We start from the raw sequence: 57438 nt of genomic DNA on the forward strand, positions 1-57438 counted from the left end.
GTCTTAGATAGATGCAGAAAGACTCATTTTTTTTGCCCCCTTTTATCAAAAATATGATTTGAAAATCTCCATTATTTCAAATTTTATGCTTAATATTGCAGTGATAGTCTCTCTGAAGACCCAAGGATGATGTTTACACCAACCGTGACAAGGAATGTTTTGGGACGGTGGGTGTGTTCTATTCATGGAAGTATTTTACAAGAAAAATAATTTACTGACGCAACCAATGGCAATGAAAATTAAAGTTTGTGGCATGCGTGATACCGATAACATTCGCGCAGTAGCCAAGTTAGATATAGATATGATGGGGTTTGTTTTTATTCCTGATTCACCTCGTTACGTTCAGATGATTAGCAGTCATGCAGGGATTATTCCTGATTATAGTGAGCAAAAGCTCGCAGAAGGGATGCAGACGAAGCGTTCGGATGAAGTCTGTCACAGAATAAAGCGAGTGGGCGTCTTTGCAGATGACATGCCTCAAAATATTGTGACACGTGTTTACAACTATGATTTAGATTATGTTCAATTGAATGGAAGTGAAAGTCCTGTCATGATAGACAACCTACTTCGAACCATCTGCCCAGACATTCGTCCCACATTACAGATTATCAAAAAGATAGAAATCAATGGACCCGAAGATTTAACAGTGTGCGAAGCTTACAAAGGAGTTGTTGATTTGTTCTTGTTTGATATCAAGCGTGAGGCATCAGAACAGGCTACTTTGGAAAAAATCAATGCCATTTTGAGTACATACAACGGTTCTATTCCTTTCTTGTTGAGTGGTGGAATGGGATTCTTCAGTGCCTCATTGTTGCAAACCTTGCATCACCCCCAACTGCAGGGCATTAATGTCAATGAAGAATTTGAGACACAGCCGGGTGTGAAAGATGTTGAAAAACTAAGGCATTTTGTGGAACAAGTTAAAGAGAATAGCTAACGACAGCATCACCGTTAGAACCATCTAACAGGAAAAATGTTTGCCTCCTCTATCAAAAATTATTATCTTTGTGTTTAGAAGAACCTTACCAAGCATGGACAACCTCCAACAACATCACGACCCACATTTGTTACCCTCCTCAACGAATGATGAAGATATCATCCAAAAACCGCTCAATGATGACTTGCCTTGGTATGCCTTGCGACTCTTTACACTGAAAACACAGCAAGTGATTGACTATCTTGAAGAGCACCATTTAGTTTATTTCATTCCTATGGAGTACGTCGATGTAGAGGATAGGAAGCATCGTGTGCAACAGAAGTTGCGCCCCGTTGTGCGAAATTTAATATTCATCAAACGAACCATGTCCGAACTGTCAATTCGGAAAATATTGACAGATGCGCCATTCAAGGGTTCTGTTATCCGTAAAAGTAGAGAGGATAGGCAGTATTACGAGATTCCGTCACGACAAATGTTTGAATTTCAAGCAATGTGTAACCCAGAGATAGTGATGCGCCAATACCTTTCAGAAGCACAAGCCAAGCTAAAGGTGGGTACGCCCGTATACGTGAAGTATGGTCCCTTAAAAGGATTGAGTGGGCGACTGGTGCGGAGCAATAAAAAATATTTTTTGTTGAAAGAGATACCAGGGTTGGGTGTGATGCTCAAAGTGTCTCGTTGGTGTTGCCGCCCCATGGTAGAGGAATGAACAGCCACGTAAGGATAATGGGAATCGCTTCCTGTTGCAAAGAGTGGACGGATGAAAAACAAACGAATTAACCAATATAAAATCATGACCGACTTTTTATCGCTTTGTAAAGACCGTTATGCCGTGAGAAAATTCACGGATAAAATGGTAAGTGAGGAAGATATTGCTTATCTCAAGGAAGCCATTCGCTTGGCACCGTCGGCAGCAAACCGACAGCCATGGAAATTTATCTTTGTTGTTTCACAAGAAGCAAAAGAGAAACTCCGCCAATGTTATCATAGAGAGTGGTTTAAGACAGCACCCATGTATGTCATTGCCATGAAGAATGAACACGCTTGTTGGGTTCGCGAAGAGGATGGTAAGCAGCATGCGGATATTGATGTGGCGATAGCTACCGAACATCTTTGTTTGGCAGTAGCCGACCGAGGATTAGGAACTTGCTGGGTGTGTCATTACGACATCGAACTTGTCAAGAAGTATTTCCCTGTCAAAGATTTTGAGGCTGTTGCTCTTATCCCTGTCGGTTACATAGACACCTCGGTGAAACAGCCTGAAAAAGTAAGGAAGTCAGCCAAAGAAATATTTCAAGAAATATAATAAAGAAGCATTGTTTTGGTTTTATGGCTGTGTGTGAAAGGTAATGAAAAGATGCGAACAGTCCTTAGATAGTTCTTCTTCACACAAGAAAACACATCAAGATAAAAAACTTAATAGGAGCACATTTATATGAAATCTTTATTTGAAAACAAAAAAAGTAGCAAGAACAATCAGGTTAAAAATCAAATCATTGAATATTTTATCGTCAATGGTAATGCGACCAATGCCGACTTGGCGAAGGAGTTTAATTTGAGCGTTCCAACGATAGTGAAGATTGTCAATGAAATGTGTGATGAGGGTTTCGTGATTGAATATGGAAAGTTAGAGACAGAAGAAGGCAGGCATCCCAATCTTTATGGACTGAACCCAGAGTCTGGATATTTCATAGGAGTGGATATCAATGCTACCTGTGTGCATATTGGATTGATGAATTTCAGGGGAGACTTGATTGATTTGTTGACCGATAACAGTTATAAACACGAGAACACACCAGCAGCGTTGGAGCAGCTTTGTAGCATTATTTCTAATTATACTGACAAACTCAGTGTACCCAAAGAAAAGATATTTGATATCAATGTCAATATTTCTGGTCGTGTTAATCCTGAAACTGGTTACAGTTATTCTGTTTTTAATTTTTCAGAAGCTCCTTTAGCAGACTTTTTGAGTCATCGCTTAGGCTTTAAGGTAACCATAGAGAACGATACAAGAGCCATGACGTATGGCGAATATCTCAAAGGATGTGCCCATGGAGAAAAGAACGTTTTGTACATCAATGTGAGTTGGGGCTTAGCGTTGGGGATGATTATTGATGGAAATTTGTACAAGGGTAAATCAGGTTATGCTGGAGAATTTGGACACAATTTCTTTGTAAACAACGAAATTATTTGCCACTGTGGAAAGAAGGGTTGTTTGGAAACAGAGGTTTCAGGGCTTGCCTTTGTGCGAATAGTGAAAGAGCGTGTGAGTAATGGAGAATCGTCTAACATTCAACAAGACGACACAGGAAACTTTAGTATGGGAGCACTTATTGATGCAACATGCAATGACGACACCCTATGTATAGAGGTCGTAGAAAGTATGGGGCGCAAGTTGGGACAGTCCATAGCAGGTCTTATCAATATCTTTAATCCAGAGTTAGTGGTGATAGGTGGCACTTTATCTGTCACAGGGGATTATTTAATGCACGCTATCAAGTCGTCTGTGTTAAAATACTCGCTCAATTTGATGAATCGTGATACCAAGTTAGTGCTCTCTAAATTGAAGGATAGAGCAGGGGTGATAGGTGCTTGTCTAATAGCAAGGAAGAGAATTCTTGAACTATAACATTGCTGTTGACAATTCTGTCCATGCCTTTTATTGAAGAAGTTGGGAAGTTGAAGGAGTAGATGATTTGCCTAATGGCTGCATCAAATCTTGGGTTCAATGAGCGATTATACGCCAATATTTATCTTTATCCTTCAACTTCCCACCTCTTTCTATCGTGATTTGCTTTCGTTCTCTTTTTCCATAATGTCTTTGCACAATAAGTAACTCTTCATCATCATGCGTGGAATGTGGAACGGTCCTTTGAAGATATTGCCTTTGGCAGGTTGAGCCACGGTGCCGTCTCGATGCAGATAGCCGTACCATTCGCCATATTCTTTGTCGGGGAAGTGGCGATATGTCCACTCACTAATCATCTTGTGTTTCTCAATGTACTTCTCATCACCTGTGGCTAAGTAGGCATACAGCGTTGCAATGATGGTTTCGGTCTGTGGCCACCAGAACTTCATATCCTGCGAATAGTCTTGTGGTGGGAAGTTTTTACAGTCGCGGAAATTGATGATACCACCGTATTTCTCGTCCCATCCCCAATCCCACGACCAGTCAAGAATCTTTGTTCCCAATTCAACCAAGTGTGAGTCCCAGTTGCGATAGCGTGCTTCTTCCAAGATAAACCACGATGTCTCGATGCAGTGGCCCGGGTTAATGACACGCCCGTTGAGTGTGTCAATCAACTCGCCATTCAGTCCTACGGTTTCCAAGATGGCTTTGTATTCGGGATGTACGAAATACTTTTCCAGCTTTTCTATCGACAAGTCTATCTGCTTTGTCAATTCTGGCGCATCGATAGCCTCTCGCAATCGTGAGGCTGTATTGATGAGAATCATTGTCAGCGAATGTCCTTGGCATTTCATGGCGGGCAGGTATTTGGGTTCAAGTAGCCCGGGCGTGTTGGCATAATGTTGAATGGTGTGGAACACCTCTAATGCTTTTTCTGCATATTCTTGTTTGCCAGAAGCTATCGAATATTCGGACATTGCAATGGCGGCAAAGCACTCTGAGAACAAATAGCGACGCATACGTAGGGGTGTACCGTCAGCTGCCACCTCAAAATACATCCGCCCATCCTCGTTGGTGCAATGGTTAATGATGAAGTCAATGCAGCTCTTTGATGCTTCGAGCCATGCAGGATTTTTCTCAATATGGTTATAAGCATAGGCTGTTATAAAGCCAAACCGACCTTGAAACCACACTGATTTGGTGGTATCCATCAGCTTTCCGTCTCTGTCCAGACAGGTGTACACGCCTCCATGCTCTTTGTCAAGACCATTTGTTAGCCAAAAGGGAAGGATATTATTCGTCAGATCGCTGTGATAGCGTTCTTCCCATTGGGATATATAGTTTTTGATTTCCATTTCTGTGAATATTTTCTTTCAATATTAAAACTGGTTGCAACGAGCGAAGAAGTTGATAGCTTCCAGTTCTTTTTTCATTTGTTGCTCTTCCTCGTTGGTCATATTCTGGAATGGAACACGATTAGGACCCAAATCAAAACCTAAAAGTTTCATGATACGTTTGCCGCCTACAATGTTGCCACGGTATCGACAAATCACGTTGATGACTTCTTGTGAAAAGTTTTGTTTTTCGCGAGCTGTCTCAATATCCCCATTCTTCCATGCTTCGATAATGCCCACCAGTTCGCGCCCGTTGTAGTTGGTAGTTCCACCAATACCACCCTGTGCACCGCCTTGTGCTAAGCTGGGCAGTATCGTTTCGTCTTGTCCATGCAGCATGTCATATTTACCATTTTTGTACAATCGGCATTGATTGTATTCGTATAAACTCTCGAATGTGTACTTGATACCAGCAAAATTGGAGATTCTTCCGTCCACAGCTTTCAGCAATTCCAGCATAGGAAGGAAAGCACCATTAAAGGCTGGTATGTGATAATAATAAAAAGGAAGGTCGGGAGCACTCTTTGCAATGGCTTCGCAGTATTTCACCAATTCCTCTATTCTTCCTATTTTAGGAAATGGAGGTGCCATGGATCCAATCCCCCATGCCCCAATTTCTTGAGCATGTGCTGCTAATTTCTGACTCTCGCGCAGACAACAACTGCCAACATGCACAATGACTTTGAAGCCTTGTGGAGCTACTTTGAGCCAGCGTTCAGCTAATTGCATGCGTTCTTCAGTAGTCAGCATATAGCCTTCTCCAGACGATCCGTTGATAAATACGCCTTGCAATCCATTTTTTTGCAGCATGGCTGCATACTTTTCAATAGGTTCTAAGTTCAAGTCGCCATTCTCATGAAACGGTGTGAATGGTGCGTCAATTAATCCTATAATCTTTTCCATTTTTTATATGTTGATGATTTTTATTTTGAATTTTGAGGAGATAAGCCCTGAAGAGCGCTCTCCGTTATTGCTTTCAAATTTAGCCAACAGTTATGATGCGTTATCTGTTGTTGGTTTTAGACACGCCAGTTGTAATATCAGCGCTATTACCACGATACCTCCTAAAATGGCAAACCCTAATCCTAAGTTGCCACCATCGCTCCATTTGCCCAACACTTGCGTCACCAAGGCGCCAGCAAACACGCCTACCATGTTCATGATACCATAGGCAGTGCCACGATGTTTGGTCGAAATAAACTGACAAAGGATGGGCATGTTGTTGGCATCAAAGATACCGTAGCCCACACCAAAGCACAGACCTGCGCCAACAATGGCAACAATATGATGTCCGAACCCAAGCAATATCAAGGCAGGTATCGTCATGCCCAGTCCGATGGCACTGGTGTAGATACGCCCTCGGATGTTTCTCTGTACCCATCGGTCGGACATAATACCTCCCACGATGACACCCACAAATGATGAAACAGCAATGGTAATAGTACTCAAGGGACCTGCACTCGACATGTCAATGCCTAAATTGGTAGCAAAGAGCGTTGGTAGCCAGTTCTTTGTTGCCCAACCCGGTAAGCTTGGAACAGCAAAATAGAACAAGATAATCCAAAAAGCCCAATTGGATAGCACGATGCTTAACCCCTTGAAAGGATTGATACTGGCTTTACTATGTGTCGTGGAAGAGGTTGATTGTGCGTGTGAGGGGTTTTCGTGAAGGAACAAGAACAGCACGATAGAGTACACAACTCCAATGATACCAAACCAATGGAATGCCGAATGCCACGTAAACATGGCTGCAATAGTGGCACCAAATCCACCTATGGCTTGCCCCGTGTACAAGCCCGTCATGTGTATGCCAATTGCCAAAGAGCGTGATTTCCCCTCATGCCAGTCGGCTATCAGTGATAGTGCGGAAGGGATGTAGAGCGCTTCACTAATGCCCATAAAGGCGCGCAACCAATATAGTTGCGTGAAATTTTCGGCATACCCCATAAGATAGGTCACGCCCGACCAAACAAACAGACTGCCTACCACCAACCACTTACGGCTCACACGGTCGGCTATCATGCCTGCAAACGGACTTACCAATCCGTAAATCCACAGAAATACTGCCATCAGTGCACCGAATGCTTCTGCCTTGTTCAATTCTACAATATCTACTTTCATCGACTCTTGCATGGTGGAGAGCATCTGCCTGTCCATGTAGTTGAGCAATGCTACCACCCATAGCAGTGCAACTACGAGCCACGGATAATATTTTTTTTCTTTCAGGTTCATTTCTTTTCTCTTCTTTTAGGTTTTAGTTCAAATATAGCGGTTATAAAGGTAAGCGGAAGCGGTATATCTCCGCAGTTCTGATTCCTGGTTTCAATTCTCCACCTATTATATATACGTAGGTGCCATCGAACATCAAAGATGCTCCAGCCCTCGCTGCAACTTCATGGCTTCCCAAAAGTGTCCACTTGCCATTCTTGTATAAGTTGATATAGGGATTGAATCGATACCATGCTATGGGATGTTTCATATATCCAGGCATGGGACGGTTTACGGCAGCCTCGAACACGTCTTTGTTCACACCACCTAAGGTCACAATGCCTGCATCACCACAGTTCACGACAGCTGCTCCTCCAAGATACATCTCTTCTTGCTGGCATGTTCGTGGTCCTTCTACTGATTTTGCTCCACTTTTGGTAAACTGGTATCCCTGCATTTGTAACTGGGCATCTTGCTTGTCTGTCTTGGAGGTGCATCCTCCCCACGCATAAAACGCACCGTCAGTGTAGCCACAGACAGGTTGTCCTAACACCTCACTTGTCATAGGCGAAAGTATTTCCCATCCTTTTTGCAAATCTTCAAGCTGAAGTTGTGCAATGTGCAAGCCGTCGTACACCATCACAGTAGAACAACCGAGGCTTCCAGCAAAGTTATCCAGTTTCCACGGGAGGGCAGGGTAGGCTTCCACAACAGCCTTCCCCTGTTCAATGGTTATCTTGAATACCTGATCAGATGAGCCTTCGGCATTACACCCACCCATGCAAAGCAAACCATTGGGCAGGCTGACTGATACGCCATAAGCACAAGGTTCGGGTAGCTTACCTATCAACTGCCAATCAAGTGTGTCCGCAGTTGTGCTTATTTTGGCAGCGTAAATCCCTTGATAAAATTTCTTCTTGCCACCATCAGCGGCAGGAACATCAGGAAAATTACACCCACCTGCCATGATGAGATAGTCGTCAACAATTCCAGCAAAGCATGCCGAAACCCCTTTCTCTATTCCTTTCTCGCTTACTGGAAACCCTTTGATTCGTTCCATTTGAAGATGCCCAATGCCCTTTGCACTGGCATCATGATTACAGATACATGCCATGAAGATAAAAATTAGTAATTGATGAACAGGTCTTGTTATAGTCATTGCTTTTATTTTACGCACATTCTTTTTTCTTGCCAAACATGCTGTCCAGACTTAGGCAGGGCAACAAATGGCGTGAATCGTCTGTAAATATACAAAATATTTTTTTAATCCACCTGAACGATTGTTCACTTCGTCATGATGTCGAGGTTCTTTATGATTGTGTTCGTCCTCATGATGAAAATGGACGTTGCGTGTTGAAAAGGGCACGGGAAGTGTGCAAACACCCGTGCCCAGCTGAAATCAATATGACAATTTGGCATGAATGCCGCCAATCACTTATACCCTTCCGTCTGCAAGACAGCAGGGTCGTTTGTCATTGTCCTTACGGAAACAGGCCACAAAACCTTGTAGCTCTCCGTCTCGCGAAGCAATGCCCCTTCGTCTTTCCCAGGTATGAACGGATAGTTCACCGTGCCGTCGAACACCAATGCCCTGCCATTTGCGTCGTGCATGCGCAGCAGGTTGAACCATCGCTTTCCCTCGAACACAAATTCTTTGTCAGCCTCGGCAAGGATGGCCTTCGTGTTTTTGTACTTGTCTTGACGGGTGTAAGTAGGATAGCCGCTGCCATAGGCCCGTTCGCGTATCTGGTTGATGTAGGGGCTGGGGTCGTTGCCAAGGTCGTTCTCTATCTCTGCCATCAGCAGTAGTGCCTCGGCATACCGGAAGATAGGGCCGTCGCAATCAAAGTAATGAGTTCCTTCTGCCACGTCATAATGGCCGGCGAACTTCTTGAGAAGGCTTCCGAAGTTAGCACCCGTCATGGGGTCTTTTTTGGAGCCCATCACAGCAAAAAATGTAGCGTCGCGCCTGCTGTCGCCCTTGTCAAACGACCGCCAGAAGCTTTCCTTGTATTGATAGCGTACGATGCCGTTGATCAGCGTGCTTGTGCCAAAGGGGTCGTTGTTTGACAGTGTCAGCGCATTGCCCTCGCTGTCGAATGCAGCCGTGAAGAAGTTGGCTTGTGCACACAGGTAACTGGCATTTGGCATATACGCCTTGTCCGTTGTGTTGAACGACACGGCAAGGATGTTCTCCTTGTTCTTCTGCTTGCAGTCTGTTCTGAATGCCTGGTAGAACGCCGGCATCAACTTGAACTTTCCGCTGTCGATTACCTTGCCCAGCGCAGCCTTTGCCGTTTGCAGGTCGGCGTTGCCAGTAGCCTTGCAATTTCCTGTCGATACTTTTGCCGCCCACGCATAGATGTTGGCTTTCAGCATGCAGGTGGCATATGCGCTCCACTCGTACGGGCTGGTGAAGGCGTCATTTCCCAAGGCGTTGAACTTCTCTTCAGAGGCCTTGATGTCGTCTTTGATGAGTTTCATCACCTCTGCCGCGCTGGCACGAGGCCTGGACAAGGCGGCCGCAGATATTTTTCCTTTGGTGATGGCCACGTCTGTAACCAGCGGCACGCCTCCCCATGTACGGTAGAGGAAGAAATAGTAGTAAGCCCGCATGCCATAGGCCTGTGCCAGGTAAAGGTTTTTTTGGGCATCGGTCAGGAATGTGCATTCGGGAATCTGTTGTAGTGCCAGGTTGACGCGCACGATCTCACCGTAGAGTCCATTCCAGTTGTTGAAGAGCGCGTTGTCGGCTCTTAGGTCTTGCTTGATGATGGTTTGGTTGTACATCGACTCCCCAAACACCGACACGCCCGATCCATCGTCGCCATCGCCCAGCAGGCCACCGCGCAGCTCGCCCATGGTGAAATGAATGCCATAGCTGCTGCGCAAGTATCTGTGCAGCCCTGTCATGTATCCGGAAACCTGTGGCTGGTCCTTCCAGAAGTTGCCGCTGGCAAAGAAGTCTTCCGGGGCTTGGTCCAGTGACTCGCAGCTGGTAAACATGGTCAGGAGCCCCATGAGGAGAAGCCCTGATATTTTATGTAGGTTTTTCATCGCTTTGTATTTTTAGAGTTGTTTTTTCTTGTTTTGTCATCACGGGAGTTAAAAGGTGAGGTTCAGTCCGAGCACCAGCATCCTTGGCAGTGGATAGCCTCCCCAGTTAGAGGCCACTTCGGGGGAGAACACATAGGGTGCCGCGCATAGGTAGCCCAGGTTTTGTCCTGTCACCGATACGGTGAGGCTCTCTATGGACACCTTGCTCAGCCACTGCCTGGGCAGTGAGTACGAGAGGGTCAGCTCGCGGAACGACAGGTAGTCGCCGTTGTACACGAACATGGAGTTGTAGCGGTCGTAGTTGCGTGCGTTCAGCTGGTCGGCCCAGATGTAGATGGGGTATTTTGCATTGGGGTTGTCTTCGGACCATGTGTCCTTCACGTTGGTCAGGGTGTTGTATGTACCCTGCATGTTGCCCATGATCCATGGCGTGCGGTAGTCGTAAGTCTTGAATCCCAGTGCGAAGTCGAGGCGGGCAGTCAGGGCCAGTCCTTTCCACGAGGCCGTGAGGGTGGTGCCACCTGTCCACTTGGGTGTCATGTTCCCTACCTTCACCAGGTCGTAGTTGTCTATCACTCCGTCACCGTTGACGTCTTTCCACTTGATGTCGCCAGGCATGATGGCAAGACCTCCGGCCGCCTTGCCTGTCGACTGGTATGCGGCTGGGCCGTAGAGGTATTTGTTGTTGCCTCCGTTGTTCGATGTCGACTTGTCTATCAGGTTGCCAGGTATCTCGTCGTAGGTCTTGTAGATGCCTTCGGCCTGGAACACCCACAGGTCGCCCGGCGTCTCGTTCTCGGCATAGCCGCCAACCCACATCTTCTTGTCTCCGTTGCCGGTATACACCTCGTATCCGCCCTGCCGATTCTTGTCACGGCCGTTGTCGGGCAACTGCAGTATCTTGTTGGTGTTTCGCGCGATGTTGAACGCCCAGTCCACCTTCCAGTCTGCGGTGTTGAGGATGTGGCAGTTGGTCTCGAACTCGACACCCCGGTTGCGGAGTTTTCCGTTGTTGGACGTGATGCTCGTGAAGCCCGACGATGCGGGGATTACGATGTTGGCATATTTGTCGGAGGTCACGCGGTCGTACCAAGTGATGTTTGCCTGTATCTTGTTGTTGAGGAATCCTAGGTCTAGTCCCAGCTCCAGCGTCCTCGACGTTTCCCACGTCAAGTAGGCCGTGGGGATGTTGTTCAGGTAGTAGCTTGTCGTGCCGTGGTAGGTGTCCATGGCATAGGCTCCCTGCACGGTATAGTCGCCCACCCACGAGGAGTTTACGTTGCCGTTCTTTCCCCAGCTGGCGCGGACCTTTCCGAAGCTCAGCCATCCGGCGGTCTTTTCCATGAATTTCTCGTGCGAGAACACCCAGCCCAGGGAGAGTCCTGGGAATGTTCCCCACCTGTTGTCCTTGCTCAGCTTGGAGATGCCGTCACGCCTCACCGTGATTCCTGCCAGGTACTTGGCATCGTAGTCGTAGTTGATGCGTGCGAAGTACGACTGTGTGATGAACTTGGAGTGCCCTGTGTCAACCATGCGCTTGCCCTCGTCGGTCACGGTGTATTCCAGGTCGCGGAAATAGTTGTTGGCCGGGTTGCTGCCGCTTGCCTGCTGGTCGAAGAGTTTTTGGTGGAAGTACTCCCATCCCAGGAGCCCACTGACGGTGTGCTTGCCAAGTGTCTTGTTGTAGTTGAGCAGCACGTTGTAGGTCTGTGTGAGGTGTTTCTCCGATTCAGCGAACGATTTGTGCCCCGTGGAGTAGCGTCCCGGTGAGCTCAGGTAGGTGTGGTAGAAGCTTTGCCCTGTATAGTATTGATAGTACCAGTCGCCCTTCAGGTCGAGGGTGAGCCCGTCCACGATGCTGAACCTGAAGTCTTGTGAGAAGGTGAACTTCTGCCTTGAGTAGTCTTGGTCGATGGCGTTCTCCAGGAACTTTTGGTTGCCGTCGCCCGAGTTCTTGCCCAGCAGCAACTCGCCCTTGTTGTTGTATGCGCGGAATGTCGGAGGATAGGAGAAGTTCCGGGAGAAGTAGTTCGCCTCGCCAGCAAACGGGGATATGCCCTGATACTTGGCCGTGGAGAAGTTGAAGCTCGAATAGCTTGTCAGCCACTTCTTTATCTTGTAGTCGGTGTTCAGCAAGAGCGAGAGCCTGCGGTTGTAGTTGTTGATGGCGTTGCCCTCGCTGTTGTTGTATCCCAGGCTGGTGTAGTAGTGTCCACGGTCGTTGCCCCCGCTGAAGTTGATGTTGTAGTCCTGCGAGAAGCTGGGGGTGTTGATGTTGAAGTCCTCCATGTGGTTGTTCACGTAGATTAGGGTCTTCTTTGTCACGGGGTCCGTCATGGTTCTCCAGCCCTTGCCGATGAGCTCCTTCTGTACGTCGGGCGCAAGCGCGCCGTACTCGTAGACGCCCCAGATGCCTGCCGAGCTTTTGTTGCCGTCGGCCTCGTATTTGTTGCCTGTCCCGTAGGGCTGGTTGCCACTGAGCGAGCTCAGCGTGACCGTTCCCTTTTGCTTGGCGTAGAGGTAGGAGCGCCGCTGGTAGTACAGGTAGTCGCCAGCGTCGAGGAACTTGTATGGGTTGTTGAAGTAGTTCCATGACAGCTTTGAGCTGAAGCCTATCTTACCCTCACCGTCCTTGCCTTTCTTGGTGGTGATGAGGATGACGCCATTGTTGGCCCTGGAGCCGTAGATGGCTGTCGCGCCAGCGTCTTTCATCACCTCCATGGACTGTATGTCGTTGGGGTTGACGTCGGCCATCGAGCTGCGGATCATGCCGTCGACCACGACCAGCGGGGCCCCGCTGCCGTCGTAGTCGGTGCCGCCGCGCAGTACGATGGTGGGCGAGGCGTTGGGGTTGCCCGACCCTTGCACCACCTTCAGGCCGGCAACGGCACCCGAGAGTGCCTGCGAGGGGTTGGAGAACATGCCCGTGGTGAGACTCTCGTTCTTCACCTTGGCGATGGAGTTCGTCATCTTTGAGCGGATGATGGAGCCGCTGTAGCCGATGACGACGGTCTCGGAAAGCTCGTTGCTGATGTCCTGCATCCGGATGGTCAGCGGTTGGGCCGAGGTCACCGTGACGACCTTTTCGGAATAGCCGATATACGACACCTTGATGCTCACGGGCAGCTTTGCCACGGTGAGTCTAAATGCGCCATCCACATCGGTAACGGTACCGTTCGAGGTGTTTTGCTCAATCACCGTTGCTCCTATGAGCGGTTCGTTTGTCCCTTCATCGAGCACTCTGCCATGGATGGCTGTCTGGGCCATCGCAGTGGTGCAGCTCATGAAGCAAACCATGAGAAACAATAACTTTTTCATATTTTTCGTATTAGTTCATTGATATTATAAAAGGATTTTAAGAATTCCCATTGGCTTTCTGTTGCAAATATATGAAAAGTTACGATAAGTTGCAATAGTTTTCGTAAAAATTTTATTAAATCAAACAAAGTACTGCATACAAATTTAAGAACGGGTGACGGTCACTGCCTGCTGTCGCTGGTAAAACACGAAAGAGCTATGCCCTTTTGGGGAACTCGAGAACAGGACATTTTTTCTTCTGAACTCAGGTATTTTAACATCGAAATCCTTGCAAAAGTCATCTGCAATACAAGAATTCTCTGTAATTTTATCTTTGATAATCATCGCTATTAAAATTTACAACTATTTGATAATCAGATATAATGGTACAAAAATATAGCGAGATTACTAACTTTTTCATCACATTCTTATTCCGAACTCAGGTTTTTTGATTATTTTTGTACCAATTAACAAGTATTTGTGGGATTGTAGAATGCAACGAAACATCAGCATAGTTTATGATGCTTTATTCAGACAAATGTATGCCAAGCTGTTCTTTTACGCAAAAGGGTTGGTTGGTAGTGAAGATGATGCACAAGATGTTGTAGAGGATGTGTTCACTGACCTTTGGCAACGGCGTGACGACATTGAATTTGGCGACCAAATCTCTTCGTTCCTTTATCGTGCTGTCTATACCCGTTCAATCAATTTGCTTAAACGTAGAAAGATTTCTTCAGGCTACATTCAACAGTTGGATGATATCAGCAGTAAACTGTTAGAGACTCTTCAAAGTAATTTGAAGAATCCTGTTCATACGCTTGAAAACACTGAATTAGGCAGTATGCTAAATGATGCCATTGATGAGTTGCCTATTCGATGTCGCGAGGTCTTTCGGATGAGTTATTTACAGGGACTTCACAACAATGATATTGCTGAATTAACGGGCACTTCAGTTCGTACAGTGGAAGCTCATATGTATCGTGCATTAAAATACTTGCGTCAAAAGTTATCAAATATCAGTAATTTTTATTCTGATTAAGTATATTTTATTGTGAGATTGTTATAAAGTAAAAGACAATTTTGCTAATGAGTGAACTGAATGAAAATATTATCATCCATTTTATTACCAGACAATGTTCTGAGGATGAACTAAAGCAGATTAATGAGTGGATGGCTGAAGACAAGCGTCATGCGCGATATCTGTTGCAGATGGAGCAAATCTATCAACATTTGCAAAGTCGTTCTATGCCTCAGTGGAAAGTAGAGGAAGCCTTGAAACGAGTGCATAACAATGCAGATGCTACCATGTCACATCAAGAATATCATCCTTTTTGGGAGAAATGGCGTCGATATGCAGCAGCGATAGTACTTGCCATATTGGCAGGAACGGCATTGCTGTGGTATAGCCATGCACAATGGTCAGGGGATGAAGAAGCATACATAATGGCTCAAACCAATGGCTCTACCACCAAGCAGGTGTTGCTGCCAGACGGGAGTAAAGTATGGTTGAATCTTCATTCCTCACTCAGATACCCAGAGCATTTTGAAGGAGATGTGCGTAAAGTGTTGCTGACGGGTGAAGGTTATTTTGAGGTTTCGAAAGATAGTACCAGACCTTTTATTGTTGAAAACGATGCTATGGCTGTGAAAGTCTTGGGTACAGTGTTTGATTTTAAGAACGATGCCACGAATATGCGTTCTGAAGTAAGTCTTCTGGAAGGTTCGGTAGAGGTGAAGAGCAATCTTTCTGCAGGACAGATGGTGCTGATTCCTGGTCAGAAAGCTCAACTTGACTATCAGACTGGGCACATGACCGTTTCAAATATAGATGATGGTGTTGACGCTGTATGGCACACCAATCTTATACCTTTTTCTAATGCTACAATCATAGAGATTGTCAACAAGCTTGAGAAAATCTATGGAGTACGTATGGAGATTGGTGCAAATGTAGATTTGCGAAGCACATATTCTGGCAAAATCAAGCATAAACAAGATATTGACTCGGTGCTACATTTGTTGCAAAATACTTTGCCTATTACTTTCAAAAAGACAAGTGACGGTTCTTATTCTGTAAATACAGCGAATTAGTCTTTTTACTATTTTTGTCAATAAACGGCAAGAATTTAACACTACACTTTTATGTAATTTAGCTCGAATTACAGACCCATTCAAGCCACAATAAGCGTGTGTACAACACTTGTACATGCGTTTTTTATTCTAAATGCCTGGGTTAGTGGCAGAATCTCATTGAGCTTGGCGAGCAAAACAGTCTGTTTTGGACAACAAAATAGACTATTTTCTGCTACAAAAAAGTCTATCTTGCAGCATTATAGTATTCTTTTTGTATCCTTAAATAACCTCTACAATAACGGAAAATTATAGAATTTCCTGTTGTTATAGAAATATGGCTTTTGTAAGTAACAAAGAGTTGGCAGTTTCGAGAGTTCCTATTTTTGCGATATTTTCAGTCATTAATCGATTTCGTAGCAAATACGCCAATTATATGATGTTCATTTCCAATAAAAATGACGGTATCAAATTTAGGTTTGTATTGAATCAACAAAACAAATATTTTAATAAATTATTTGTAAGTGTTTTTATGGTCAACTTTGTTATATAATTATAACCTATGTGATGAAATCACAAATCAACTAAAAACAACAACCAAACAAATGATGAAAAATAAGAAGCCTTTTAGAGGTAGGATATGGTCAGGGATGGCAGTAGGTCTGCTACTCTCTGCACTTCCTTTTTATGGCAGCTTTGCACAAGTCACCATCAAGATGCCTAACACCACTTTAGGCACTGCCATTAAGAAAATCCAGGCACAAAAGAAGTATCAGTTCTTTTATGATGACAACTTGTCCAGATTGCCAGTTAATGCATTGAATGTGAAAGACGCATCTATTGAAACGGTGCTGCGCCAACTTTTAAATGGAAAAAATGTAGCATATACCATTGTAGATAATGTGATATATCTTAAGAAACAGAGTCCACAGCAGCCCAAGAAAAGCAGTAATAAAGAAAAAAACAAAATATCTGGTAGGGTTCTGGATGAGAACAACGAACCGCTAATTGGAGTGACCATTACTCAAAAAGGTACTAACAACCGTGCGGTGACCGACTTTGATGGCAATTATACTATTGTTACCGATGACAACGATGCCGTTCTGCAGTTTAGTTATTTGGGTTATAAAACTAAAGAACTGACCCCAGGAACAAGTCATTCGGTAAATACAGTAATGTCTGTGGATGCTAAAGCCATTGATGAGGTTGTGGTGACAGCCTTAGGTATCAAGCGCGAGAAGAAAATGCTGGGTTATGCTGTGCAGGATATTAAAAGCGACGTCCTCAATACCACAGGCGACCCTTCGGTTACGGGAGCTCTCGAGGGAAAGGTTGCCGGTCTACAGATGAACACCTCAAGTACAGGATTGGCTGGCTCAACCAAGATAACCATTCGTGGCAACTCCTCGCTAACAGACAACAACCAACCACTGTGGATTGTTGATGGCGTACCCTTTACTGACGACCAAACTTCTGAGGCTTCCGCTTATGGAGGTTATGATAGGGGTGGGACATCACTCGACATCAATCCCGAAGACATTGAGTCTATCTCCGTATTGAAAGGACCTAATGCCGCAGCTTTGTATGGCTCGCGAGCTGGAAACGGTGTTATACTCGTCACAACTAAGAAAGGTTCACGCAAGGATGGCTTTGGTGTCGTGTATAATGGCAGTTTCACTTGGAGCCAAGTTTCACAGACCATTGATATGCAAAAACGCTATGGACAAGGCAGTCAGGGGAAGCCTGTGTACGTGACCAATGAGCAAGAGCAGCGTATGTTGGCTGGAGAGTTGGCTTTCGGTTCTGTCTTGGATGGACATAACGAACCCTCGTGGTTGGGAACCCCTATTCCTTATAGATACGATGGTGATAAGCTGAAAGACTATTTCAGAACAGGTTTTTCGCATTTTCACACAGTTGCTTTAGGCAATGCCACGGAGAAGTCACATTATAGACTCTCCATTGGTTTTAATGGCAACAATGGATTGTTTCAGAATGAAACACTACAAAAGCTGAATGTGGATCTCAATACAGGTACTGTTGTGAACAAGTATTTATCGTTGGACGGAAAAATATCCTTGTCGCGCATGAAAGCTGAGAACCGCCCAATGACTGGACTCGGTGGTGAAGTGGCGCAGTTGTTGCTCATTCCTGGAAATGTCAGACTTTCAGACTTGCAACATTATACAACTGAAACTCGTTTGCATCAAAACTGGTTTGGTCCCAATCAGCAGTACTCCAACCCATATTATGTGCGTCATCAATATCAGAATTCTGACGAGCGCTGGCGTGCTTTTGGTTACTATGCTGCTAATCTAAACTTGGCTGATTGGCTCAAGTTCAGCGCAAAATATGCTTTTGACTATTATCGAACCCGTCTGCAGAGTTCGAACTTGAGTCTTGGCGACCAAGCTATCTCATCCAAGACACAACATTGGTCAGAGAAGGTGACGACAGACGACATGCAACGGGGTGAGGAGAATCATTTTGAACATAACATCTCTTTCATGTTGTTGGGTGATCGGCAGTTGGCAGAGACTTTCCGTCTGGGTTACAACCTTGGCTCAAACATCATGTATCTGCAACATGAGGTGCTAAATGCTGGCGTGGAAAACATGCTTTCGAAAGACAACTGGATATTCAACACAGGAGCACGGCTTAATTCGGCGAATAATAATGGATATCAGCGTGCCATGTATTCTGCTTTTGGTTCTTTGCAGTTGTCTTACAACGAATATCTTTCCTTGGATTTGACAGCACGCAATGACTGGTCGTCTACTTTGCCCGTGAAGCACAACTCGTTTTTCTATCCTTCGGCAAGCCTTAGTTATGTTTTCTCTGACTTCATGCGGAGCATCAAGCAGCCCTTGCCTACATGGATTACCTTTGCCAAGATGCGTCTCTCAGCGGCACAAGTAGGAAAAGATCCTTTACCTTACAGTTTATATAATGTGCGCAAGTTTGCTTTTCGCAATGGCGTACGCGAACCAATTGCTCAGACTATCAAAATGAACAGTAATCTGAAGCCAGAGATAAAAAGCTCAATAGAGGCAGGTCTGGATATGAAATTCTTTCAGAACCGTTTGGGATTTGACTTTACTTATTATTGGTCTTCCACAAAGAATCAAGCCATGCTTGTAGATGCTTCTTCTCCTTGGAGTCAGCAATGGGTCAATGCAGGCAAGATTGTGAACAAGGGGGTGGAACTAATGGTATATGCCACTCCTGTCAAGACATCCGATTTCGTGTTTGACTTAAATGTAAATCTAGCACACAACAAGTCAACGGTAGAAAGCTTGGCAGATGGTGTAAATCGAATTTATTTTGCTGGAGATCCAAACATGCCCGTGAAAGAAGGCGCGGTAGTGGGCGGACGCTTGGGTGATATATACGCCAACAATATGATAAAGCGAGATAGACAAGGGCGTGTGGTCGTAGATAAAAATGGTCTTCCGCAACCCGAGACTGGTAAAGGTAACATGGAGGAGTATTTGCTTCAGCATCCTATTGGCAACATTCAACCCGATTTGTTGATGTCGGTGACACCTTCGTTTAACTTTAAAGGCATCTTGTTATCGGCAATGTTTGATATGAAATTTGGTGGCAGCATCGTATCTGTCTCAGAGGGTATGGCTACTTCAGTAGGAACATCGGCACGTACGGAATATCGTGGCGAGTATAAGGAATTGAATGGTAAGAGCGACTATTATATGGTGGTTCCCGGTGTGAAAGAAGATGGCAGCGAGAATGATATTCCCGTTAGTGCCCAAAGCTATTATTCTACAGTAGGTTTGTTTAAGTCGCAAAAGGGATATGCCGAGGAATTTGTACACGATGCATCGTACATCAAGCTCAAGGAACTTGCTATTGGCTACCAACTACCTAAGACATTGCTCAAACATACACCACTAACCCAATGTAAGTTGTCATTCGTAGCGCGTAATCTTTGCTTCCTCATGAAGCATACGCCGGGGAATCCCGATGGAGGTTATGATACCACTATGTTCTCACAAGCATTGGACTTCATGGCAGTACCTTACACGCGTACATTTGGCTTCTCTGTAAATTTAGGATTCTAAAATGAAAGGACTTAATTATATGAACAATAAGTTTTCTAACATACATCTGCTATTGCTGGCACTCACGTTGGGCGTAACCACTTCTTGTTATGATTTGGAAGATATGGGACACAACCCATACGAGATAGAAGACAAGACTTCTGAAGCTGGAACCGATACAGTAACAGAAGAGACAACAGGTAAATATGCCGACCTCAACCTCAACTTTAAAATCAGTAAAGACGACTCAGCTACTTGTAAGACCGACTTGGCTGGTGCCGCCTCTACTTTTCGTAACTTCTTGTATGAAGGATATTACAACGACTATCAGATAACGACCAATCTTAGTCATGATATCTATGCAGGCTATGTGGCTAACAACCAACCCAAACATGCGAAGAAATCGCCCGACTTTGGTTATGCTGATGGTTGGAGTGGCAGGCGGTGGGCTCATTTTTACAATGACCGCAGTTCGGAATATCGCACACTTTTGAGAGCATTCAAATTCAACGACACTCCCGACCGCTATAAAAATATGTTCTACATCACGCGCATCTACTATGCTTTTTTGGCGTTGGCGAATACCGATACTTATGGTGACATGCCGTTCAAGACATATGTGCAGGCTCGTATTCCCGAGACCAACAATGTGCCATATAACACACAAGCCGAGGTGTACGATGCGATGTTCAGAATGTTGGAACAAGCGGTTGACAGTATCAAGCCCGAAGATAATTCACAATACAAGGTGGATAAAGACGATATTTGCTATTTTGGCGATGTGAACAAGTGGCTACGCTTTGCCAACACGTTGCGTCTACGCATGGCTTTACGCATTTCGAACATTGATCCTGACCGTGCAAAGAAGGAAGGCGAAGCCGCCCTGAACAACAAGTATGGTTTGATGAAAGACAACGCTGACAACATGCAAACTGTTCCCAAGTATGCGCCTATCGAAATGGGAGGAATGGATGAAGGTGGATCCGAGAATGGACTCACCATGTGCAGTATTCGTTATAATGGCGAGAGTGTGATGTCGTGGGATTTGGAACAGTATTACCGCAACCTGAGTACAGGTGGAGGAACGTACAAGATACGTAAGTCGAGAAAAGAATTTGTCGAGAAAACTATTGATCCACGTTGCCTGGTAAGCTGGTACAGGGGAAACATGACACAAAGCATGATATCCGAGGGGAAAGAAAGTGTTCGTGAGGATTTCAAGGGATGCAAGCGAGGTGCCCAGGCACCAGACATTTCAATGTCCACGCTAAGCTATAGCTTGGTACGATGTCAACCCAAACCGTTATCAAAGAAACTCGATCCCAAGTACTGGTTCAACGACGCTCGTCCAACCGTATGGCTGGGCTATTCCGAGTCTTTGTTCCTTAAGGCAGAGGCTGCTCTGCGGGGATGGACTGGTACCGACCTCACACAGAATGCAGAAAATTATTTCAAGGCGGGTGTACAGGCATCCATGGATTATTACCAGATTGACAAGACCGAAGCTCAGTCGTATATCAATGGATTGAAGGTTTGGAATGATGGAGTCTTTAGCAGTGGCGACAAGGAACGCATTCTTGAAGCTATCATCACACAGAAATGGTTGGCTGTGTTCCCCAATGGCAATGAAGGATGGGCTGAGTTTAGGCGTACCGACTATCCTGTGCTGGCTAATCAACTGACGAACATGTCAGGTGGTGACGTTCCCGATGGAAAGAACATTAAACGTATTTTCTATCCCAATAGTGAGAACTCTAACAAAGCTTTTACTTCAAATCCAGACTTGTTGAAGATCAATTCGCAAGGGAAACGATTGTGGTGGGATGTAGAGGATACTAATGACAACAGCGGTAAGCGTATCAAGCCGAATAACTTCCGCATGGCAGCAGTGAAATAGACAAGCCGCTTTTGGTAACAAACAACTTTTGAAATGAAGTATAACTTTTCGTGAGGTGGTATATCTATCAGCAGGTGTTCAGGGGGAAGTGTTTTATATGCGCTTGTTTTTGGATACCTACTCATAAATTCAATGGGAATTGCGTAATTTATGCCAAAGCCTACAATGAAAATATCATATAGAACAATTATTATTATTTACTAACTAAAACAATGCTTATGAAACTACACAGACTTTTGTTTGTAATGCTGTTCATGATGCTTTTTTCAGGAATAGCAAAGGCGCAGCAGCCATACGGTGGATGCTGGCATCCAGATTATGTTAGGAACTGGTCTCCAGACACAGACCCTAACGCTAAGTTCAACCGTTCCAAGGTACCTTTGGCCAAAAGATTTAAGGAGCCTACCTTGATGAAAGCCAACAAAAACCAATACTATGAGGGACAGGTGTGCAATGCCACAATTTTGTTTCCAACATGTAGTAGTAGCCCCTCACAGGGAGCCAACAACTTCTTGGGCTATCAGCCCACCTACTGGCAGTATATGGACAAACTGGTATATTGGGCAGGTTCGGCTTCCGAAGGTATCATCATCCCTCCACCTGCTGGCTCAATTGATGCCGCACACCAGAGTGGTGTAAAGGTGTTAGGACAGATATTCTTCCCTCCTGCTTATTATGGTGGAAAACAAGAATGGGTTCGCCAAGTGCTGGAACAAGAAGGTGGCAAATATGTATTTGCTCGCAAGTTGTATGAGATAGCTAAATACTTTGGTTTCGAAGGCTGGTTTATCAATGAAGAAACTGGCGGAGGTTCCATTAGTGAATGGGAGGGCTTGATTAAGGAGTTTAATGAGATTGCTGATGCTGCTGGTGATACCGATATGGAGATTCAGTGGTATAATGCCAGCGGTTATCCCAACTCAACGATTCTGAAAACGCATAAGAACACTTCACAGTTCTTGGAGTATGGCTCAGTAGGTGATTATCGTAATCAGGCAGCAGCCTTAGGTGTGTCAGAAGCAGAAACTTTCAGTAAAATCTATGCAGGTATTCAGTGTGTGAACAGTGGACTCACTGGTTACGGCGCAACACTACGCAGGGCATTCCCTACGACGGGGCATGTTGGATCGGTAGACTTGTTCTGTCCTGAGGAACGTGCATGGAAAGACAATGTGAAAGCCTATTTGGGAGGCAGTTCGACAAATCAAGGGCCAACAGCTTATGCTGCCACCAGAAAAGTTTTCGAGTCTGAGGAGAAAGTGTGGGTGAACTATTCTGGCGACCCCTCTATTGATACAGACCAATATGGTTGGCCTGGCTTTTCTGGATGTATACTTGAACGTTCAGTCATTGACAAGATGCCTTTCATTAGCTCTATGTGTGTAGGCGACGGCAAACACCGTTTTGTAGAAGGAGAGAAACAAGGAACGCAAGATTGGTATCATAGCGGATTGCAAAGCATTCTGCCAACCTGGCGCTGGTGGATAGAAAATAAGGGAGATTTGAAAGTTAGTATAGACTGGGATGATGCTTGGAACATAGGTTCAAGTTTCAAAATAGCCGGTACGTTGACATCGGGCGACCACTTGATGCGATTGTACAAAACGCAAATCAAAGTGGAGACTGGTGGTGTTCTTCGTATTGTTTACAAGAATCCATCTAACGCAACAATCGAAGCAAAACTATCCACGGAAAGTTCTACTACACCTAATGAAACGCTGTCTGCTCCAAAACTGACAGAGAAGAATGGATGGACTATTGCTGATTTTGACTTGTCTTCACTCAACGGCAAAACTGTCTATATGATTGCACTCAACTTGAAGGCTGATGCCGACATTGCAGATTTTACCATGAATCTCGGTGCATTGGCAGTATTGCCTGCAGGGTATGCTCCTGAGAAGATTCAGGTTTCCAATTTCAAGACAACCAGTGTATTGAATGACGAGGGCGGCGACCTGCGCCTGACTTGGGATTATACTTACAATGACGATTTTGACCACTTCGACATCTATACTGTTAACCAAGACGGCACTCGCAACTTGGTAGGTCAGACGCGTGGTGAGGGTTTCTATATTCCCGAGGTTAAGCGTTCTGGACTTGACAGACACGTCGATGTAGAACTGGTACCAGTGATGAAAGATATGGTGCAACAACCAGCAGAGAAGATACAGGTAGACTATCCCGAGCCAAAGGCTCCTGTTGTGACACTTGCTCTCTCGAAAAGCTATGTCAAGGTGGGCGACAAAGTAACTCTTACCGCAAAGGGAACAGGCAATCCAACTTCTTTTGAGTGGATATTACCAGAGGGTCTTGAATTGGCCGAAGGCTCATCGCTTAGCGAATCATCTATCGTTGTAGTAGCTAAGAGCGAAGGCAAAAAGAAGGTGACGGTCAAAGCTACTAATGCGGTTGGTACATCTGAAATTGCTATCGATGCACTTGACGTTTTTGCAGCAGAGGAAGATCTCGGCTTGGTGACCAATGTGATAGTGAACAAGCGAGTAGTGAACTTCAGTGGTTCGACCAATGGGCAAGAGGTGCCGGCAAAGATTATCGACGGTGTGACCAATCCTGGTAGTACGAGTGATAAATGGTGCAATGTCAGTCCTGACAACTGGGCTGTCTTTGACCTGCAGGGAGTCTTCCGCATTTATGGCTTCAAGATATATGATGGCAATGCGGGTCCAGAGAGTGGTGTAGATCAGATTGATAATTACCAAATACAGGTGAGCAATGACATGAATACATGGACTACTGTTGTTGATGAGACCGGAAAAGAGGGAGTTACTATCAAAGAAAACTACATTGCGCCGGTTAAAGCTCGTTACATCAAGCTCATTCCTCATGTAAATGGAACGTTGCGTATTTGGGAATTTGAGGTGTTTGGTGTGTCGGACAACAACATGAAGATAACGGTAGACAAACAAATGACTATCAATGCTGGCACAAAACAGAATATCGTGGTGAAGTATGATCTCAATGGAGATTCTCGCGAGAATCCTTTCACTTGTAGTGCAGAACCTGATAACGATAATGTTTCAGTTGGAGAGATTACAGAGAATGTCGATGAAGGTACATTTACAATTCCTGTTACAGCCATGAAGATTATCGGTACGACCTCTCTAAAAATCCGGATTGATAACGGTGGCGCATATACAGAACGAGTTGTCAAATTTACCATTGATGATAAGACACGTCCCAACATATTGAAGGGAGGTAAGGCTACTTTACGTCTATACGATGCTGATTATTCTTTTGAAGCTCCTTACAAAGATCAGGAGTTGTCTACGCTCACCGATGGTGACCTAAGAGAGAATGCTTGTGAGGATGTAGAACACGTGTCAACGCATAAGGATGATGTGTGGGCTATCTTTACTGCACCAGATGAGAAGGGATGGAATCTATCGAAAGTGGTAGTAACTATTCCATACGATAACATGGGAACAGATGATAATGGTGATGATAGCCAAACTAACAAGGAAATCAAGATTGCTATGGGTGATGATTTGACGAGATTACCAATAATAAAGACATTTGATAATCTTGATAAGTTACCTATCAATTCTGATGGTACAATCAAGTTGGAGTGTATCTTGCCTGAATTCAAGAATGTTAAATATCTTGCTGTTATCTGTAACTTGAATGCCCTCCATTATCCATTGCTCTCAGAGGTTGAGGCTTACGAGCAGTTCCAGGAAGCAGTTCCTGTTGTAGAACCCGTAGAGATTAGTAACTGGAATGCTGATATCATTGTAGAACAGAAGGATGCAACAGACCACTCTTCTGAAACACTCGACACACAAGGGTGGTGCCTGTACACCAAAGATGTACAGGAAAAGGGTGCTATCTCTGATGCAAGTCGTAAAGTGGTAAGTAAATCGGGTATTCAATATCAACTCGCTGATTACACCCAAAATAATGCATATGTGATGAAAAATTCATGGGGCTGGCAAGAACTGACATTCGCGAAGCCCGTAAGTTGTGAAGAAGTATACATTTTAATGATATGTGCGAATGGTAGCGGAAATATTGGTGCCATGGCCAATTATGAAGATGATACATATACAATGATAAATTGTTATCCATCAGACTGGTTCGAAAGCTATGATGACGGTGAGGCTGCGGTTAGAGAGCTTGGACGTATCAAGAGAGGTTCTGATGACGATTTCCAAGAAAATGATATTGATGATCGTTATCAGTTCCGTCTCTATGAATATACCATAGAAACAGATAAGAGTAAGAAGATAAAGTCTGTTGGTTTTTATAATCAATCATGGGGAGGATCTATTCCTACAATTTTAGCTATCAGTCGTAAGGGAGTCTCTTTACCAACCAGCATCAATTCTTTTGCATCAGAGCAGGGCGAAGTAAAAATTGTTGGCATTTATAACCTCCAAGGTATGAAGCTCAACGCACCTGTTAAGGGATTGAACATCATCAAATTCTCCAATGGAACAACAAAGAAGGTGATGATACAGTAAGTGTACGTGGCACTTCAGCAAGTGGTGCCTAACTATAATTAAAGAGCGTGCTTCTCAAACTAATGGGAGGCATGCTTTTTTATGTAATTACTATTGGCAGAGTGCTTATGCACTTTTGGGTTTTAGCGGACAACAATATTAAAGACACTTTCATTGAAGGCTAAGGATGTTGGAAAAAATGAAAGTATATGAGCAAATGAAGTAAACAAGACAATGAACGCAAAGCGTTCTGCGAATATAACAAAGCTACTGGCAATATTTAGAGATATGCAGGACAAAGGACTGCTGTTCTGATGAAACGGAAATAAGTTTTTTCATCATTGCAATGGAATAGTACGGTCGTGTCGTGAAATCTCGTGAAATGCTGTTGCGACAGACATCTCATACAATGAACAAAGAGAGAAAGCTATTCTTCACTGACAAGCACATTTGTAGCCTAACTTAAATGTTGCCCTTACTGAATTTGCTTATTGTTTTGTAAATATAAATGACGAAAAAACGGGGTTTGAAAAGTTGCGAAATAGAAAAATAATAAGGAGAAAAGACGGGGACTATGGCACTTTTCGGGTTGAAATGTATATCGTTTTTACATTGAAGCATTGAGTTAAGGCGACAACTACATGCAAATAACAGCACTATAGAGCCACAATTGCAGCCTTAAAGCATTACTTTAACACGGATTTTTGCTTGTTTTTAAGGCATGAATGGAGGTAAAAATGCGACTTGTCGCACGCTTATTTTCGCAACACAATGATTAACTGTTACTTACAAAACTCGCTCAAAACTCGCGTATTTTCGACCGAAGGCAAAACTTTTTCAAATATTCAAATTATACGAGGGTGTTTGTCAAGTATTTTGATATTATTTTTTTAGGTTTTGAACCCCATGGCATCTCACTGTTGCATCAAGTTCTCAACCCACCTTTTTTCTCCTCCTTGCGAACTCAATGCTTCCAAACAATGTAGATAACAACAGGTGCCCCTATCAATGGCGTAACGGCATTGAGGGGCAAGACGCCCTGCGAACCCGGCAAGGTGCATATACATTGGCACAACAAAGCAATCACTGCCCCCATGAGCATGGTGAGGGGAAGCAGGGTGCGGTGGTTCTCTGTGCCAACCATTAAGCGAGCCATGTGTGGCACAGCAAGTCCAATAAATGCCACGGGACCGCAATAAGCCGTGGTAACTGCCGTCAACACCCCCGTTACCACCAATAGCCAACCGCGCACAGCACGCACATTGACGCCCAAGTTTTGCGCATACCGTTCGCCCAACAACAAGGCGTTCAGCGGCTTCATCAGTAGCATGGAGCCTATCAAGCCTACAATGATAGCGATGGTAAAAATGGGTAGTTGGGGTAAAGAGACATTGTTAAAATTGCCCATGCCCCATATCATATACGATTTAACGCCCTCTTGCGTGGCAAAGAAGTTGAGCAAGGCAATGACAGATGAGGATAAATAACCTATCATGATGCCAATGATGAGCAACATGACATTGTTTTTAACCCACTGTGAAAAGACTAAAATAATGCTTGTAACCACCATAGCACCCACAAAGGCAGCCAGCAAAATCGCCATAGCACCGCCCACACTGAACAAAGCCGTAGACATACTTCCCCCCATGGCTAACATTACTAATGCTACTCCTAATCCCGCCCCGCTGTTGATACCAAAGATTGAAGGTCCAGCTAAAGGATTTTGGAAAGCAGTTTGTAGTAGCAAGCCACTCACAGCGAGTGCTGCACCACAAAACAGAGCTGCAACTGTTTGTGGTAAACGAGATTCTAAAATGATGTAAGTCCAACTGTCATTACTCACATCCTTTCCACACAAGATGGAAAACACGTCTGCTGCTGGAATGTAAACTGACCCCAACAAAATGTTGAACATTACCAATAGGAGCATGGCAACACCCAACATTGCAAAGACAAACTTGTTACTTGTATGGCTCATCCTCATAATTCAAGTAGAAAAGGAAAAGAGTTTCAACTCATATCATAGCAACTATACACAGTGCTATTGATGCAAAGTTAGCCAAAAAGTGCGATATTTTCATTAACTTTGCGCACTGATTGCAAAAAAACACGTGATGGAAAATGAATTTACCCGTACGGAAATGCTGTTTGGAAGCTCTGCCATAGAAACGCTGAAGCACTCACACGTTGCGGTCTTTGGCGTAGGAGGAGTGGGTAGTTACGTTGTTGAAGTACTGGCAAGGAGCGGTGTGGGCGAACTGACATTAGTAGACAACGATGAAGTGAGTATCTCTAATCTCAACAGACAGTTGGTGGCATTGCACTCCACCTTAGGACAAAAGAAGGTAGCGGTGGCTCGCCAACGCATTTTAGACATCAATCCCAGCTGCAAAGTGCATACCCATAGCCTGTTTTATCTGCCAGAAACGGCAGAACAGGTAGACTTGTCCGCCTGTGATTATGTCGTAGATTGCATTGACACCATGGCGGCTAAGATAGAATTGGTGAAACAGTGTCATCAACTACAGTTGCCCATCATAGCCAGTATGGGAGCTGCCAACAAGATAGACCCCACCCAGTTCAAGGTGGCAGACATCAGCAAAACGGCAATGGATCCACTGGCGAAGGTACTAAGAAAGAAACTCCGAAAAATGGGTATTACACACCTTAAAGTGGTTTACAGCGAGGAGCCACCTCGCAAGCCCTTTGAAATAGAGTCGACAGCAACATCTACCTCACCTCTCGAAGAAACGGTAAAAGCACCTACCACCAACCAAAAACGAACGATACCAGCCAGCAATGCCTTTGTACCTGCAACGGCAGGACTAATTTTAGGGGGCGAGGTGGTAAAGGATTTGATACGAATGAAGAACGCAGCTTCTGATTAACAATCCTGTAAATGAGCAAGGATGTGGTCTCGACATTTCTCCATGAGCCACTTTGGCGTACTGGTGGCACCACATATCCCAATGGTCTGCACACCCTGAAGCCAGTTGAAATCTATCTCATCTACATCCTCTATTTGATAACTATTGGGATTTACACGCTTACACTCCATGTACAACACTCGTCCATTGGAACTCTTGCGTCCACTCACAAACAGAATTAAATCATGCTTCGATGCAAAGTTTGCAATGTTGGGCATTCGATTGGCCACCTGTCGGCAAATGGTGTCAAAGCTCCGAAAAGAAGCAGTAGAGGCTATATGGTTTTGGATATAACTAATTATTCTATGAAACTCATCAAGACTTTTCGTTGTTTGCGAATACAGATAAATATCCCGTGAAAAGTCCAACTGCTTGACATCTTCAAAATTTTCAATGATGATAGCCTTGTTCTGCGTTTGACCTACGAGTCCCAACACTTCTGCATGCCCATTTTTTCCAAAGATCACAATCTGTGCATCCTGATGCGTATCAAACTGTTTCTTGATGCGACGCTGCAATGCTAACACCACAGGACAGGTCGCATCAATAATCTCTATGTTGTTTTTCTTCGCCAACGCATACGTCTCGGGAGGCTCTCCATGGGCGCGCAACAACACTTTTGCATTGTGAAGATTTTGCAACTCTTGATGTGTAATGGTTTCTAAGCCCTGCTCATGCAGCCGTTTCACCTCCATGCCATTGTGCACTATGTCGCCAAGACAATATAAGGTTTCGCCTTTTTCTAATTCTTCCTGTGCTTTCTGTATCGCTGTTGTCACCCCAAAGCAGAAGCCACTCCCACTGTCTATTTCTATCTGAATCATCACACTACTTCTCCACTTCAATGTCAATAATCACCTTTGGCTGGTCGGGGTCATTGGTAATCATGAGGACACGAGGCTTGCTACGCACCTTTTTCAATTCCTCTTCTACCACTGTTACCTTGAGTTTAGCGACCTTACCTGGTTCTATGCGTGATTTGTTCATAGCAACTTTTATACCGCCAGTAAACATCTGAAGCCGCTCAATCTCTAAGGTTGCTCGCCCCATATTTTGAATCAAGATTCTTCCAGACTGCTTTCTCTTATTACCAAAGTTCCCTAAATGGAGGGTTGTTGCCGAAAGTTGCATTTTTGGCATAGCTATTCGAGCCTGTTCGCCAGCGTCCTTGAAGTCGGGCAAGAGTACTGCAGAGACCGTCAGTTCTTTGGTTGGAGCCACTTTATCACCAGGAACAAAGCCTAAATAAATGCTTGTTTGCGTAAGTCCATAATCACGTATCTTCCTCGAATCGAGTGTAACGGTGGCGACACCTGCATGCCCTGGAGCCAATCGCGACGGTGACATTTCTGCTTGCAAATAAGAAGGAAGGTGCATCAGTACAGGCTCTGCCATCTCGTTTGTGGTGTTTTTAATATGAATTTTGATTTGAGGACGGTCACCACGGTTCACATCATCAAACTCAATGTTATTAACATCGGTTTGGAGTTCACCGAGATGAAAAGGATAATCTCCTGCAAAATCGACAATTTCTTCCACAACCTTGCCCCTCAACCTCAAGAGGTAGGGTTGGGTAGAGGCATTGCTAAGGAGTGCTATTTGCTTTTGGAATGTTCCCAACAACTTGCTATCATACACCACTTTAATAGTGGCTGACGTCTGCGGAGCTATCGGCTTGCGTGGATAGTCCACAGTAGTACACCCACAATCGGTCATCACTTTGTTAATCAACAAATCCTGATGCCCAGTATTCTTAATCTCATATTCAGCGGTAACTGGATGCTTAAAGATGATTTGTCCACAATCTATGACTTCATTTACTGCCCTTATCTGCTGCCCATGAACAAGGACAGGCAGCGCAAGGAATGTCAATGCAATAATTATTCTATTCATTTTTCGTTTATTTTCAATGTCTGACCTGCAGCTCTTCCATTAAAATCAGGACTGTACGCACATTGAATGGTACAAATTCCTGTTTGGTATGTGCCGGCTCTATCTATAAAATATTCTGTTTCTATCACATGCTTCCCTTTGCTAAGCTGATCAAAATAATACGAGGTCACATTATCTTTGGGTGCATAGTAATACCCCCAAGCATATCCGCTTCTTTGATGCAGAGGTTCAAGACAGGCAGCACGCTTATCTTGTAGTTGTACAAAATCGTAATCACGATTGGCTTCCACAACCAATCTCACAGTCACTCTATCGCCAACTTTGAAAGTCTGTACGGGTTTACCATCACGCAACAGCGTGCGTGTCACCTTGAGTCCAGAGGATTGGTCAACCACTTCGGTCGACTTTTGCATAAACTGAGCATAGACAGCTCCCCAAGATGTACCAACTGACGTTTTGTCTATCGTTAGTTGTCGCATATCTTTTCCTGTCTTAGCTGTCTTCACATAGCCCAATCCTGCTGTGGCATTGGGCATTTCAAGCGGTTGCCCATTGAGTTGAAAGCAATCGGATTGAGCGCCTATTGTTAGTTTTTGTGTCTGTCCATGCAAGAAAGCATAAACAGCATTGACACTGTTTATCGGCGTATCCCATGCTTGCGTACGCTTGGACTGTAATAACCAGCGTTGCATCTCCTCAATGCTGGGGTCGTTAGGCTTTAAGAGCTTCATCGCTTCAATAGCGGCTACTTGTGTAGGAATGCGATAGCTGAACCAAGAATAGTTGGCACGTGGCGCATCAAAATATCGTCCCATCTCCTCGGTGTACACCGTATATTCCTGTATACTCTGCAAATATTCATTGGCTTTGGCTTGTTTTCCGTAAATCGAAAGTATCACTGCCGTTCTGGCTTTACCATAGATAGACAAGACTGTGGGCTGTTGGCTGAGCAAGTTCACCATATAGTTTATATTTCCATTGCTACGCTTATCCAACAACGCATACGTGTAGAGACAGTTACAAGCAAATTCAGAAGGGAATAAATCTTTCTCTCCTTTCGCCTGTCTTGCTTTCAATTCAGCAACCTCTTCGCTCAATTTTCTATCCAAAAAGCGTAATGATGATGCTATCATGGACTGTGTTGAGGTTTGCTGACCGATGAGTGTATTCAACCGAGCGAGGGTCATTACAACAGCAACTGTCATGTAGCGACTGCCCGACATGCCTTTCCACCAACTGAAAGAGCCATCCGTATTTTGCAATTTAGATAGTTTTTGAAGCAACGAAGTTAAACGATAAGACATCATATTGCTATCGAAGAACTCAACCAATTGCTGTTGTTGGTAGGTCTCATTCTGTGCATTCATCACCCAAGGAGTTTCGTTCAGGAGCACCGTCTTGAGTTCTTTGTTCTTTTCTAACGCACTGGTCAACGATGTTTCCTTACCCTTTTCCTGCTTCCATAATTTAATAACAGATTGTAGTTGTGGCACTTCGTTAAACAAATGTTGCCCAATGCTATTGGCATAGTAAGCCGCCACTAAACTCATGGCATTGTCATCGTCTATATTCCCCATGTTGGGAAGTGCCTGAACCATTAACCATGCTGGCTGTTGGGTATATTCTACGGTCAGCAAGTTGCGGTCATCGTGAGTAGGAAAGAGCTTTTGCAAATCAATGGTCTTCACCCCTTTGTCATGCAAGGTAAAAGGTACGGTGGTAGTAACCCATTCGTCATCGGTCAAAATAGGCAGATAATGTTGCTCCCCGTCACTATAGTTTTTACCCTTTGCCGTAAAGCGTACAACGAGTAGAGACAACTTCGGATGCGCTTTCAACAGTTGAACTATATCGATAGCGAAGGTAACTACATCAGTTGCCTCGGGCTGCAACTCATACGACTTTTGTTGGGTAAACACCACTTTCTCGGTGGCTGGGTCAACAAGTTCAATACGTGCCATTCCTGTTTCAATGCGTTGAGAAGTACTCATCACACGTGTCGAAAGGGTAAGCTGGTCACCCTTGCGTACGAAACGAGGCATATTAGGCTGAATCATGACGGTCTTTTGCGCCACCGTTTCGTCCATTAACAAGCCATGGCGCATCTCCTCATCGTGAGCTAACCCCATGAATTGCCATGTTGTCACACTCTCTGGCAACGTAAACTTCAAACTTACTTGTCCCTTGTCATCTGCAATCAAGGCAGGAAAGAAGAAAGCCGTTTCATTAAAGTTTTCACGAATAGTGGGCTGAGTACTCGACTTTGTCGAAGAATCCACTTGCGATGCGGACATTGCTTCTTTCTGTTTTTGTTGTAAAGACTTGTCATCATGAACCCCATCCACACTCATTGTCTCTTCGCTGAACGCTTCTGCCTTGGACATGGCATTTAGTTTACTAAGTGCCCGCGTCCTGACACCGCCTCCATAGCCAATTGCAACAACTTCATCACTCTGTCCAAAATCAGCAAACACGTCGTCAAAATGAGTAAAGTTGATAGGAGTTTCGCGCAATGGTGTAAACGGTGCATCGCCATAAAGCATTGCATTTCCAATGTTAGGCTTTTCCCAAAAGGTAGTAGCCCATGCTGGTTGATACGGAATGTAGTATCTCCATGCATGTTCCTTGATTTCTTGCAGCGTTTTATCGAACAACACTGCCATGAGTTGTGCTTTGGCAGGCTTGCCATTAGGAGTCTTTATTTGTAAGGTCCATGTTTCTTTTTGCCCTGGTGTGAGTCGGTTGCGGAAGGTCTTCCATGTCAACATCAGCCTTTTATCTGGTTGAGGCTTCGCAATGAGTTGCCTATGCGTGTAGCATTTTCCATTCTTCACCCAAGCGTAATTCAATAGCAGTCCGTCGGCATATTGTGACTGGTACTTCAACTTTTTCTTGATAATTTGGTTGCTCATAGCCAAACTTCCACTCTCAATCACACGGTCGCCAGCAATGAAAGAATAAACCACATGCACATTGGAATCCGAAGAACCCAACATCAGTTGCACAGGTTTGCCATCGTTAGGGAATGTTGTATCGGTAAGATAGAAGAAGTCAGAAGTCTTAAAGGCAGGTTTCTTATCGTCCAATGAGAATGTATAGAAGGTGTGGTTCAATGTATCCTGTCCACAAACCGCTATTAAATGATGTTCACCAGAGGATAGCTTTTCCAATCCATGGAGCGTGGGTTGATTGGCTTTTACATGATACGATTTACCGTCAATCGTGTAACGAACGTCTCCATCAATGGCTACTCCCATGCTGTTAAGGTAAGTAAAAGTCATCGGTTTGATGCTATCCATGCGACTTTGTTTTGCCAAATCGCACAAAAGCGTTGTAGGTTTGTCGCTCAACATCAAGGCATTTTCGGCATGATGAGTTTCTCCAGCTCCATCGGTTACATCCACTTTTGTCAAGAACGAATAATGTTGAGGTGCTTGGTTGCTCTTTTCAGGCATTATCATGGGGACATTGATGACAAATTTTCCGCTGTTATCGGTTGCCAAGGTATCCATGTCTATCGTAACGTTTTGTGTTCTATCCCTCATTTCGAAATATCTCCAAAGCATTGGCGAGCGTGTAATCGTGTATTTCACTTGCGCTCCTGCAACAGGAACACCAGCAAAACTCTTCACATGTCCTGCCAACCTTACTGTATCGCCCTCTTGATATTTCGTTGAAATGGTATCAAATTCAACATAAAAAGTGGGACGCTTATATTCCTCAACCGACAACGACGCATAGGCGTCTCTTCCCTGATTAGAGCGCAAAGAATACGTGCCAGTGAGTCCCGTTGAAGGTAAAACAAAGTCTGCCACAGCCGTACCGTACTCATCGGTCGTCACTTTTTGTACCCCCACCTCTTTATAATTAGCATCTCTCAAGGTCAAAGTGAGCGTTTGATGCGTTGCAACGGTAGTCTCCTTACCATTGATTAAACGATAAGCAATAGCCGAAGCGTGCACCGTTTGACCTGGTCTATAGATGCTACGATCAGTAAATAGGTGCACATATAGAGCGTCTGATTTCTTCTCTTTAGGGAAAAATCCATAACCATTGAGGTAAGTCATCGCACATGCCTTGTCGCTTTGGGTATAAGGATAAGCATAGTACGTTCTGTTCTCTTTTATTGTCACTGTCACTTCGCCTTCCTGATTGCAAGTGTAGACCTGCTGCTTATACGCTCTTCCGCTTTGCACATCTTTTCTCAGTTGTATCTTGGCACCTGGCAATGGCTGCCCAGTAGTAGCACTCACCGCAACCATTCGCAATTGATGATGAGGCAAAGACTGAGACAAAAGGTAGACATCACTGACACGGAGCAATGCTCGTTGTGGCTTTATCGTCTTATTATCGGTCGTCAATTCAACCAGATAAACGCCAACAGGCAGCCCCTTGATAGTCATGGTGTCACGCACAATCTGATAATCGGGCATCCCAACATATTGCTTACTGGTTGTGTAGACTGGTGTCTTGGCATCGATATGCGGTCGCAAACGTGCATAATCACGGGCGTCATTGGGGTCTAACTGGGTGTCTCCATTTACATTCACTCGCCACACCGCCATGTTCAATTGTTGGATATTGCAAAGCTGCAAGACAACTACCTGCCGTTCGTGATGAGGAATTGTCATCGCATCGCCGAGTGAAACATGGAAAGTGGGCAAAGTAAGTCGTGTCTTGGCATTGCGAAGAATATTGATTCTTGACCACGCACCCCATTTCATCAACGCATAATTGATATATTGTATCTTTTGTTCTGCGCTGATATCCTCTGCATCTTCCATACATCGGTAACGTTCAATTGCCACTTCGCCAGCCTCTGTCAGGTCTTTATACACAGCAATTAACGAGTCTAATTTCTGAATATATTTCGACTTTTTAGCTTGCAAAACGTCCGAACGATATTTTTCTCTCAAGTCATACAACGCCGTTATACAGGCGGCTGGTCGATTGTCATGCGATAGATAATACTGATGAAGAAGGTCATAGCGTTGTGCTTCAAAGCCCAATACATGCAATAAGTCATGATTAAAAATCTTACTGTCTACGCCCGAAACCGTAAAAGGTTCGTACGTTGCCGACTTATAGGAAGCCAACAACGCAGGCTCTGCCAACGACTGTTTGAAGTATTGTTCACTCAACGTGACACTGTTGTCGCCCAAAGTTAGATTCTCTGCATATAGCTTGCCCAACGCCGACTGATACACAGCCGCCAAAACACGGTCATTGCGCTCTGCTTGGCGTAGTCTCTCTTTGAGTTTAGTCAACTCGACAGTTGCCGAATCGGGCGAAATTTGTGTAGCTATCGACCCGTGTAAAAACGATGCCTTCAAGAGGTGACCGTATTTTTGTTCTGTTTCTGCCTTCTTGATAATCTGCTCCAGCACATGGAGTGAAGTTTTGGGAAGGTCTTTCTGTTCTGCCTGCTCGTACTTTTTCCAACGAACAGCGAAATTATCTGCTTTCATAGGAGAGGATATTAATACCAATACCATAACCCATAAGGTAATCAATCTATTCATAACCTGATATTTTATAGATGTACATCGAGCTGGTGAATCCACCAATTCTTCTTTTCTATCTCAAAAGAAGACTACTCTCTACTATATGCAAATGTACATAAAATTTGTGATTTATAAGTCTGTGGGATAAAGAAAATACTTTTTTGTTTCACAAGCGACACAGCTCTTTGGTTGAAGGAAGGTGGTGAATGGTCAATTGGTTGTAGCAACAAAATCCCTTTAGTGCAAAAGCTACGTCTGTTAATCGTTATCCGTTTGGATAAAAACAACGGTTATATTTTGTCCTATTATTTTACCAAAAATTGACCATCTAAAATCTTCGAAATAGAAAAAATCAATAGGCAAACGATGGACAAAAATGGGCTGATTTTACCAAGATAGATGTCTTTTCAAGCTAAAACATTGACTTAACGGTCTTGAAAACATACAATAGAGTTGTTGTTCACATGCTTTAGCAGCCTTAAAGCATGCAAATAGTAAGCTTATCTCAATGCTTCAGCCGCCAAGAAAAGGTAAAAAAGAGAAGAAAAAGACAAGACATTGGCATAACATATTCAATAACAACAGATTACAAACACCGCTCAAAACTTGCGTATTTGCGACCAACTTTGTCGTTGGTTGTTTATACGCGAGTTATGAGAGGCACTTTGTAAAGATAATTCAGCATTTATTATCTTTTCATTCTGCATAATATCAATCTTACAAATGCAGTTTTTGAGGGGCGTTTTTCGGTGCAAAATTCTATCCTTCAATGAAAGAATTGTGAGGACGGAAAGCAACCATTAACTTGAAAATGTCCTTAAAATTTGCATATATGTAATTTATAAGTTACCTTTGTGATATGAAATACAGACAAGTTGTTGCATATAAAACATACTTTGATGATTTTTTTAAGGACCAAAATGAGAAAGTTCAGAAGAAAATCATTAAGGTCCTTGATATTGTGGAGCAAATAGAGCGTATTCCACAAAACTATCTTAAATATATCGAGGGTACGAATGGCTTGTTTGAAATACGCATACAGCTGGGCAATAACATCTTTCGCATCTTTTGTATTTTTGATGGAAACCAACTTGTAGTCTTGCTAAGTGGCTTTCAAAAGAAAACACAAAAGACGCCAAAGTACGAAATAAAACGTGCTGTAAAAATAATGAACGACTATTATAACGATAAAAAGGAGGAAAGGAAATGATGAATAATCTAAAATCTCTCGACAATATAAAGGATCAATATTATGGTGCTGTTGGCACGCCTAAGCGTGATGAGTTAGAGCGCGAATTAGAATCTTTGCGTATAGGATTGAAAATAAGGGAAGCTCGTGAGCACCTTAATATGACGCAAGAGCAATTAGCCAATCGGATTAATAAGAAACGCTCCTTTATATCTAAGGTGGAAAGTAATGGTGAAAATATAACATTAAAAACACTTTTTGATGTGGTAGAACGGGGGTTAGGTGGAAAGCTAAATATTGAAGTTTCTTTCTAGGCTGGTTCTATAAAAGATACCGAAAATGTTCACCTGTTAGGATAAATGTTGTCGTTTCAGGAAAGAATTGACCTTGTTTATCCAAATATAATTGTGAGGAGTGAACAATTTCAGGATACATTATTTTTGGTTTATTAAAATCTTCCTTTCTTTAGCGGTGCAAAGAAGACAAACAGGCACACCTGACTGCCATTGTGGCACTTGTAATTAAAAGGCATATCTTTTGAATCTACTCTAAGGAGAAACGATTTTACAAAAAGAAAGGAACACAAGATATGACATTTGACAAATTTACAATTAAAGCACAGGAGACGGTTCAAGAGGCTTTGCGCATTGCAGAACAAGCAGGACAGCAAAGTATAGAGCCAGTACACTTGTTGCAAGGGTTGCTAACCAAGGGGAAAGAGGTAACCAACTTTATTTTTCAGAAGTTAGGTGTCAATCCCTCACAGATACAGCAGCTTGTGCAAAGCGAAATAGCCCACTTACCCAAAGTGAGTGGCGGACAACCTTACTTTAGCAATGATACTGATAAAGTGTTACAAACAACGGTAGACCTCTCACAAAGTATGGGTGACCAGTTTGTAGGGTTAGAACCCTTATTGTTAGCATTGCTCACAGTAACTACAACAGCCAGCAGGATTTTGAAAGGTGCTGGATGTACAGAAAAAGAGATGCGTAAAGCCATCGAGGAACTCAGAAAGGGTGATAAAATTCAAACGCAAAGTGGAGACGAAAACTACCAAGCCTTAGAGAAGTATGCCAAAAATTTGGTGAACGACGCACGGGCAGGAAAGTTGGATCCTGTAATAGGTCGTGATGAAGAGATTAGACGAGTGTTACAGATTCTAAGTCGGCGTACCAAGAACAACCCTATATTGATAGGAGAGCCAGGTACTGGTAAGACAGCTATTGTGGAAGGTTTGGCTGCCCGCATTGTGCGAGGCGATGTACCTGAGAACTTAAAGAACAAACAATTGTACTCTTTGGACATGGGTGCATTGGTAGCAGGTGCCAAGTACAAAGGTGAGTTTGAGGAACGACTGAAGAGCGTCATTAAAGAAGTTACCCATGTCAATGGTGACATCATTCTTTTCATAGACGAGATTCATACTTTGGTAGGTGCAGGGGGTGGAGAAGGTGCAATGGATGCAGCTAACATCTTAAAGCCAGCCTTAGCTCGAGGTGAGCTACGTGCCATAGGAGCCACGACACTAAACGAATATCAGAAGTATTTTGAAAAAGACAAGGCATTGGAACGTCGTTTTCAAACCGTATTGGTAGAAGAGCCTGATGAGTTAAGCTCTATCTCTATCTTACGTGGACTAAAGGAGCGTTATGAGAATCACCACAAAGTAAGAATTCAAGACGATGCTTGTATTGCGGCAGTTCAGTTGTCTGAGCGATACATCAGCGACCGTTTCTTGCCCGACAAAGCTATTGATTTGATGGACGAAGCGGCAGCTAAGCTGCGCATGGAGCGCGACTCATTGCCAGAAGAGCTGGATGAGATGACTCGTAAGTTGAAGCAGTTGGAGATTGAACGCGAAGCGATCAAACGCGAAAACGACGAGGTGAAGATTAAACAGCTGGACAAGGAGATAGCCGAACTTAAAGAACAAGAACAATCGTTCCGTGCAAAATGGGAAAGCGAAAAGAACTTGGTCAACAAGATTCAGCAAGACAAACAAGAGATTGAACACTTGAAGTTTGAAGCCGATCGTGCCGAACGCGAGGGAAACTACGAACGAGTAGCCGAGATTAGGTATGGAAAACTACAAAGTTTGCAAGCTGATATTGAGAATGTCAAGAAGCAACTCAAGGCAACTCAAGGTGGTGAAGGCATGGTGAGAGAAGAGGTAACAGCCGATGATATTGCCGAAGTAGTAAGCCGATGGACTGGAATACCCGTTACAAGGATGCTGCAAAGCGAGAAAGACAAGCTGTTGCACTTAGAGAATGAACTGCATCGACGGGTGATAGGACAAGATGAAGCCATTGTAGCTGTTAGTGATGCGGTAAGAAGGAGTAGGGCTGGATTGCAAGATCCTAAACGTCCGATAGCATCGTTCATCTTCTTAGGTACAACAGGTGTGGGTAAGACCGAGTTGGCAAAGGCGTTGGCAGAATATCTATTCAACGACGAGAGCATGATGACACGTATTGATATGAGTGAATATCAAGAAAAGTTTAGTGTGTCAAGACTTATCGGTGCGCCTCCTGGATATGTAGGCTATGACGAAGGTGGACAACTCACTGAAGCCGTGAGACGCAAACCTTATAGCGTTGTGCTATTTGACGAGATAGAGAAAGCGCATCCAGACGTCTTTAATATCTTATTACAAGTATTGGACGATGGTAGACTAACGGACAACAAAGGACGTACAGTGAACTTCAAGAACACTATTATCATCATGACTTCTAACTTGGGGAGCCAGTATATCCAACAACAAATGCAGGATATGACACCCCTCAATCGAGAAGAGAAACTTGAGCATACAAAGCTTGAGGTGATGAATATGCTTAAAAAGACAATTCGTCCAGAGTTCTTGAACAGAATTGACGAAACTATTATGTTCTTGCCATTGACCAAGCATGAGATTGCGAACGTGGTTGAGTTACAAATGAAAGCCGTAAAACATATGTTGCAAACTCAAGGCTTTAGCCTTGAATGGACGCAGGGAGCTATTGATTATCTCTGTGACAAAGGCTACAATCCAGAGTTTGGAGCGCGTCCTGTAAAACGTGCTATCCAACGATATGTACTCAACGACTTGTCTAAAAAGCTATTAGCTGGTAAGGTAATGAACAATCGTCCTATTAAGATTGATGGAACACCTGATGGACTAACGTTTAGCAATGCATAACCTACAACGAAGAACAAGCACCTAAACCTCTCGGTATAGAGGGGTTATGGTAAACCTATATGTAAAAAAGAGCGGACTACAAACCGCTCTTTTTTGCGTTTTATCTCTATGGCAAAGCCTGCTGAAATTTCACTTGAGTATTTTTCTTCCATTGATGACGTATATTCCTTGTGGCAATCTTGACAAATCATCTCCCACATGTTGTCCATGAAGATTATAAATACGATGGGTGTATGATGACGGATGAATTGCCGGAAAAGATTGAATACCATTGGTTGTGGAGCGTGGACCCACTACCTTTACATCATCAAGAAAAAGCCTACGATCGGGGACAAACTTAATCACCGTTGCGCCCTTTCCCTCAAAAGGAACAGAAATGGTAGTCCATGCATCCGTTTGAAGCGAGAAACTATCAAGCAACTTGTCATTGATATAAACATCCACAGAATTTCCGTCATTACCAAAAGGAGCTGCTACGAAAATCAAAGTATCAGTTCCAATAGCCATAAAAGAGGGAGAATAAACAATTCCTACTCCGTTTTTTGCTAAACCAAATCTTGCACATCTATCGCCACCATAAGCCGCACCAGAGGGTACTGTCCACCCTTGTACATCTGGTAAATACTGAGATCTTTGAGTAGCTACTCGCCCACGAAAGCCTCCTGAGTTCCCTCCTGTGCCATGACATTGATTAAAAGTCTCGTGAAATAGAACACCATCTGGCAATGGAGCGGCAGTATCATCTGCAGTACGGGTTCCAACACTCAACTGAAAGGAAACTGTCCCATTGGTATGACGCTGAATGTTTGTGAGGTTTTTATTCATCAGCATGCTACCTTGCGCATTGGCATGAAAGAGATTGGCAGCTGGTTGCGAAGTTGGAGTGAGACAGTTGTTACCTTTATAAGGATAAGGGTCGCCTGCCACCTCTGCTGAATGAAACATTCCCAAGCTGGTAAGATATCGGTCAGAGCCGTCGGCATGAAAGATAGTGCATCGTTGGTGGCTATTATCTGTATTTACTTCGTTGTCGATCCATGCCTGAGCGTCATAGTCAACATGAAGAACAAGTAGTCCCTCACCATCCAAATACGCATCCCATTTGGTTTTTGCCCTGTTTTCCAACAGATAATATTCATTGAGGTGTCCATCATTATATAAGATATAACTCTCTCCTCCTTCGCTCAATGGCTTGACGTTTTGTACCAGCGTGTCCTTTGTGAGCTTGTGAGGTGTCATCCAACCACAAAACATTCGCTCATAGCTCGTATAACCTGCTGGTACAAATGCATTACCGTTGTATGCTCCTTGGTCCATAATATCCCAAGTACACATGCCATAATTTTCTTGATTTACAGTGTCGTACATGTCGGGAAGACCCAATAAATGAGAGAACTCATGACAGATAGTACCGATACCGTCTATCTGGTGAGCACCTATCAACTCGGCACTGCAAGCATAAGGACGAATAGTAACCCCGTCCAACGTTAGGACATCATTGGTGGAGGAAAGTTCGGATTGGTGTGGCCAAATGGTTTGAGGATCAGTTTTGTACGTTGTATTTTCGCCCTGACCTGCATATAAGATGTAAATAGCATCGACCTCTCCGTCATGATTCCAATCATAATCGGCAAAATTAACTTGTGCTTCGACGGCTCTGCATGCTTCTTTCACCATTTCCTCAGGACGAATATCCTCTCCTGCTTTATTATTTGCACCGTAATAGGCATAAGAATGGGACAGGTTGATAGGTCCTTTTACGTCGAAAGCCAAATCAAAAAGTCCATTACTTTGAGCCTTGAAATAATCCTTTACACTGCCCTTAAAACCAAGTTCATGCTGAAAATTGGGCGTGTTACAAATGTTTTCATAAAGAAAAGGCGTATGTTCAGGAAGAAATTGCTTGTTTGGAAATTGCACTAAAAGCAGCAACGCCTTTTTTATTTGTAGTTTATTTTTCTGTAATATCTTAGCGGTGGCTAATTTTCTATGACGTCTAACCTGATTGATTTGACTTCGAGTGGCAGCAGCGGTACGCTTTAGATTCGCTAAATCTAATGCTTCAAAGCCGCCCAAAACAGTATTATAAATGTATTGTCGTCCATCTTCTGCCTGCATATAGTGAAGATATTCGTCGCCAACAAGCGTTGCCAAAACCTCACGTCCATCCGTTAAACGAATCGTCGTATATCCCTTTCGCTTTGCAGGAATAGCATTTACACAGAGCGTTATACAGAGAATGAGGAGAAAAACAAGAGTTCGCTTCATCATATTTCAAAATAGTAAAAAACTTATTGAATGGACTTCATAGTAAAAGACAAGGTTGGTAAAATTTGTATTGACGTCATTCAACTACAGCCTTTCTTGTCACAAAGATAAATAAAATTAGCCATTGCATGAATAAAAATGAACAGAAAAGCTGCATTATCATTTTGAATCTTCATTGATTTAACGTATCTTTGCAATCACAAACACAACTATTTCTTATGGAAAACAAACTAAAAGAGTCGGTAGAATTACCTGACAACGCTTTCAGAGAACTGAAAGAAGGAGAAGAGTATCAACCTGTGATGAACCCAAAACAAGTTTATCCCGAAGTAAATGCTTGGTCAGTGACATGGGGTATCGTAATGGCAATGCTGTTTTCAGCAGCAGCTGCGTATCTTGGGTTAAAGGTAGGACAAGTTTTTGAAGCTGCCATTCCTATCGCAATTATTGCTGTGGGCGTATCTACCGCTACCAAACGAAACAAAGCTCTGGGTGAGAATGTCATCATACAGAGTATCGGTGCTTGCTCTGGAGCAGTGGTAGCGGGAGCTATCTTCACACTGCCCGCTATTTACATCCTACAAGCAAAATATCCTGAGATGAGTGCTTCGTTCCTCAAAATATTTATGAGTTCGGCATTGGGTGGCATCATAGGCATCTTATTCCTCATTCCTTTCCGTAAGTATTTTGTTAGTGATATGCATGGAAAGTATCCCTTTCCTGAAGCTACGGCTACGACACAAGTCCTCGTCAGTGGAGCAAAAGGAGGCGCACAAGCCAAACCTTTACTCGTTGCAGGATTGGTTGGTGGCGTGTACGACTTCATTGTTGCTACGTTTGGTTGGTGGAATGAAAACTTCACCTCACGTGTCATGGGCTGGGGCGAACAAGTGGCAGACCAGGCAAAGCTTGTCTTCAAGGTCAATACTGGTGCCGCTGTCATGGGATTAGGCTACATCATTGGACTCAAATATACCTTTATTATCTGTCTTGGATCATTTGCCATCTGGTGGCTTATCGTGCCAGGACTCTCCTTATTCTTTGGCGATACCATCCTCAACATTGGTGGAACGGTTGTTTCGATGCCTGTAGGAGAGATGTCACCAGAAACCATATTTGCCACTTATGGCAAGAGCATCGGTATCGGTGGCATTGCAATGGCTGGCATTATTGGCATTATTAAGAGCTGGGGAATCATAAAGAGTGCCGTTGGATTGGCTGCTCAAGAGATGAAAGGTAAGGACAATAGTAAGAAAGAAGAAATACGTACTAGACGTGACATCTCGTTCAAAGTCATCGCCATCGGGTCTATTGCTGCCATTGTCATTACCTTCTTGTTCTTCCTCTTCGGTGTTATGAACAACTTTACCCATGCACTCGTTGCCATTCTCTTGGTTGCTGGTATTGCCTTTTTGTTCACTACGGTAGCTGCAAACGCCATAGCTATTGTTGGAAGTAACCCCGTGTCAGGCATGACTTTGATGACTTTAATCCTTGCCAGTGTTGTCATGGTTGCCGTAGGACTTAATGGTCCTGAAGGTATGTTGGCAGCCCTCATCATGGGAGGCGTGGTATGTACTGCACTATCCATGGCTGGTGCCTTTGTTACCGACTTAAAAATTGGATATTGGTTGGGTACGACACCTGCCAAACAAGAAACATGGAAATTCCTTGGAACATTGGTAAGTGCTGCCACCGTGGGCGGAGTAATGATGCTGTTAAACCAAACTTACGGCTTTGACCCTGAACAACAAGGCCACTTAGTTGCTCCACAAGCCAATGCCATGGCTGCTGTAATAGAGCCCATGATGAATGGCGCTGGTGCACCATGGTTGCTCTACGGCATAGGTGCACTGATTGCTGTTGTACTAACTCTTGTAAAGATTCCCGCTTTACCTTTTGCCTTGGGCATGTTTATACCATTGGAACTCAACATACCTCTACTCATTGGTGGTATCATTCACTGGTTTGTCACCTCTCGAAGCAAAGACAAACAAGCCAATAAGGCACGAGGTGAGAAAGGAACCCTGCTTGCCAGTGGCTTCATTGCAGGTGGAGCATTAATGGGAGTAGTCAGTGCATTGCTCCGATTTACAGGATACAATCCTATCAATCCCGACTGGTTGGCGAACCCATTATCGCAACTACTATCACTTGCTGCCTACTTGCTCTTGATTAGCTACTTTATCATGGCTACGCGAGTGAAGAAGTAAACTGCCCCTTTGGTAGCAGCCAAAAGATAAAAACACAACATTTGGCACATACAACAAACAGCTCATGGCACACTACTTTCAGGATTTGAAAAAGGTGTGAACATGAGCTGTAATCTTGATACGCAATCGCTACAAGAAACGCAAAAGACTACTTACCGTTTCATCACGTCATCACAAAAGTTGTCGGGGTATGGGTTGGCAAGACTGTGAGATGTCACGTCCAAAAACAAAAAGCCCACTGTATGTATCATACAATGGACTCTCATTGTCGGGGCGACAGGATTCGAACCTGCGACCGCCTGTTCCCAAAACAGGAGCGCTACCGGGCTGCGCTACACCCCGCTTGCCTTTCATTTCTGAATTGCGAGTGCAAAGGTAATAGATTATTTCTGATTACCAAAACATTTTGATGTTTATTTTTCAATTTATTGTACCAATATCACTGGCATCATAATACACTACCTTATTTACCAACGACCTTGAGAAACCATACATACAAGGCATGGACAAAAACAGAAAGCCCTCATCCAATCATTCTTGATGCAGATGAGGATTTTCTGATATCGACTGTGTTGTGCGTCATTCAATCACTATTTGAATTACAACGCACAAACGATGAGACTTTGCGATAGCTACGCTAAAATGCCCTGTTGTTGGAAAACTTTTTTAAGGACTTGCACACCCCGTTCAACTTGTTCAATGGTGTGTGTCGCCATGAGTGCAAAGCGCACTAAAGTGTCTTGCGGAGCACAAGCAGGAGGAATCACTGGATTGATGAACACACCATGATCGAAAGCCAACTTTGTCACCATAAACGTTTTGTCGATATCGTGTACATATAATGGAATGATAGGACTTTCCGTATTACCAATCTCAAAACCTTCCTCCTTAAATCGACGTAACGCATAGCAAGTTACTTCCCATAGTTTCTCAATACGCTCAGGTTCGGCTTGCAAGATATGCAATGCCTTTTGAGCAGCAGCTGTTGCAGCAGGTGTGTCCGAAGCACTAAAGATGTAAGTGCGACAGGTATGCCGCAAAAAGTTAATCGTATCTTTGTCTCCTGCGATAAAGCCACCGATAGAAGCAAGACTTTTTGAGAATGTTCCCATGATTAAATCGACATCGTCGGTCAATCCAAAATGGTCGCAAACGCCTCTACCTTGCTTGCCAAACACGCCCACACCATGCGCCTCATCCACCATGACAGAACAGTTATACTTTTTCTTCAATCGAATGATTTCGGGCAAATTAGCCAAATCTCCCTCCATAGAGAACACTCCATCTACCACGATCAACTTCACCGCCTCGTGTGGAAGTTTCTGGAGAATGCGTTCCAAATCTTGCATATCGTTATGCTTGTAGCGCAATGGTGTAGCGAAAGACAGACGACGCCCATCTACAATACTGGCATGGTCTCGGTCATCACAAATCATATAGTCGTTCCTTCCCACTACCACAGCCAATACTCCTTGGTTGACAGAAAAACCAGTAGGGAAACAAAGCGCATCTTCCTTACCCACAAACGTAGCCAACTCTTTTTCTAATTGTACATGCAAATCTAATGTTCCATTGAGGAATCGACTACCTGCACAGCCCGATCCGTATTTCTCCAACGCAGCCTTAGCAGCCGCAATGACACGGTCGTCGCCCGTTAAACCAGTATAGGCATTCGAACCAAACATCAAAACTCGATGGCCGCCCATTTCTACTTCGGTTCCTTGTTTGCTGGTTATCTCTCTAAAATAGGGATACACTCCAGCCTCAATATATTTTTGCGGTTCACGATAGTGTTGGTAACGTTCTTGTAATTGTCCCATTTTCTTCAATTCTTTTTCCTTATTTAATAATCAGAATGCAAAGATATAAATAATTAACTGATTTTGTCCTTTTTACAACCGTATATGTTTGTTTTTATGTTTTTTATCTTTCAGCATATCGTTTATTGAACGGAAAGTAGTACATTTGCAACCATTGTCGGTGATTTTATTCAGCGATTGTACGATTTCTATAAGTATTGAATGGACTGAAGATGAAGAAAATATGGTTCATCATGAATCCCATTTCGGGAACAACGAATAAAGGTGGCATACCCAAACTAATTGATAATACGTTAGATAAGACGCAGTTTGAGTATGAGATTTTAGAAACTAACCACCCGGGACATGCCTCTGAATTGGCTACCGAAGCCAAAGAAAAGGGTGTAGATATTGTTGTTGCTGTAGGAGGCGATGGCACTGTCAACGAAGTGGCACGTGCCATTGTACACTCTCATACCGCCTTGGGAATCTTACCCTGTGGGTCTGGCAATGGTTTAGCACGCCATATGCTCCTGCCGATGAACCTTAAAAAAGCCATTCAGGTGATTAATAAATGTGTCATCCACCATTTTGATTATGGTATTATCAATGACATTCCGTTTTTCTGCACCTGTGGCATGGGGTTCGATGCGTTTGTAAGTCAGAAATTTGCCGAATGTGGCAAACGCGGTCCGATAACTTATGTACAGAAGGTGTTAGAGGAAGGATTGAAATACCAACCCGAAACATACGAAATTATTGACGACCATGGTGTTAGCAAATACAAAGCCTTTCTCATTTCCTGCGCCAATGCGTCACAATATGGCAACAATGCGGTGATTGCCCCACAAGCATCCATGAGCGACGGCTATATGGATGTTATCATTATGGAACCATTCGACCTTATCGAAGCTTCGCAAATCAGCATTGACATGTTTAACAAGACCTTGGATAAGAATTCTAAAATTAAGACTTTTAGAACAAAAAAGTTACACATCAAACGAAGCAAACCCGGGGTTATCCATTACGACGGCGATCCTGTGATGACGGGCAAAGATATCGACATAGAGCTACAAGAGAAAGGTATCAAAATCATCATCAACCCTGATGCCGATAAACGACAGCGCCAACCCAATGCGTTACAAAGTGCGGCTGCAGAACTATTTAACGAAATTAACGTTGTTCGAGAGGATATTTCGAAGCAGACGCGCCATATTCAGGCGTTGAGTCGAGTGCTACAAAAGAAACTGAACATATAATCTCCTTTGAGTGAGGAACGCATGAAGGCATGAACAGCGCAGAAAACTATCACTACATTTACCATTCAACCCTACAAATCGCCCTTAAATTTGTGCATCAATGCAAATAAAACGCATGGGTTAACGCCTTGTACCACTCACTCCTTTGCCCTTGTTCGTCCAACAATGTACACTCTTTTATTTCCAAACAATCGGGACGAAACTTTGTAAAAGCCATGAGACAGCGTTTGGGTTCTTTTCGCAAATGGGTTTTAATTTTATATTGTTTGTACAAGTAAAGTCCTGCAAACGCTGCCTCTGCCATAAATTTTTCCATGTTATCCGTGGGCAACACCACACTAAAAATTCCCCTACTCGAGAGCAACAGCTGGACACCCTTGCACAAATCCTTATACGGTAAGCTACAGGCATGCCTCGCCAATGCCTTTTGTTCGTCTGGATTGCGCAAGCTATCTATAAAATAAGGTGGATTAGTCACAATGGTATCAAATTCCTCTGTGGCGCTCAACTGTTGCAAGGGCACATTTTCCACCGTTATTCTATCAGCAAAAGGTGATGTAGCTACGTTTTCCGCAGCCTGTTCACACGCCTCGCAATCGATATCTATGGCGACGATACGAGCCTGTGGATAGCGTTGTGCCATCATTAAAGCAATGAGTCCAGTGCCTGTTCCGATATCCAAAATGCGCTGCCCGCCTTGCGCCCACGCACCCAACAACACACCGTCAGTACCCACTTTCATGGCGCATCTGTCTTGCCGCACCTTAAATTCTTTCAGTTGAAACCAATCGTTACTCATGCTGCAAACTTAGTCATATTTTTGGGAAATATGTTCCATCGGGTGCTTAAAAGTAACAAAAAAATCACCGATTCTTATTTTACCACTATCGGCGCATCCGACAGCTGGAAACCGCCAGTAGCGACAAGTATAAAATCTTTGATTTCAACAGAGTACACTTACGCTTCTTAATCCATGGTTCCAAGCATGCCAAGGCATACACCTTGTGTTCACACTCCATTAATGAGACTATCTCACTCGGTTAATGGAAAAACGTTGGTATGAAAATATTACTAATAAACCTAATATAGAAGAAGAAATAAGTAATCCCTAAATACACATCTTTCAAATCTCTCAATTGCTCTGGTTTTGCCATTTTTCGAACGGTAGGCCAGTAATATACGAGGCATAAAAAAATCCAGGGCTCTGAATATTGATATAATCCACGAAACATGAAAAACACATTCACTATAACTAAGGTAATGAGAGATTTGTCATACCCATAGTCCTCTTCTAATTCTTTGAAAAACTCTTTCACCTTGCTCATCACTTTCAAACGTCAATTGAATTTTACGATAACAAAAATAGAATATTTTTTTGAAACGTTAAAGAAATATCATGAGAAAAACGATCTACAGCACGGTGCTTTGACATCTCCACACACTCGTACGCCAGAGAACGAATAAAAATAAATTATTCTGCCTCTCGGAAAAACACAGTTCTTTGTATTTTAGACTCATATTTTTGCAAAGCAAAGTACCAAACTAACAGCAGTTATAAAAATAGTGATATGCTGCATGGGAGACTTATAAATGCTGAATTTTCTTTACAAAGTGCCTCTCATAACTCGCGTGTAAACAACCAACGTCAAAGTTGCTCGCAAATACGCGAATTATGAGAATGTTTCATAACCTCTTGTTGTTTAAGATGTTACGCTCAAGCCATTTCGTTTCATCCCTATTTTCATCCTTTTTTGGCGATTGAAGCATTGAGATAAGCTCGCAATTTGCATGCTTTAATGCTGCTATAGTATGTAGATAATGCCTCTAATACATGTTTCTAAGACCGTAAAATCAATGTTCTGGCATGAAAAGACGTTTATTTTCTTAAAATCAGCCCATTTTTGTATACCGTTTGCCTATTGATTTTTTCTATTTTGAAGATTTTAGATGGTCGTTTTTTGGTAAAATGATAGGACAAAAACGACGGATGTTTTTAACCAGAAAGATAAGGATTAAAGCAAAAAAGAGCTATCGGCAACTAAACGTGGCACACATTTTGCACCATTATTTAACTGGAACTCAACCACACATATTATAAATAGTAGAAATGCAAAGTCCTAATCTCAATAAAAAGTAGTAACTTTGCAAGCTGATAACGAAAAGAGAATATATGAGCAAGAAAAATAACGCATCTATCCAAATGATTGCTGATTACGAAGGTGACATCTCTAACTTATTCAACGTGAATGTGGAAGGAGAAGTGCCCGTATTGGCAACACGCAACATGGTGATGTTTCCTGGGGTGCTTTGTCCCATACTCATTGGACGCGACAATAGCTTGAGGCTAATAGAAACAGTAAAGAAAAGTCCCAATACTACATTTGCTATCTTCTGTCAAAAAAACTCAGAGACAGAGGAGCCACAACAAGGAGACTTATATGATTATGGCGTATATGCTCGCTTGGTACGCGTGCTGGAAATACCCGGACATGGGCAAAATGTGACAGCCATTGTTCAATCGTTGGGTCGTTGCAAACTCGACAAGATAACGAAGAAGACACCTTACCTTCAGGGACTTACCCATTTGGAGGCAGAAATACTGCCTAAGGAAGGCGATTCGGAGTATCATGCAGCCGCAGAAGATTTGCGCAAACAAACCATTGAATACATCAAAGAGAATGACGACATTGCAGATGAAGCGCAATTTGCATTAAGTAATCTGCAAAATGACGTACTGACTATTAACTACATCTGCACCAACATGCCCTTCTCTATTGAAGACAAGATGAAGATGCTGATGGTCAACTCTATGATTGAGCGTATCTTGGTGTCGCTGAAAGTTCTGAACAAAGAAATGCAACTGCTTGAATTGCAGAAGGACATTCGTACCAAAACACGTGAAGACCTTGACGAACAACAACGCGAATACTTCCTACAACAGCAAATTAAGAATATTCGAGAGGAGTTAGGCAATGCAGACGGCTCCCCAGAACGACGTGAATTGGAAGAAAAAGCCAAGAAGAAACATTGGAATGAGGATATTGAGGCGACGTTTGAAAAAGAGCTTGATAAGCTCGACTTGCTCAATCCACAAAGTCCAGAATATAGCGTACAGCTTTCTTATCTTCAGACTTTGGTTAGCTTACCTTGGGGAGAGTTTACCAAAGACAACCTTGATTTGCGCCGTGCTGCTCGCACCTTAGACCGTGATCACTATGGCATGGAGAAAGTGAAAGAGCGCATCTTAGAATATATGGCGGTATTACAGTTGCGTGGCAATCTAAAGTCACCCATCCTTTGTCTATACGGACCTCCCGGTGTGGGTAAGACAAGTTTGGGCAAGAGCATTGCTTCTGCCATGAAACGCAAATATGTGCGCATTTCATTAGGAGGTGTACACGACGAATCAGAGATACGCGGACACCGCCGAACCTATATTGGTGCCATGCCTGGACGAATCATCAAGAGCTTACAGAAGGCAGGCTCTTCCAATCCTGTCTTTATCCTTGACGAGATTGATAAAGTGACTCAAAACACCATTAACGGTGACCCCTCGTCGGCACTCCTTGAGGTATTGGACCCTGAACAGAACAATGCGTTCCACGACAACTATTTGGATGTGGACTATGATTTATCTCATGTGATGTTTATTGCCACAGCCAACGACCTGAATACCATTCCACGCCCCTTGCTCGACCGTATGGAAATTATTCAAGTCAGTGGTTATATCACGGAAGAAAAGATAGAAATAGCCAAGCGACATCTCATTCCTCGTGAATTGAAAAATACGGGATTAGACACGCATAGCCCAAAAGTGAAGTTCAACAAAGCTTCCTTAGAAAAAATAATTGAGCAATATACTCGCGAAAGTGGTGTACGCCAGTTAGAGAAGCAAATTAACAAAGCATTGCGCAAAATGGCTTATAACAAAGCGATGGAGGGGAATTTAGACTACACGGACATCACAGCCGAAAAGATAGAGGGACTTTTGGGCAAGCCTCCTTTCTACCGCGACATCTACCAAGGCAACGACTATGCGGGAGTAGTAACTGGATTGGCTTGGACCAGTGTGGGTGGTGAGATTCTCTTTATAGAAACTTCTATGAGCAAAGGAAAGCCTGGCAAGCTAACGCTTACAGGTAATTTAGGCGATGTGATGAAAGAATCAGCAGTGATAGCTCTCGAATACGTCAAAGCTCATGTAGACGCCTTAGGCATTGACTACCGTGTCTTTGACCAGTGGAACATTCATATCCATGTGCCTGAAGGCGCAACTCCAAAAGACGGTCCATCGGCTGGAATCACGATTGCTACGTCTATTGCTTCGGCTCTCACTCAACGCAAGGTGCGCAAGAATACAGCCATGACAGGCGAAATTACCCTCCGTGGCAAGGTTTTACCTGTAGGAGGAATTAAAGAAAAGATACTCGCAGCAAAACGAGCTGGCATTACAGACATTGTGATGTGCAAGGAAAACAAAAAGGATATTGACGAGATTCCCGAAAAATACTTGAAAGGCGTTGATTTCCATTATGTGGAGAACGTGCAACAAGTGTGGGACTTTGCACTGACAGACGAACGGGTTGACCATCCTATAGATTTGACAGTCGAAGACGAGTCGAAGCGGCCGAGCAAGCAAATAGAAGAGATACTTGCATAAAGCGTATCAACATGACATTTGAACTCCAACATACAGACCCTAATTCGTCTGCTCGCACAGGACTGATTACTACGGCTCACGGGCAAATCAAAACACCGATTTTCATGCCTGTGGGTACGGTGGGAACGGTGAAAGCTGTGCATTTCAGTGAACTAAAGCAACAAGTCAAGGCGCAGATTATCTTGGGAAATACGTATCATCTGTACCTTCGACCAGGTTTAGAGATTCTAAAAGCGGCTGGTGGACTACATCAATTTAATGGTTGGGATCGTCCTATTCTGACAGACTCTGGCGGGTTTCAAGTGTTTTCACTCACGGGTATTCGCAAATTAACCGAAGAGGGATGCGAGTTTAGGTCACATATTGATGGCTCAAAACATTTTTTCACCCCTGAGAATGTCATGGATACCGAGCGTATCATTGGCGCAGATATCATGATGGCTCTCGATGAATGTCCTCCCGGTGATTGCGACTACCAGTACGCAAAGCAAAGTCTGGGTATGACGCATCGCTGGCTGGATCGTTGTATCAAACGCTTTAAGGAGACCGAACCCTTATATGGATATGACCAATGTCTATTTCCTATCGTGCAAGGAGCTGCCTATAAAGACCTTCGTCAAGAGTCAGCAAAATATATTGCAGATAAAGGTGCAGACGGAAATGCCATTGGTGGATTAGCCGTTGGCGAACCCACAGAGGTGATGTATGAAATGATTGAAGTGGTGAACGACATTCTTCCTAAAGACAAGCCACGCTATCTTATGGGCGTGGGAACACCACAAAACATTTTAGAGGGCATCGAACGAGGCGTGGATATGTTCGACTGTGTGATGCCAACGCGCAATGGTCGTAACGCAATGCTCTTTACCTACGAGGGTACAATGAACATGAAGAACAAGAAATGGGAAAATGATTTCACTCCCATTGATTCTTCAGGATGCGACATTGACATGGTATGTACAAAAGCATACCTGCATCATTTGTTTAAAGCTAAAGAGTATTTGGCACTGCAAATAGCCTCAATACACAATTTGGCTTTTTACCTCAGACTGGTAACCGATGCACGTCAGCACATTGAACAGGGCGACTTTATCAGTTGGAAACGAAGTATCATCGAACAATTGGGACGAAGAATATAAACGGATGAAAAGTTTCAAATCAAGAAGAAAACACCGCAGATTATTAAAAGTCGGTAGAAAAATGCATCGACTTACTGCTCCCATAGGGTCATTGTTTCAATGGCTCGCTCACAAACTCCGTTTCTTAAAGATTTTGAATCCAAAGAAATATATCAAGCGGATAGACTGGTATATCATAAAAAAGTTCGTTGGTACTTACATTTTCTCTATTGCTTTGATTATCGCTATTGCGATAGTCTTTGACTTTAATGAGAACTTGTCCAAGTTCACAGAATACAAAGCTCCCGTGAGAGCAATCATCTTTGACTATTATGCCAACTTTATCCCATATTTCTCAAACCTGTTTAGCCCACTATTTGTATTCATTGCCGTTATCTTTTTCACTTCCAAATTGGCTGGCAATTCGGAGATTATAGCCATGCTGGCAACAGGTATCTCCTTTAAGCGTTTGATGCGACCCTACATGATATCATGCATACTCATTGCGTCGGTATCCTTTTTCCTCAGTGCGTATGTCATTCCACATGGCACAGTAGTGCGACAAAATTTTGATAATCTATACAAGAATAACAAAAAACGGTCGGCTGCGGATAATGTCCAACTGCAAGTTGACAAAGGAACGATAGCTTATATTCAGCATTATGACAATAAAACGAAACGGGGATACGGCTTCTCGTTAGATAAATTTAAGGATAAAAAGCTGGTAAGTCATCTCACCGCCATGGAAATTCAATACGACACGATTGCCGATGCCAAGTATCATTGGACCGTGACAGGTTGGAAGATAAGAGAGCTGAAGGGACTACGAGAGCATATTACCAGCGGAGCAGAACGAGACACTGTCATCATGATGGAGCCTATGGACTTGGTATATTCTAAAGGACAACAAGAGACGTTTACCAGTCCAGAACTGCGCGAGTACATTAGTAAACAGGTAAATCGTGGCTCAGGCAATGTGGTGCAATACCAAGTAGAATATCATAAGCGTATTGCCTCCTCCTTTGCCTCCTTCATACTGACGATTATTGGGTTGTCATTGTCAGCTCGCAAGCGAAAAGGAGGCATGGGATTGTATTTGGGTTTGGGACTTGCATTGAGCTTCTTGTATATTCTGTTACAAACCATCTCGGCTACCTTTGCCATCAATGCAGATGCTCCACCAATGCTGGCAGCTTGGGTACCCAACCTTCTCTTTAGCGTTGTGGCTTACTTTTGCTATAGAAAGGCGCCGAATTAATGCCAACTATGATTGGACGTCATTACTCTTTGGCATATGAAGGAAATAAAAGAAAAATAGAAAAATAATCCATATTTCGTCAACACTCCATAGAATGCGAGATACGAAAGATGAATAGTAAATTGAAAGTATGAAATTTGAAGAATTACCATTAAATAATAATGTATTAGACGCTTTGTACGATATGCACTTTGATACCTGCACACCAGTGCAAGAAAAGTGTATTCCAGAAATCTTAAAAGGAAGAGATGTCTTAGGCGTAGCACAGACAGGAACGGGAAAGACAGCCGCCTATTTATTACCCATATTGAGTAAAATAGACAGTAACAACTATCCAGACAATGCCATTAATTGTCTTATTATGTCGCCCACTCGTGAGCTGGCGCAGCAAATAGACCAAGCCATGCAAGGCTTTGGCTATTATCTTCAAGGCGTGAGCAGCGTGGCTGTGTACGGTGGAAATGACGGAAACCGATATGACCAAGAAGTTAAAAGCTTACGATTGGGGGCTGATGTGGTGATTGCTACTCCAGGACGTCTGATTAGTCATATCAACATGGGTAACATAGACATGAGCAAAATTAGCTTTTTCGTGTTGGATGAAGCCGACCGTATGCTCGACATGGGCTTTGCTGACGACATCATGAGCATTGCGAAAGGATTGCCCAAAACTTGCCAAACTATTATGTTTTCTGCAACAATGCCTGACAAGATTAACGATTTGGCACGAACCTTACTGAAAAATCCAATTGAGATTAAGTTGGCAGTCAGCAAACCTGCAGAGAAAATCAAGCAGTGTGCATACATTTGTTACGAGGCACAGAAGCTGAAAATCATTGAAGACATCTTTAAGAAAGGTGATCTGAAACGTGTCATAGTCTTCTGCGGTTCGAAACTAAAAGTGAAACAGGTAGCGGCAGCCCTGCATCGCATGAATGTAAACTGCAGTGAGATGCACTCTGATTTGGAACAGGCACAGCGTGATGAAGTGATGCTTAACTTTAAGAGTGGGCAATTGGACGTACTCGTAGCAACCGACATTGTGGCAAGGGGTATTGACATTGATGATATATCTATGGTTATCAATTATGACGTACCCAACGATGCAGAAGACTATGTTCACCGCATAGGACGTACCGCACGTGCCGATAGAGACGGACAAGCCATAACCTTGGTTGCACAAGACGACACTTATCTCTTTGAACAGATTGAAAAGTTCTTAGGAAAAGAGGTGGAAAAGACTCAACTTCCAGAAGGTATTGGCGAAGCACCCGAATACACTTCGGGAAGAAGACCGCAACGGCGTGGAACAAAGGCTAAATCTATCCGACGCAAAGATAGAAATCAGACCGCACATAAACATAAGCCTCGCCGTCAAAACGACCAACAAAAGGAGACTTCACGGACAGTAGATGCATCAAAGAACAATAATGTGTCGAAGGATTCTGAACAGCGTGAAAAACAAACAAGTCGTAAAGGTCGCAGAAAGAATGTACAGCCACAGCGCAACAATCAGGTTACAAAACAGAAATCAGAGAATGAGCGCACGGACGAAAAGAGTACTGAGCAGCAGCCAAAGAAACAAAACAAACAACGCACGCAAAACAGGAATGAAAATAGGAATAATAAGCCACGCTCGCAACAAGACAACAAACAACCAAATGTAGAGGGACGCAATAAGAAAGCAACCCAGCCCAATAACGAACGCCAGGCTAAGAAACAACGTACCAACAAAAAGCAAAACAAACGACAAAAGCAAGAGGTTACGTATCAAGGTACGAGAAAATTTGAAGCACCAAAGAAACAACAAAAGACAGAATCAGGATTCACTTCAATCATTAAAAAGCCATTACGCTGGCTTAAATCCTTGAGTAAGAAATAAAAATGAGAGCACCATGGGTGCTCTTTTTTTATGGCTTTCACGAATCGCTGAATAATGGGTCAGTCGTAAAACCCAGTTGCATCCCTCCTCTCATGCACATAATTTCATAAGTATTTGTTATCTTTGCATCATGAAGACCGAGCAATTGTTGCGTTGTATCTTTCCAGAGATACTCGCAGATTATTTTGATGTGATAGATATCCAAGTATTGCTGTCCGGTAAAACTTTATTAAACAAAATAATTTAGGGCTGACACTTCTCACGAGGTGTCAGCCCTTTTGGT

The 57438-nt window shown here is 43.6% G+C and carries 32 protein-coding genes and 1 tRNA gene; 19 read left to right on the plus strand and 14 right to left on the minus strand.

The features are described 5' to 3' along the window. Positions 1 to 232 precede the first annotated feature (232 nt). The 4 genes from DEM91_RS00790 to DEM91_RS00805 all read left to right on the plus strand — a co-directional run bounded on the left by DEM91_RS00790 (position 233) and on the right by DEM91_RS00805 (position 3566). Positions 233 to 937 carry a phosphoribosylanthranilate isomerase gene (locus DEM91_RS00790; RefSeq protein ID WP_249857471.1) on the plus strand — a complete coding sequence of 235 codons (705 nt, stop codon included), beginning with the start codon at positions 233 to 235 and terminating at the stop codon, positions 935 to 937. Positions 938 to 1031: 94 nt separating this feature from the next. Further along, positions 1032 to 1646 carry a UpxY family transcription antiterminator gene (locus DEM91_RS00795; protein ID WP_249857472.1) on the plus strand — a complete coding sequence of 205 codons (615 nt, stop codon included), beginning with the start codon at positions 1032 to 1034 and terminating at the stop codon, positions 1644 to 1646. A 51-nt stretch (positions 1647 to 1697) separates the two neighbouring features. Next, positions 1698 to 2243: a nitroreductase family protein gene (locus DEM91_RS00800; protein ID WP_249857474.1), complete on the plus strand. Its 546-nt coding sequence runs from the start codon at positions 1698 to 1700 to the stop codon at positions 2241 to 2243. A gap of 129 nt (positions 2244 to 2372) precedes the next feature. After that, positions 2373 to 3566, plus strand: coding sequence for an ROK family transcriptional regulator (locus DEM91_RS00805; protein ID WP_249857476.1), 1194 nt, complete (start codon positions 2373 to 2375; stop codon positions 3564 to 3566). A 152-nt stretch (positions 3567 to 3718) separates the two neighbouring features. Here DEM91_RS00805 and DEM91_RS00810 read toward each other — a convergent pair whose 3' ends face one another. The 6 genes from DEM91_RS00810 to DEM91_RS00835 all read right to left on the minus strand — a co-directional run bounded on the left by DEM91_RS00810 (position 3719) and on the right by DEM91_RS00835 (position 13543). Continuing rightward, on the minus strand, positions 3719 to 4921 hold the full coding sequence (locus DEM91_RS00810) for an AGE family epimerase/isomerase (RefSeq protein ID WP_249857478.1): 1203 nt from the start codon (positions 4919 to 4921) through the stop codon (positions 3719 to 3721). A gap of 24 nt (positions 4922 to 4945) precedes the next feature. Then, complete coding sequence (locus DEM91_RS00815; protein ID WP_249857480.1) at positions 4946 to 5863, minus strand: dihydrodipicolinate synthase family protein; 918 nt, start codon at positions 5861 to 5863, stop codon at positions 4946 to 4948. Between the two features lie 90 nt (positions 5864 to 5953). Then, positions 5954 to 7192: an MFS transporter gene (locus DEM91_RS00820; protein ID WP_249857482.1), complete on the minus strand. Its 1239-nt coding sequence runs from the start codon at positions 7190 to 7192 to the stop codon at positions 5954 to 5956. 40 nt (positions 7193 to 7232) lie between these two features. Then, positions 7233 to 8327 (minus strand): mutarotase, encoded by a 1095-nt coding sequence (locus DEM91_RS00825; RefSeq protein ID WP_249857483.1) that lies wholly within the window; start codon positions 8325 to 8327, stop codon positions 7233 to 7235. Positions 8328 to 8599: 272 nt separating this feature from the next. Then, entirely contained in the window at positions 8600 to 9979 is a 1380-nt protein-coding gene (locus DEM91_RS00830) for a RagB/SusD family nutrient uptake outer membrane protein (protein WP_249857485.1), read from the minus strand. 294 nt (positions 9980 to 10273) lie between these two features. Continuing rightward, a complete protein-coding gene (locus DEM91_RS00835) occupies positions 10274 to 13543 on the minus strand; it encodes a SusC/RagA family TonB-linked outer membrane protein (RefSeq protein WP_249857487.1) in 3270 nt (1089 codons plus the stop codon). A gap of 472 nt (positions 13544 to 14015) precedes the next feature. Here DEM91_RS00835 and DEM91_RS00840 point away from each other — a divergent pair, with 472 nt between their 5' ends. The 5 genes from DEM91_RS00840 (at position 14016) to DEM91_RS00860 (ending at position 26025) form a co-directional block, all read left to right on the plus strand. Further along, on the plus strand, positions 14016 to 14561 hold the full coding sequence (locus tag DEM91_RS00840) for an RNA polymerase sigma-70 factor (RefSeq protein WP_249857489.1): 546 nt from the start codon (positions 14016 to 14018) through the stop codon (positions 14559 to 14561). A gap of 47 nt (positions 14562 to 14608) precedes the next feature. Next, positions 14609 to 15610 carry a FecR family protein gene (locus DEM91_RS00845; RefSeq protein ID WP_249857491.1) on the plus strand — a complete coding sequence of 334 codons (1002 nt, stop codon included), beginning with the start codon at positions 14609 to 14611 and terminating at the stop codon, positions 15608 to 15610. Positions 15611 to 16197: 587 nt separating this feature from the next. Next, a complete protein-coding gene (locus tag DEM91_RS00850; RefSeq protein WP_249857519.1) occupies positions 16198 to 19668 on the plus strand; it encodes a SusC/RagA family TonB-linked outer membrane protein in 3471 nt (1156 codons plus the stop codon). A gap of 19 nt (positions 19669 to 19687) precedes the next feature. Then, positions 19688 to 21544: a SusD/RagB family nutrient-binding outer membrane lipoprotein gene (locus DEM91_RS00855; protein ID WP_249857492.1), complete on the plus strand. Its 1857-nt coding sequence runs from the start codon at positions 19688 to 19690 to the stop codon at positions 21542 to 21544. 218 nt (positions 21545 to 21762) lie between these two features. After that, positions 21763 to 26025 (plus strand): endo-beta-N-acetylglucosaminidase, encoded by a 4263-nt coding sequence (locus DEM91_RS00860; RefSeq protein ID WP_249857493.1) that lies wholly within the window; start codon positions 21763 to 21765, stop codon positions 26023 to 26025. Positions 26026 to 26968: 943 nt separating this feature from the next. Here the strand turns inward: DEM91_RS00860 and DEM91_RS00865 are convergent. Further along, positions 26969 to 27988, minus strand: a complete 1020-nt coding sequence (locus DEM91_RS00865) for an iron ABC transporter permease (RefSeq protein WP_249857494.1) — start codon at positions 27986 to 27988, stop codon at positions 26969 to 26971. Positions 27989 to 28118: 130 nt separating this feature from the next. On the opposite strand from DEM91_RS00865, the gene DEM91_RS00870 reads away from it, so the two are divergent. Next, positions 28119 to 28892, plus strand: a complete 774-nt coding sequence (locus tag DEM91_RS00870; protein ID WP_249857495.1) for a ThiF family adenylyltransferase — start codon at positions 28119 to 28121, stop codon at positions 28890 to 28892. Here the strand turns inward: DEM91_RS00870 and DEM91_RS00875 are convergent. Genes DEM91_RS00875 through DEM91_RS00885 form a run of 3 tightly spaced genes read right to left on the minus strand, consistent with a single transcriptional unit; the run spans position 28889 to position 36346 of the window. Further along, positions 28889 to 29755, minus strand: coding sequence for a 4-hydroxy-3-methylbut-2-enyl diphosphate reductase (locus DEM91_RS00875; RefSeq protein WP_036926533.1), 867 nt, complete (start codon positions 29753 to 29755; stop codon positions 28889 to 28891). The two genes, DEM91_RS00870 and DEM91_RS00875, sit on opposite strands and share 4 nt — an antisense overlap. 4 nt (positions 29756 to 29759) lie before the next feature. Next, a complete protein-coding gene (locus tag DEM91_RS00880) occupies positions 29760 to 30824 on the minus strand; it encodes a DUF1573 domain-containing protein (protein ID WP_249857496.1) in 1065 nt (354 codons plus the stop codon). Then, positions 30821 to 36346: an alpha-2-macroglobulin family protein gene (locus DEM91_RS00885; protein ID WP_249857497.1), complete on the minus strand. Its 5526-nt coding sequence runs from the start codon at positions 36344 to 36346 to the stop codon at positions 30821 to 30823. The genes DEM91_RS00880 and DEM91_RS00885 overlap by 4 nt, the downstream gene beginning before the upstream one ends. A gap of 841 nt (positions 36347 to 37187) precedes the next feature. Here DEM91_RS00885 and DEM91_RS00890 point away from each other — a divergent pair. The 3 genes from DEM91_RS00890 to clpB all read left to right on the plus strand — a co-directional run bounded on the left by DEM91_RS00890 (position 37188) and on the right by clpB (position 40698). Then, positions 37188 to 37538, plus strand: coding sequence for a type II toxin-antitoxin system RelE/ParE family toxin (locus DEM91_RS00890; RefSeq protein ID WP_249857498.1), 351 nt, complete (start codon positions 37188 to 37190; stop codon positions 37536 to 37538). Continuing rightward, positions 37538 to 37831, plus strand: a complete 294-nt coding sequence (locus tag DEM91_RS00895; protein ID WP_025072302.1) for a helix-turn-helix domain-containing protein — start codon at positions 37538 to 37540, stop codon at positions 37829 to 37831. The genes DEM91_RS00890 and DEM91_RS00895 overlap by 1 nt, the downstream gene beginning before the upstream one ends. Before the next feature lie 275 nt (positions 37832 to 38106). After that, positions 38107 to 40698: an ATP-dependent chaperone ClpB gene (clpB, locus tag DEM91_RS00900; RefSeq protein ID WP_249857500.1), complete on the plus strand. Its 2592-nt coding sequence runs from the start codon at positions 38107 to 38109 to the stop codon at positions 40696 to 40698. 129 nt (positions 40699 to 40827) lie between these two features. On the opposite strand, the gene DEM91_RS00905 is transcribed toward clpB, so the two are convergent. Beyond that, a complete protein-coding gene (locus tag DEM91_RS00905; protein WP_249857502.1) occupies positions 40828 to 42969 on the minus strand; it encodes a M6 family metalloprotease domain-containing protein in 2142 nt (713 codons plus the stop codon). Positions 42970 to 43184: 215 nt separating this feature from the next. Between DEM91_RS00905 and DEM91_RS00910 the strand changes: the two genes are divergently transcribed. Then, positions 43185 to 45179 carry an OPT family oligopeptide transporter gene (locus DEM91_RS00910; RefSeq protein ID WP_249857504.1) on the plus strand — a complete coding sequence of 665 codons (1995 nt, stop codon included), beginning with the start codon at positions 43185 to 43187 and terminating at the stop codon, positions 45177 to 45179. A gap of 268 nt (positions 45180 to 45447) precedes the next feature. Here the strand turns inward: DEM91_RS00910 and DEM91_RS00915 are convergent. Continuing rightward, positions 45448 to 45521: transfer RNA gene (locus DEM91_RS00915), tRNA-Pro, on the minus strand. A 290-nt stretch (positions 45522 to 45811) separates the two neighbouring features. Further along, positions 45812 to 46999 carry a serine palmitoyltransferase gene (gene spt, locus DEM91_RS00920; RefSeq protein WP_249857506.1) on the minus strand — a complete coding sequence of 396 codons (1188 nt, stop codon included), beginning with the start codon at positions 46997 to 46999 and terminating at the stop codon, positions 45812 to 45814. Positions 47000 to 47211: 212 nt separating this feature from the next. Between spt and DEM91_RS00925 the strand changes: the two genes are divergently transcribed. Next, positions 47212 to 48237 carry a diacylglycerol/lipid kinase family protein gene (locus tag DEM91_RS00925; protein ID WP_249857508.1) on the plus strand — a complete coding sequence of 342 codons (1026 nt, stop codon included), beginning with the start codon at positions 47212 to 47214 and terminating at the stop codon, positions 48235 to 48237. Positions 48238 to 48334: 97 nt separating this feature from the next. Here DEM91_RS00925 and DEM91_RS00930 read toward each other — a convergent pair whose 3' ends face one another. Next, positions 48335 to 49036 carry a tRNA1(Val) (adenine(37)-N6)-methyltransferase gene (locus tag DEM91_RS00930; protein WP_249857510.1) on the minus strand — a complete coding sequence of 234 codons (702 nt, stop codon included), beginning with the start codon at positions 49034 to 49036 and terminating at the stop codon, positions 48335 to 48337. A gap of 1371 nt (positions 49037 to 50407) precedes the next feature. On the opposite strand from DEM91_RS00930, the gene lon reads away from it, so the two are divergent. The 4 genes from lon (at position 50408) to DEM91_RS00950 (ending at position 57155) form a co-directional block, all read left to right on the plus strand. Then, positions 50408 to 52897: an endopeptidase La gene (lon, locus tag DEM91_RS00935; RefSeq protein WP_249857512.1), complete on the plus strand. Its 2490-nt coding sequence runs from the start codon at positions 50408 to 50410 to the stop codon at positions 52895 to 52897. 11 nt (positions 52898 to 52908) lie between these two features. After that, positions 52909 to 54036, plus strand: coding sequence for a tRNA guanosine(34) transglycosylase Tgt (gene tgt, locus DEM91_RS00940; protein WP_249857514.1), 1128 nt, complete (start codon positions 52909 to 52911; stop codon positions 54034 to 54036). A 61-nt stretch (positions 54037 to 54097) separates the two neighbouring features. Then, positions 54098 to 55273, plus strand: a complete 1176-nt coding sequence (locus tag DEM91_RS00945; RefSeq protein WP_249857516.1) for an LptF/LptG family permease — start codon at positions 54098 to 54100, stop codon at positions 55271 to 55273. A gap of 130 nt (positions 55274 to 55403) precedes the next feature. Then, the gene (locus DEM91_RS00950; RefSeq protein WP_249857518.1) at positions 55404 to 57155 is read left to right on the plus strand and encodes a DEAD/DEAH box helicase; all 1752 of its coding nucleotides are present in this window, start codon (positions 55404 to 55406) and stop codon (positions 57153 to 57155) included. Positions 57156 to 57438 lie beyond the last annotated feature (283 nt).

It is taken from the genome of Prevotella sp. TCVGH (genome assembly GCF_023522295.1).
GTDB lineage: Bacteria > Bacteroidota > Bacteroidia > Bacteroidales > Bacteroidaceae > Prevotella > Prevotella timonensis.

Bases quoted from the DNA above. Each gene is read 5' to 3' on its own strand.
- DEM91_RS00790 (WP_249857471.1), top strand. From the start codon at position 233: ATGAAAATTAAAGTTTGTGGCATGCGTGATACCGATAACATTCGCGCA.
- DEM91_RS00795 (WP_249857472.1), top strand. From the start codon at position 1,032: ATGGACAACCTCCAACAACATCACGACCCACATTTGTTACCCTCCTCA.
- DEM91_RS00800 (WP_249857474.1), top strand. From the start codon at position 1,698: ATGAAAAACAAACGAATTAACCAATATAAAATCATGACCGACTTTTTA.
- DEM91_RS00805 (WP_249857476.1), top strand. From the start codon at position 2,373: ATGAAATCTTTATTTGAAAACAAAAAAAGTAGCAAGAACAATCAGGTT.
- DEM91_RS00810 (WP_249857478.1), bottom strand. From the start codon at position 4,921: ATGGAAATCAAAAACTATATATCCCAATGGGAAGAACGCTATCACAGC.
- DEM91_RS00815 (WP_249857480.1), bottom strand. From the start codon at position 5,863: ATGGAAAAGATTATAGGATTAATTGACGCACCATTCACACCGTTTCAT.
- DEM91_RS00820 (WP_249857482.1), bottom strand. From the start codon at position 7,192: ATGAACCTGAAAGAAAAAAAATATTATCCGTGGCTCGTAGTTGCACTG.
- DEM91_RS00825 (WP_249857483.1), bottom strand. From the start codon at position 8,327: ATGACTATAACAAGACCTGTTCATCAATTACTAATTTTTATCTTCATG.
- DEM91_RS00835 (WP_249857487.1), bottom strand. From the start codon at position 13,543: ATGAAAAAGTTATTGTTTCTCATGGTTTGCTTCATGAGCTGCACCACT.
- DEM91_RS00840 (WP_249857489.1), top strand. From the start codon at position 14,016: ATGCAACGAAACATCAGCATAGTTTATGATGCTTTATTCAGACAAATG.
- DEM91_RS00845 (WP_249857491.1), top strand. From the start codon at position 14,609: ATGAGTGAACTGAATGAAAATATTATCATCCATTTTATTACCAGACAA.
- DEM91_RS00850 (WP_249857519.1), top strand. From the start codon at position 16,198: ATGAAAAATAAGAAGCCTTTTAGAGGTAGGATATGGTCAGGGATGGCA.
- DEM91_RS00855 (WP_249857492.1), top strand. From the start codon at position 19,688: ATGAACAATAAGTTTTCTAACATACATCTGCTATTGCTGGCACTCACG.
- DEM91_RS00860 (WP_249857493.1), top strand. From the start codon at position 21,763: ATGAAACTACACAGACTTTTGTTTGTAATGCTGTTCATGATGCTTTTT.
- DEM91_RS00865 (WP_249857494.1), bottom strand. From the start codon at position 27,988: ATGAGGATGAGCCATACAAGTAACAAGTTTGTCTTTGCAATGTTGGGT.
- DEM91_RS00870 (WP_249857495.1), top strand. From the start codon at position 28,119: ATGGAAAATGAATTTACCCGTACGGAAATGCTGTTTGGAAGCTCTGCC.
- DEM91_RS00875 (WP_036926533.1), bottom strand. From the start codon at position 29,755: ATGATTCAGATAGAAATAGACAGTGGGAGTGGCTTCTGCTTTGGGGTG.
- DEM91_RS00880 (WP_249857496.1), bottom strand. From the start codon at position 30,824: ATGAATAGAATAATTATTGCATTGACATTCCTTGCGCTGCCTGTCCTT.
- DEM91_RS00885 (WP_249857497.1), bottom strand. From the start codon at position 36,346: ATGAATAGATTGATTACCTTATGGGTTATGGTATTGGTATTAATATCC.
- DEM91_RS00890 (WP_249857498.1), top strand. From the start codon at position 37,188: ATGAAATACAGACAAGTTGTTGCATATAAAACATACTTTGATGATTTT.
- DEM91_RS00895 (WP_025072302.1), top strand. From the start codon at position 37,538: ATGAATAATCTAAAATCTCTCGACAATATAAAGGATCAATATTATGGT.
- clpB (WP_249857500.1), top strand. From the start codon at position 38,107: ATGACATTTGACAAATTTACAATTAAAGCACAGGAGACGGTTCAAGAG.
- DEM91_RS00905 (WP_249857502.1), bottom strand. From the start codon at position 42,969: ATGATGAAGCGAACTCTTGTTTTTCTCCTCATTCTCTGTATAACGCTC.
- DEM91_RS00910 (WP_249857504.1), top strand. From the start codon at position 43,185: ATGGAAAACAAACTAAAAGAGTCGGTAGAATTACCTGACAACGCTTTC.
- spt (WP_249857506.1), bottom strand. From the start codon at position 46,999: ATGGGACAATTACAAGAACGTTACCAACACTATCGTGAACCGCAAAAA.
- DEM91_RS00925 (WP_249857508.1), top strand. From the start codon at position 47,212: ATGAAGAAAATATGGTTCATCATGAATCCCATTTCGGGAACAACGAAT.
- DEM91_RS00930 (WP_249857510.1), bottom strand. From the start codon at position 49,036: ATGAGTAACGATTGGTTTCAACTGAAAGAATTTAAGGTGCGGCAAGAC.
- lon (WP_249857512.1), top strand. From the start codon at position 50,408: ATGAGCAAGAAAAATAACGCATCTATCCAAATGATTGCTGATTACGAA.
- tgt (WP_249857514.1), top strand. From the start codon at position 52,909: ATGACATTTGAACTCCAACATACAGACCCTAATTCGTCTGCTCGCACA.
- DEM91_RS00945 (WP_249857516.1), top strand. From the start codon at position 54,098: ATGCATCGACTTACTGCTCCCATAGGGTCATTGTTTCAATGGCTCGCT.
- DEM91_RS00950 (WP_249857518.1), top strand. From the start codon at position 55,404: ATGAAATTTGAAGAATTACCATTAAATAATAATGTATTAGACGCTTTG.